Raw genomic sequence first — 57,671 nt, 5'->3', positions numbered from 1 at the left:
AGACGGTTGCCGTAGTCGAACCGGTAGCCCTGACCGTTCTTGTTCTCCAGATTGCCCTGCGGGTCGTAGCTCAGGCCAACCACCGCTGCGCCCGCGGTATTGCGGATATTGGTCAGGCGATTGCGATCGTCGTAGTAATAGGTTGCGTAATCCTTGACGCCGCCCAGGCTCCAGCTCTTGAGATTGTCGAGCGGATCGTAGGTGAAGCGATGCCAGCAATCGCCCAGGAAGCTGCACGAACCCGCGGCGGTCAGACGGTCTCGATGGTCGTAGGTCATCCAGCGGCTGTAGGTGTCGCCGCGCACCCGGTCCAGGATGCCGTTGACGTTGCCGTTGGGGTCGTAGGTGTAGTCCAGCCGGGTCACGCCCGCATCGGCGCTGGAACTGGGCAGCTGACGAGCGTTCTGGGTCAGGGTGTGGACGACGCCGTTGCCGTAGGTGAACTGCTTGATCGCACCGTTGGGGTAATAGCTGATGCCGGTGGCGTGATTGCCCCAGTTCGAGCTGACTGCGACCGGCTGACCTAGCGCGTTATTGGCGTAATCAATCGGCTGGCCGTCGGGCGTGGTGTAGCGGCTGCGATTGCCGTAGGCGTCGTACGCATAGGCGATGAGGCCCGTGTATGCGCCCGGCTGGGCTTGCGTTTCGGCGCTCAACAGACGGCGTTTGTTGTAGGCATAGGTATTGACGACCACGCCCTGGTCCGGCCCATCGTTGCTGGTGCTTACCTCTTTCGCCAGGCCGTCGGGCGTGTAGATCCAGGTCTGGTTGCCGCGACCGTCGGGGAACGCAAGGGTGTGCAAACGATTGCGCTGGTCGTAGCCGCGATCGACGCGACGACCGGATGCATAGCCTTCGCTGGTATTGCAATTGTTCGGATCCGGCAGATCCAGGCCGGCGGCCGACCAGACCAGGTTGCCGGCTGCGTCGTAGCCCATCACGGTGGCGCCCGTTTCGGGTTCGATCACCTTGCACAGCTGCTGATACGTGTCGTACACGTAGCGACGCGCAACGCCGGTCGGTCCGGACGGCGGCTGAGTGACGGTGACCGTCACCGCCGCGGACGCGGTCTGACTGCCGCGACCGTCGGTCGCCACCGCGTGGACCGAGTGCGTTCCGACGCCCACGCCGGACCACTGGAACTCATAGGGTGCGACGGTGTCGCTGCTCACCACGACACTGTTGGCGACGAACTCGACCCGCGCGATGCCGTCGGGATCGCTCGCATTGGCCTTCAGCAGGAAGCTGCCGGGCAGGACCGACGTGGCGCCGTTGGCCGGAGCGGTCAGCACGACCGACGGCGGACCGTTGCCGATGATGTTCACCGCCGCCGAAGTGGTCTGCGCACCGCGCGTGTCGAAGGCGCGCGCGGTCACCGCGTGACTGCCTTCGAGCATGGTCCAATGCAGTTCGTAGGGCGCGCTGGTGTCCTCGCCCATCTTGATCCCGTCGACCAGGAACTCCACGCGCTGCACACCGTCGTCGGCGTCGCTGGCGTTCGCGGTGAGCGCGATGGCGCTGCCGGCCAGGAATACCTGGTTCTGCGCCGGTGCGGTCAGGGCCACCGAGGGCGCGGCATTATTGGTCGGCACCGCGCTTACATCGACCGTCGCCAGGGTCAGATCGCCGCTCTTCAGGTAGAAGCGCAGCCCTCGGCTGTCTATGCCGCCGGTGGCCGAGCCGTTCTGCCCACTGGCCCAGCGGGTCATGATGCTGCCGTCCGGCAGCGAGTACCAGACCTCGGCGTTGGCCGCGTTCGAGCTCCAGTTGATCGTGGTGTAGCAGGCGTTGCCGCCCCAAGGAATGGTGCAGGTCTGCGGCGACGCCGTGATCGAACCGCCGAGCACGTTGAAGGCGCGCCCGTTGCTCACCGGCGTTTCGAGCCAACGCCGGTCGCACATTTCGAAGTAGGCATCGATGAAATAGCGGCCGGGCGGCAGATTGCTGAGCGTGTCGCCGTTGTTGATCGAGGTATCCAACCCAGGACCGGTGACAAAGATGTTGATCGGGCCGCAGCCCGCCGTGGCGTTCAGCAACACCTTGACGTTGGCCGGAGCGGCGAAGTTCATCTCCGGCGCGGCGGGGTAGCTGAAACTCAGCGTCGGCCCCGCGGCGGCGACGGCCAGCCCCGGCAGCAACGTCGCCAGCAGCAGCCATAACCACATCGCCATCCGCAGCGGCACCTTCGACGCCCGCTCTCGGGGCGCCATCACATTGCGTGTCTTGCACATAAACCGACCTGTTGGCCGAACCCGGCCTGCTGTCCTATGCCGTTACCGCGCTCCGCGCTGAAGCGCGGGTTGCGGTCCCCTGAGCTAACGCCGGATCAACCGCCCGGTCCGCGCACGATTTCCCTGGTGTTGCCCAGCACGTCGCGAACGATGGTGGTGCGGGCTTTGTCAGCCGTATCCACCGCGGCGTCGATCACCGCCGGCTGCTCGTAGCTGGGCTGCCCGTAGACCTGGAAGCTTTCGACGGCCTTGATACCGCGCGCGTCGGTCGTCATGCGCCGAAAGCCGGCCAGATAGTCGACGCGGCTGGTCAGCGGCCCCTGCTCTGAGTCCTGCACGGTGCTGGTCGGTCGACCCAATGCATCGAAACTGCTGCGCGTACCTTTCAACGACGCATCATCGAAGTTGATCCATCCGTCGACATGCGGATTGCGCGGATACGAGGCGAAAACGGTGCGTCCCTCCTCGTCGTATCGCTTGGCGCTCCAACGCGCTGTACCCGCGACATCGGCCGCATCGTGTTCGCTCTCGGCCACCGGGCGCCACAAGGCATCGAAGTAGCTGGCCTTGACGTGATTGCCGGTGGTCACGGTCTGGCGCCAGTGACCCGCGCCCAGGCCGTATTCGGCGTTACCGACCTGCTCGAACACCGCGGTCGTCGCGTTCCATGGCACCTCATCTCCGGCGGGTGGCGTGATACGGATGATTCGACCCATCGCGTCGTAACCGTAGCCGGTGGCGTAACCGTTCTCGTCGGTCAACGAAGTCAGCCAGCCGTTGCCGTCCACGGAGGCGAGCTTGCGGGTACCGTCCTGGAAGCTCACCGTTTGCGGCGAACCCCGCTTCCAGTCCGTCACCGAGGTGGTCAGGTTGCGGCCATCGGTCACGCTGGCCAGGGTGCCGTCGGGGTGATAGCCCAGGGACTGCTGCAACTTCTCGTAGGCGTAGTGGCGCAGCGGTAGCGCGCTGGCCGCGTGGTAGTCGGTGCGAGAGACGATGGCGCCGGTATTGGCGTTGGTCTGCTTGGCGACCTGGCCGATCACCCACAGCATCTTGTCGTTGTAGTAGTCGGTCAGATCCGTACGGGTATAGCCCAAGGTGTTCGACTGGCCGACGCGGGTAGCCTGCGCAAACTCGTCGAAAGTTTCATTCGCCATGTCGAAACGCACTCCGTCCTGCTGCACCGAGCTGAACACCGTCGGCCGCTGACGTTCGGACGAGAAGGAGTCCAATCGGACCTGAGGGCTGACGCCCATCCGGTCCGCGAAGGACGACTGCTGCTGCGCCGCCGCGTTGCTGAGGTAAGTAGTAGTGGAGCTGCGCAGCAAAGTGCCGCCGGCGTAGGTGTCCACCTGCAGCAGTTGGCCTTCGTTCTCATTGAAGACAACACCGTAGGTATTGACGGTGCGCTCGCCGTCGGGTCCGCTCACCTCCGTGATCTTGGTCGGCGGGCAATTCGCGCAGCCCTCGTTCCAGCTGCCGACCGGGACGTTCTTGTAGTCGTAAGTCCAGGTGTAGCCGGGCAGACCCGGTCCGGTCACGGTCTTGCTGCGTACGGCCAGCACATCGAAGCGGGCGGGGATGAGCGCGGTGTAAGTGTCCTCGGTCGGCTCGAAATCCGGTTCCGGCCGCGCACTCATGTCCGGAGGCCAGCGGCAGTCCAACGGCACCTTGTGGCGCCCGTGGCGTATGGTCTGGAATACGAATTCGCCACGCGCGCCGGAAGGGTGGGTGATGGTCGCAGTACGGGTGAGTGGTACCAACGCGCGCATCCAACTGCAACCCAGCGCTTTGTCCTGCAGCCTGGCCTGACCGCCGGGAATCATCGGCTCCGGCTCGTTGCTGTAGTAGGGATTGCCCCACAATGCGCGGAAATCGATGCTCCAACTGCTGTTGTCCGGCAACGTCACCGAGGTCAGCTGCGAAAAGTCCGAGTAACCGTAACGCCACTCGCGGCCAGTGTTGGTCGTCACCTTGGCTACCCGGTCGAAGCCGTTGGCGTTTTCCCAGGTGAACGAAAGCTGGCGGCCGTCGCTGGAAGTGATGGACTGCAGCTGCGCGCCGCTCCACTGGTAGGACACCCAGTTTCCGAAACGGTCTTCGATGCGGGTGGGATACAGCCGAATCTCATCGCGCGGCACAGGTCGCTGCAGCACCGTCCCATCGGCGGTGACCGGCTTGAGCAGATCGTCGGACGGGCGCGCGACCATCCAGTCGAAGCGATAGCGGGTTCCATCGGGAGCATGCGCCATGAAGCCTTCACCGCCCTGGATGCTCTGCAGGTTGGGCACGCAGGAAAGATGCCAATGCTTGTTGGTGACCCATGGATACACGCCGCCATCGGTGGGGCGCGGCCGAGTGTCGGCCGTGGCGAGCAGCAGTTCCTGCTCGCCGCCCGGAACCACCATGCGATAACCGCTCCAGTACTCCCATTCCTCCACCGCCGGCGCGCGCACCGGCGTGCTGCTCTGGATCTTGACCGAGGGCGGACGCGCGCTTTCGACGCTCGTCACGGAGGAGCAGCGGTTGGCCGTGGCGGAAGCCGCCGTTTGGCCCAGCACCCAGCCTTCAGCATGGCTGAACATGCCGCTGATGTACGGCACGTCCCAATCCCAATCGCCGAACGGCCGGTTGCGCGTATCGGTCGCATGCGCGAAGCGCCGGCCCAATCCGACCGGAATCGGGAAGTTTCCGGGAATCGACACATCCGTGGCTGCGAAACTGGTAGCGCCGGTGTAGAGATTGACCGAGTCGCCGAACAAGGCCGGCCCCTCCGACTTCACCGTCTGCGCCGACTTGATCAGCTTGTCGTATTCCTCCCATGGCGCTCGTCCCGCGCAGGCCGTACCGCAGGCCAATGCAAGCAACATTCCGACCAGATAGCGCACGGCGTACTCCTTGTCCCCAGAGTGAATGCGATCGGCGCGGACGCGGCGATCGAGCGCGCATTGTCGAGTCAGCCGCACGTACAAAGGACTCGGTTGGGCGCAGCGCACGCACGCCCAGGCGCATGTCGCTTCGGCACGTTTGCAGGACAAACGCCTCGTCGCACGACAGGCACGTCTCGGCGCAGGCGTACGAAATGAGTAAAAAAGAAGGGCGCCCACTGGGCGCCCTTTTTCGAACCTCTTTGCTTACCGCGACATCACCCCACCCACACCCGCGCATTGCGGAACATGCGCATCCACGGCGAGTCGCCGCTCCAGTCGCGCGGCGCCCAGCTCAGGTTGGCGCTGCGCAGGGTGCGCTCTGGGTGCGGCATCAGGATGGTCGCGCGACCGTCGCGCGAGGTCAGGCCGGCGATGCCGTCGGGCGAGCCGTTCGGGTTCAGCGGATAACGCTCGGCGACGCGGCCTTCGCCGTCGATGTAGCGCAGCGAAATGTCCGCGGCGCTCTGATCGAGATTGCTGTCGAAGCTGGCGCGGCCTTCGCCGTGCGCCACCGACACCGGGATGCGCGAGCCGGCCATGCCGCGGAAGAACAGCGACGGCGACTCGGCCACTTCCAGCAAGCCCAGGCGCGCTTCGAACTGCTCGCTGCGGTTGCGCAGGAAGCGCGGCCAGTGTTCGGCGCCGGGGATGATCGGCTTGAGCTGGGCCAGCATCTGGCAGCCGTTGCAGACGCCGAGCGAGAAGCTGTCCTCGCGCGCGAAGAACGCGGCGAAGGCATCGCGCAGCGCGCTGCGTTCGAGCACGCTGGTGGCCCAGCCGCGGCCGGCGCCGAGCACGTCGCCGTAGCTGAAACCGCCGCAGGCGGCGAAGCCCTTGTAGTCCTGCAGCGAGACGCGGCCGGAGATCAGGTCGCTCATGTGCACGTCGAAGGCTTCGAAACCGGCGCGGTCGAACGCCGCGGCCATCTCGATCTGGCCGTTGACGCCCTGCTCGCGCAGGATCGCGACCTTGGGGCGCACGCCCAGGTTGACGAACGGCGCGGCGACGTCGTCGGCCGGATCGAAGCTGAGCTTGGTCTTCAGGCCCGGCGCGGTGAAGTCGCGCGCGATCGCGCGCTCCTCGTCGGCGCAGTCGGGGTTGTCGCGCAGCTTCTGCATGGCGTGGCTGACCGACCACCAGGCATCGAACAGCTCGTCCCAGCGCCATTCGGCCAGGGTCTCGCCGTCCTCGCGCACGCGGATCGCGGGCGCGGCGGCCGCGCCTTCGACACGGCTCAGCACCGGCTTGGCGATGCGCTGGGCGCAATCGATCAGGCCGTGGCGCGCGACCAGGTCGGCGAACTCGGCGCGGTCCTCGGAGGAGATCTGCACGATCGCGCCGAGTTCCTCGTTGAACAGGGTGCGGAACGGATCCTCGCCCCAGCCGTCGAGGCTGATGTCCAGGCCCAGGCGCGAGCAGAACGCCATTTCGCACAGCGCGGCGAAGGCGCCGCCGTCGCTGCGGTCGTGATAGGCCAGCAGCAGGCCGGCTTCGCGAGCGTCGCGGATCAGTTCGAAGAAGTCGCGCAGGCGTTGCGGGTGATCCAGATCGGGCACGCCCAGATCGTCGCGGTCGCCGTCGGCGGACAGGCCGGCGAATGCCGGCAGGCCGTTGCCGTTGGCGTTGCCCGCGGCGTGCGGATGGCACTGCGCCAGCACCGAACCGCCGAGGCGCTGCTTGCCGGCGCCCAGGCCGATCAGCCACAGCTCGCTCTCGGGCTCGCGCGCGAGCAGCGGAGTGAGTTGCTGGCGCACGTCGACCACCGGCGCGAACGCGCTGACGATCAGCGACACCGGCGACACCGATTTGTGGGCGACGCCGTCCGCTTGCCATTGCGCCTGCATCGACAGCGAATCCTTGCCGACCGGGATGCTCAGTTCGAGTTCCGGGCACAGCTCCAGACCCACGGCCTTGACCGCATCGAACAGCAGCGCGTCTTCGCCCGGGTGGCCGGCCGCGGCCATCCAGTTCGCCGACAGCTTGATCCGGTTCAAGGATTCCACCGGCGCGGCGCACAGGTTGGTGATCGCCTCGCCCACGGCCATGCGCGCGGCGGCGCCGGCATCTAGCAGCGCCAGCGGCGTGCGCTCGCCGATCGCCATCGCTTCGCCGACATAGCCGTCGAAGCCCGACAGGGTGATCGCGCAATCGGCCAGCGGCAGCTGCCAGGGGCCGATCATCTGGTCGCGCGCGGTCAGGCCGCCGACGCTGCGGTCGCCGATGGTGACCAGGAACTGCTTGGACGCGACGGTCGGATGCGCGAGCACGCGCAGCGCGGCCTGATGCAGGTCCAGGCCGTTCCACTGCAGCGCCGGCCACGGTGCGGGCGGCGGGCGACGGGTGTCGCGGTGCATCTTCGGCGGCTTGCCGAACAGCAGGTCCATGGGCAGGTCGATCGCCCAATCCGCGTCGGCCTCGGCGCCGGCGCCGTAGACCGCTTCGACGGTCGCGCCGTAACCCACCACCAGGCGTTCTTCCGCGGTCGCGTAACCGACCACCGCGAACGGGCAGCGCTCGCGTTCGCAGATCGCGGCGAAATCGGCGACGCGGTCGGCCGGCAGGCCGAGCACGTAGCGCTCCTGCGATTCGTTGCACCACAGTTGCATCGGCGACAGCGAGGGATCGTCGCTGGGCACGCGCGCCAGGTCGATCACGCCGCCGAGGCCGGAGTCGTGCAGCAGTTCCGGGATCGCGTTGGACAGGCCGCCGGCGCCGACGTCGTGGGCGCTGTCGATCGGATTGTTCATGCCGAGCGCGACGCAGCGGTCGATCACTTCCTGGCAGCGACGCTCCATCTCCGGGTTGTCGCGCTGGACGCTGGCGAAATCCAGGTCCTCGGCGCTGTCGCCGGACGCGACCGAGCTGGCGGCGCCGCCGCCCAGGCCGATCAGCATCGCCGGGCCGCCGAGCACGATCACCGCGTGGCCGGGCTTGAGGCCGAGCTTGGCGACCTGGATGCGGTCCATCGCGCCGAGGCCGCCGGCGAGCATGATCGGCTTGTCGTAGGCGCGCGCGTGGCCGCCTTCGGACAGTTCGAAGCTGCGGAAATAGCCGACCAGGTTGGGGCGGCCGAACTCGTTGTTGAACGCGGCCGCGCCGATCGGGCCGTCGAGCATGATTTCCAGGGCCGGGGCCATGCGCGGATTGAGCGCGCGCTCGCCTTCCCAGGGTTGCGGCAGGGTCGGGATGCGCAGGTGCGAGACGCTGAAACCGCACAGGCCGGCCTTGGGACGCCCGCCGCGGCCGGTCGCGCCTTCGTCGCGGATCTCGCCGCCGTTGCCGGTGCTGGCGCCGGGGAACGGCGCGATCGCGGTCGGGTGGTTGTGCGTTTCGACCTTGATGCAGAACGCCGACGGCATTTCGGCTTCGGCCAGGTAGGCGCCGCTGCCCGGCTGCGGGCGGAAGCGCCGGCTCGGATAGCCTTCGACCACCGCGGCGTTGTCGCTGTACGCCGACAGCGTGTTCTCCGGCGTCTGCGCGTGGGTGTGCTTGATCATCTTGAACAGCGAGCTGTTCTGCTCGCGGCCGTCGATGGTCCAGGAGGCGTTGAAGATCTTGTGCCGGCAGTGCTCGGAGTTGGCCTGCGCGAACATCATCAGTTCGACGTCGGCCGGTGCGCGGCCGAGCGCGGCGTAGCGCTCGCGCAGGTAGGCGATCTCGTCCTCGGCCAGGGCCAGGCCGAGGCGCGCGTTGGCGTTCTCCAGCTGATCCAGGGCGATGCGCTCGAGCTCGCCGCGCGCGGGCACGGCGAACAGCGCCGCGGCGTCGTCGCGCGCTTCCAGCAGCGATTGCGTCATCGGATCGTGCAGGGCCTTGGCCAGCGCGCCCTGAGTGGCGGCGTCGGCCGGCCAGCCGGCGAGGTCGTAGCGGGTGCCGCGCTCCACGCGCGCGACCGGTTGCCCGGCGCCGCGCAGCAGTTCGGTGGCCTTGCTGGCCCAGGGCGACAGCGTGCCCAGGCGCGGGGTGACGTAGCGCGAGACCGCACCATCGGCGCGCGCGGCGGCGTCCGGCTCGGCCTGCAGGATACGGCGCAGGGTCTCGCCGTCGGGCTGCGCGCCGTCGTCGGGCCGGACCCAGTACACGGGCCAGGCGTCGATCAGGCGGACTTCGGGGTGGATGGCTTGCAGGCGGGCTTGGAGCCGTTCGCGGCGGAACGGAGACAGGGCCGAAAGGCCCTCGAGGACGATCATGTCCGGGGAACCGTGCAACGTCGGGCCCGGTATTGTATCCAAGCGCCCCCCTCTGCGCCGTTTTCGCTGTTCAGGACGCGGTTCGAGGCGTTCGGACGCCCGCCGCACGGGGCCCGGAAACGACGATGCCGCCTTGCGGCGGCATCGTTGGCGGCCTCGCCCAGCCAGGCCGGGCGGGCTGCGGGGCTCAGGCTCCGCCGGCCGTGGTCGCCGCCGGCACGGCGTCGACCGGACCGGTCGCGGTCGGCTTGGCGCTGCCGTCGGCGGCCATCTTGTCCAGGGTCTCGCGCAGCGCCGCTGGGGGCACGTAGCCGCCGAGCTGGGTGCCGTCGGCGGCCAGGATCATCGGCGTGCCGGTCAGGCCCACGCGCTGGCCGACGTCGTACTGCTGAGTGACGGAGTTCTTGCAGTTCTTGTTCGGGATCGCGTGGTCGTTCTTGGCGTCGGTCAGGGCCTTGCGGCGGTCCGGCGCGCACCACACCGACACCATCTTGGTGAAGTCCTGGCTGCCGATGCCGGCGCGCGGGAAGGCGAGGTATTCGATCGCGATGCCCTGGCGGTTGTACTCGGCGATTTCGCTGTGCAGCTTGCGGCAGTAGCCGCATTCGACGTCGGTGAACACCGACACCGTGTACTTCGGATTGGCCGGCGCGAACACGATGCGCTCGCCCGCCGGGATCGCCTTGAGGGCTTCCTTGCGCATGCCGGCCAGGGCGACTTCGCTGAGGTTCTTCTTGGCGGTGGTGTCGAACAGGGCGCCGCCGGAGCCGGGCAGGAACAGGTAGCGGCCGTCGTCGCTGACGTAGACCACCTGGCCGGACACGATCGCCTCGCGGAAGCCCGGCATCGGCGCCGCGCCGATGCGCTCGACGGTGACGCGCGAGTTCAGCACGCGGATCGCCTCGATCGCGCGCGCATCCGGCGTGCCGGCGGCGGCCTTGACCGCGGCGGGCTTGGCGGCGGTCGCCTGGGCCGTAGCGGCGGTATCGGCGGCGGGCTTGGGGCCCTCGGCGCAGGCCGACAGGCTGAGCGCTCCGAGCACGGCGAATAGGGCGTACTTCATCGATCGAGTCCTTGTCTGGTTCACCGGGCGTTGGACCGCGCGGGGACGGAGTGGTTCACGGATTGTCGCACGGCTGCGGAACCGGGGCGGATCGCGGGCCGGGGCCGGACCGCGCGAGCGCGACGGGGTTCGCGGTTTAGGGAATCAGGGAACACGGGGAAACGGGGCGGGAGCGGCTGTTGCGGGCTCGGGGTTGGTTTGGACGAAAGTGCGGCGGCAGTGGGCTCAGGGATGCGATGCGCTGGGGCCTGGAGTGACGCCTCCCGGTCTGGCGCAGCGCGCCAGGCGTTCGAGCAGGCCACGCGGCGGTGCCGCGTAAGCGGCCTGCTTTCACCCACGCGGGTGGTGTTTGGCGTGCAGTTGCTTGAGCTGCTCGCGTGCCACCAGGGTGTAGATCTSGGTGGTCGACAGCGAGCTGTGGCCCAGCAGCATCTGCAGCGCGCGCAGGTCGGCGCCGTGATTGAGCAGGTGGGTGGCGAAGCTGTGGCGCAGGCCGTGCGGGCTGATCCGGGCCGGGTCGATGCCGGCGACGGCGGCATAGCGCTTCACCAGCAGCCAGAACTGCTGGCGGGTCGGCGCCCCCTCCTCGCCCGCGCCGCCGATGAACAGCGACTTCAAGGCCTGCTTGCCGGCCAGCACCGGACGCGCTTCGGCCAGGTAGCGCTCCAGCCAGTGCTGGGCTTCTTCGCCCAGCGGCACCAGGCGCTCCTTGCCGCCCTTGCCGGTCACGCGCAGCACGCCCTGGCGCAGGTTGACCGCGGTCGCGGGCAGGTTGACCAGCTCGCTTACGCGCAGGCCGGCGGCGTACATCAACTCGAGCATGGCGCGGTCGCGCAGGCCCTGCGGGGTGGCGATCTCGGGCGCGGCCAGCAACGCTTCGATCTGGCTTTCCGCCAGCGCCTTGGGCAGCGAACGCGGCAGCCGCGGCGGTTCCAGCAACGCGGTCGGATCGTCGGCGCGCTCGCCGCGGCGTAGGGACAGAGCGTAGAAGGCGCGCAGCGCCGACAGCAGGCGGGCGTTGCTGCGCGGCGAATAACCTTCCTGGGTGCGCCAGGCCAGGTAATCGAACAGGGCCGCGCGATCCGCGCCGGCCAAGCCGCCGTCGCGGCCGCCGCGCCAGCGCGCCAGGCCTTCGAGGTCGCGGCGGTAACTGTCCAGGGTCTGCTGGGCGAGGCCGCTCTCGGCCCAGATCGCGTCCAGGAAGACCCGGATCGCCGCCTCGTCGGCGTCGGGCAGCGGCGGCAGCGACATCGCCAGGCTGCGGCGCTCGGCGGGCGTGGTCTTGCGGGATTTCGGCGACGTCATCGCGGCAGCGTCCCTCAGCCGGGCGCGGCGATGCAAGCCCGATCCGCATACGCGAGCGCTAGCGCATGCGCGCGGCCGCGCTACGACCGCGACCGCGCGACGGCTATCCTGTCGCGATGAGCACCGAACACGCCGCCGCGAACACGCCCGCCCGACCCGCCGCGCTGATGCCCTGGCGCCTGTTCGCGCTGTTCTACGATTTCTGGCCGGCGCTGGCGCTGTGGATGCTGGCCTCGACGGTGTTCTCGGTCGGCTACACCGTGTCCGGGCACGACGTGCACGAGAACATCGCGCCCTTCAGCGCGCTGCAATGGCTGCTGTGGCTGGTGTGCTGGGCGCTCACCGGCGCCTACGCCACGATCAGCTGGCGCCGCGGCGGCCAGACCCTGGGCATGCGGCCCTGGCGCCTGCGCCTGATCGCCGCCGACGGCGGCCGCCCCGGCTGGACGGCGTTGCTGATCCGCTACGGCGTCGGCACCTTGTCCCTGCTCGCCGCCGGAGCAGGCTTCTGGTGGGCCTGGCTGGACCGCGACCGCCTGACCTGGCACGACCGCGCCAGCGGGACGCGTTTGATTCGGGCGCCGAAGCCGACCTGATCCGGGGATGCGCGGCGGCGGGGCCGCGCGGCGATGCGGTTCGCCTACGGCTCACCGCATCCTACAGAGCCACCGACCTTCGTCCGAACGCTGAGGCGAACTAGCCCGTTGCAATTGCAATTCGCCTTGCGGTTGCCGTTGCCGTTGCCGTTGCCCCGGCATTGAAATCCAACGCACCGCACTCGCCCAATCCCACCCAGACCCGAAGGGCGGCGCGCAGGACGCGCGCCGTTTTTCGAGGAACAGGATGTTCCTTCGAAAAATCCCCGCGCCACTTCCGATCTCGCAAGGGAGGGTTGTCTAGGCAAGCCCTTCTCTTTGGCTACTTTCTCTTGGGCTAGCAAGAGAAAGTGACCCGCATGCGCAGCAGGCGGAAGCTGTTGCTTAAGAACGAAACCAACACAGCAAACGGAGTTCGCAATCGCGGCTTACGCCGCTCCCACAGAAAGCAGAAAGCGAAGCCAATCCGAATCGAAGCCAGCGCGGTAGCCGAAGGTCGCGGTCGCGGCTTACGCCGCTCCTACCCCAAGGCCAGAGCGGAACAGGCGCAGCCGCCGGACTGGCGATCGCGGCTCACGCCGCTCCCACAGAAGGCAGCAGGCGGAACCCCGCCGGCAGACGAAGTTCGCGGTCGCGGCTTACGCCGCTCCTACAGAAGGCAAAAGCCGAGGCAGCAAGCGGACCGAGCAATCGCCACGCGCTCCAGCGCTACTCCCCTACCCCGAGCGTTTCTTGAACAAGAACGCCGACACCCCGACCATGATCACCGTAGGCGTCAGATACGCCAGCCGGAAATCGAACTTGTAGACGCTGGCCAGCTTCACGAACTGCGTTTGCAGCAGCCAGAAGCCCAAGGCGAACACGATGCCGATGAACAAACGCTTGCCCATGCCGCCGCTGCGCAGCGCGCCGAACGAGAACGGAATCGCCGCCAGGCACAGGGCGAGCACGTTGATCGGGTAGAACCAGCGGCCCCAGTAGTGTTCTTCGAACTCGGTCGCTTCCAGGCCGTTGCGCTCGCGGTAGTCGATCGCCGCCGCCAGCGCGGTCGAGCTGAGGTAGCGCGGGCGTTCGGAGCCGGCCATCAGCGCGGCGCCGTCGAGCTTGGACTCCCAGCGCTCCTGGGCGACATGGGTCTGGACCACCGATTTGGCGCCGAACGTGGTGCGGGTGACGTCGCGCAGCGTCCAGCCGCCGGGGCGGTGTTCGGCGATGTGCGCGATCGCGGCCGACTTCAGGCGGCCGTCGTCGGCGAATTCGTAGAAGAACACGTCGCGCAGTTCCAGCCAGGTGTCCGTGCCGTTGCTGCGGTCCTGGCCGCTGCCGGCGTTGAGGATGAACTCGCCTTCGCGCGCCCACAGGCCCGAGTACTGGGCCACGATCATGTTCTTGGACTTGGCCGAGGCCTTGAGCGCTTCGGCGCTGCGTTGCGCCCACGGCGACAGGGTTTCGCCGTTGACCACCATCAGCAGGGTCAGGGTCGCCAGCGCGCCGGCCACGGCCAGGCTCAGGCGCCGGCGCGACAGGCCGACCGCGCGCAGCGCGGTGAGCTCGGAGGTCGCCGCGAGCTGGCCCAGCGCCATCAGCGCGCCGATCACCGCCGAGGTCGGGAACAGGGTGTAGGCGCGGCGCGGAATCGTATAGACCATGTAGGTCAGGGCCTGGGGCAGGCCGTAATTGCCTTTGCCGATGTCGCTGAGCTCGCTGCTGACGAAGTTCAGCATCACGTCCAGGCCCATCAGCACCGTCCAGGTCAGCAGCACCGTGCCCAGCACGACGCGGCCGACGTAGAGGTCGTGGATCTTCGGGAAGGGCTTCATGCCAGGGCCTTCGCGCGGCCCAGGCGGCCGTCGCCGAAGTACAGCCACAGCGCCAGCGCCAGCATGGGCAGCACCAGCCACCACAGCCCCAGGCTCATCGAGAGCTTGCCGCTTTCCAGCCAACCGGTGCCAGCGATCATCAAATTGATGCCAATCAAATAGGTCAGGAAGCCGATCAGGATGCGCCCGTAGCGCGCCTGGCGCGGCATGCTGCGCGCCAGCGGGACCGCCATCAGGGCGAAGGCGAAGGTCAGCAGCAGCGGCGCCAGGCGGTAGTGCAGCTGGGCACCGGCCTCACGGCGGCCGTCGCCGAGCAGGGCCAGGGTCGACATCAGTTCGGGATCGTTCGGATCGAACTTGGTCGCGCCGGCCGGCAGCAGCAGCTCGTTGCTGGCGTAATTCATCATGCGGAAGTCCAGGCCGTTGTCGCGCGGGCCTTCGACCTGGAAGCCCTTGTTGAGGGTCAGATAGCGGTTGCCCTGGTCGTCGACCTTGAGCTCGCCGTCGTTGGAGGTGGTGATCTCGCGCCGGTCGTCGCTTTGGCGGTAGACGAACACGCGCTGGAAGCGGCTGCCGTCGTTGGACATGGCGCCGACGTAGATCACCCTGCCCTTGCCTCCCGGCAGTTCGGTGAAGCTGCCCGGCTCCAGCCCGGCCACGATCAGGTTGCGGTTGGCCTCGCTGATCATCTGTTTGGACAGGCGCTCGGCCCAGGGGCCCAGCCACAGCGAGCAGGCGCCCACCACCAGCACGATCGGCAGCACCAGCATCAGCAGCGGCTTGAGCAAGCGGCGCGGGCCGACGCCGATCGAGGCGATCACCGGCATTTCCGAGTCGCGGTAAAGCCTGCCGACGCCCAGCATCAGGCCCAGCATCAGCGCCAGCGGCAGGATCAGCGGCAGCCACTTCAGCAACACCAGCCCCAGCTGGGCCAGCATCATCCCGGCCGGCACCCGGCCGCGGGCGATGTCCCCGAGCACGTCCGTGAAGGCCCCGCCCACCGCGACGATCAGCAGCACCACCAGGGTGGCGAAGGTGGCCTGGGCGAATTCGCTCAGCAGGTAGCGGTCAAGCTTGGGCATCGGGCTTCGGCATCGGGGTAGGCTTGCGTTAAACTCGGGGGTTCGTTCGACGGCATGGGACGGCTGCAGCTCGCGCAGCGTGCGCAAGTCCAGCCCCCGCAAGCCGCCCGATTGTACGGAACTCATCTTCCTTAGCTGCACTTCTACCTGGGAATCTGTTGGATGACCCTCGAATTCGACCTGAACCGCGATGCGCCCGCCTCTGTCAAAACCGATTGCATCGTGGTCGGCGCCTATGCCGACAAGACCCTGACCGCCGCCGCCCAGGCGCTGGACGCCGCCAGCGGCGGCCGCCTGAGCGCCCTGGTGGAGCGCGGCGACGTCGGCGGCAAGACCGGCAAGACCACCCTGCTGCACGACCTGGCCGGCGTGGTCGCGCCGCGCGTGCTGGTGATCGGGCTGGGCGAAGCCGGCAAGTTCGGCGTGCCGCAGTACCTCAAGGCCGCCGCCGACGCGGCGCGCGCGCTCAAGGCCGGCCCGGTCGAACACGCGGTCTTCACCTTGTCGGACGAGCCGGTCGCCGGCCGCGACGCCGCCTGGGCGATCCGCCAGGCCGCGATCGCCGCCGACCACGCCTGCTACCGCTACACCGCCACGCTGGGCAAGAAGAAAGACGAGCCGGGCCTGCGCAAGCTGTCGATCAACGGCAGCGATGCCGCCGCGCTGGCCCAGGGCCAGGCGATCGCCGCCGGCGTCGCGTTCGCGCGCGAGCTGGGCAACCTGCCGCCGAACGTGTGCAATCCGTCCTACCTGGCCGAGCAGGCCCAGACCTTCGCCGCGCGCTTCCCGACCACCAGCTGCGAGGTCCTGGACCGCGCGCAGATGCAGGAACTGGGCATGGGCTCGCTGCTCGCGGTCGCGCGCGGCTCGGCCAATCCGCCCAAGCTGATCGTGCTCAAGTACAGCAACGGCGGCGACGCCAAGCCCTACGTGATGGTCGGCAAGGGCATCACCTTCGACACCGGCGGCATCAACCTCAAGGTCCAGGGCGGCATCGAGGAGATGAAGTTCGACATGTGCGGCGCCGCCACGGTGATGGGCAGCTTCGTGTCCGCGGTCGGCATGCAGCTGCCGATCAACCTGGTGGTGGTGGTGCCGGCGGTCGAGAACATGCCCGATGCCGACGCCTACCGACCGTCCGACGTGCTCACCAGCATGTCCGGCAAGACCATCGAAGTCGGCAACACCGACGCCGAGGGCCGCCTGATCCTGTGCGACGCGCTGACCTACGCGCAGCGTTTCGAGCCGCAGGCCCTGCTCGACGTGGCCACCCTCACCGGCGCCTGCGTGGTCGCCCTGGGCAAGTACGCCACCGGCCTGATGAGCAAGGACGACGACCTCGCCGCCGAGCTGCTCGGCGCCGGCGAGCAAGTGTTCGACCGCGCCTGGCGCCTGCCGCTGTGGGACGAATACCAGACCCAGCTCGAATCGACCTTCGCCGACGTCTACAACATCGGCGGCCGCTGGGCCGGCGCGATCACCGCCGGCTGCTTCCTGGCCCGCTTCACCGAAGGCCAGCGCTGGGCCCACCTGGACATCGCCGGCGTCGCCAACGACGAAGGCAAGCGCGGCCTGGCCACCGGCCGTCCGGTCGGCCTGCTGAGCCAGTGGCTGCTCGAGCGCGCGGCCTGAGCCCCGACGGACCGCATCGGGTGCCCCGCGCCGACTTTTATCTGATCACCACCGCGCGTTTCCGCGAGGAACCGCTGCGGCTGGTGGGCGAGCTGGCGCGCAAGGCCTTCGATGCCGGCCTGCCGACCCTGATCCTGGCCCGCGACGCGGCCCAGGCCGAGGCGCTGGACGACCTGCTGTGGGACATGGGCGACGACGTCTACATCCCGCACCAGATCGCCGGCTCCGACGTCGACGAGGAAGAAGCCGACGTGCTGATCAGCGCGCCGGAGATCGACGCGCCGATGCGCGCGCTGGTCATCAACCTGCGCACCGACGCGGTCCAGGGCAGCTTCGACCGCGTACTGGAAGTGGTACCGGCCGACGCCGAGGCGCGCGGCCCCTTGCGCGAGCGCTGGAAGCACTACCAGTCGCTCGGTTTCGAGCTGAAGAAACACGACATGTGATGGAGGCCGGGATTCGGGATTGGGGATTCGAGATTCGAAAAAGCCCCTCCGCGTCCTGGCCTGCTCTTCCCAATCCCGAATCCCCAATCCCGAATCCCGGCTCTTATGTCCCTCGCCCCCAGCTACGACCCCAAGCAGTTCGAAGCCCGTCTGTACGAGCAATGGGAGAGCAGCGGCGTATTCCAGCCGCGCGGCGAGGGCCAGCCTTATACGATCCTGCTGCCGCCGCCCAACGTCACCGGCACCCTGCACATGGGCCATGCGTTCCAGCACACGCTGCAGGACGCGCTGATCCGCTATCACCGCATGCGCGGCTATCGCACCCTGTGGCAGATGGGCACCGACCATGCCGGCATCGCCACGGAAATGGTGGTCGGCCGCAACCTCGCCATCGAAGGCAAGGGCGAGACCCGCGACTCGCTGGGCCGTGACAAGTTCATCGAAAAGGTCTGGGCGTGGAAGCAGCAGTCCGGCGGCACCATCGAGCGCCAGATGCGCCGCCTGGGCGCCAGCGGCGACTGGTCGCGCAGCGTGTTCACCATGGACCCGATGGCCTCGGACGCGATCACCGAAGCCTTCGTGCGCCTGCATGAGAAGGGACTGATTTACCGCGGCCAGCGCCTGGTCAACTGGGACCCGGTGCTGAAGACCGCGATCTCCGACCTGGAGGTGGCCAACGAGGAAGAGAACGGCCACATGTGGTCGATCCGCTATCCCTTGGCCGACGGCGCGAGCTACGAATACGTCGAACGCGACGCCGACGGCAATGAAATCCTGCGCGAGACCCGCGATTACGTCGTGGTCGCCACCACCCGCCCGGAAACCATGCTGGGCGATACCGCGGTGATGGTGCACCCCGAGGACGAACGCTACACCGCGATCCACGGCAAGTTCGTCGATCTGCCGCTGACCGGCCGCCGCATTCCCGTCATCACCGACAGCTACGTCGACCGCGCCTTCGGCACCGGCGTGGTCAAGGTCACGCCCGCCCACGACGCCAACGACTACGCGGTGGGCCAGCGCCATTCGCTGCTGTCGATCAACATCTTCGCGCCCGACGCTTCGGTGTGGACGACCTCGGGCCCGGCCGCGCTCAAGCACGTCCTGTCGTCCGCCGATCCGAATTTCACCAAGATCGAACCTGATAACTGCACGCCGCAGCAGGCTCAGTACCTGGACGATTTCTCCTTGTTCGACGAACAAGGCATGACGGCGATCGTCGAGAAGTACATCCCGGCCACGTATCGGGGCCTCGACCGCTTCGAAGCGCGCAAGATGATCGTCGCGGATCTGGATGTCGCGGAACTGCTGGTCGAGGTCAAACCGCATCGCCTGCAGGTGCCGCGCGGCGACCGCAGCGGCCAGGTGATCGAGCCCTACCTGACCGACCAGTGGTTCGTGAAGATGGACGGCCTGGCCCAGCGCGGCCTCGAACTCGTCGAATCCGGCGAAGTGAAGTTCGTTCCGTCGAACTGGATCAACACCTACCGCCATTGGCTGGAGAACATCCAGGACTGGACGATTTCGCGCCAGCTCTGGTGGGGCCATCGCATCCCCGCCTGGACCGTTCGCTCGGGCGAAACGGATTTCACGCCGCTGCTCGGCGGCGAGATCGTCGCCCGGACGCAAGCCGAAGCCGAAGCGGCCGCTCGCGCCAGACTGCTCGACGCGCTCGGCCACGACGGCTATGAGCAGGTCAAGGATCGGATCGAACTGGTTCAAGACCCGGACGTGCTGGAAACCTGGTTCTCCTCGGCGATGTTCCCGTTCAGCACGCAAGGCTGGCCGAACGAAGACAAGATGGGCGAACTGGGCTTCGACATCGCGCTGCCGACCAGCGTGCTGGTGACCGGGTTCGACATCATCTTCTTCTGGGTCGCGCGCATGATCATGATGACCGACGAGCTGGTCGGCCGCGTGCCGTTCCGCGACGTCTACATCACCGGTCTGGTCCGCGACAAGGACGGCCAGAAGATGTCGAAGTCGAAGGGCAACATCCTCGACCCGCTGGACATCATCGACGGCATCACCGCCGAGGCCCTGGTCGCCAAGCGCACCACCGGCCTGATGAAGCCGCAGGACGCGCCGAAGATCGAAAAGGCCACGCGCAAGGAATTCCCCGACGGCATCCCCGCCTTCGGCGCCGACGCGCTGCGCTTCACCATGACCGCACTGGCCGGCCCCGGCCGCGACATCAAGTTCGACCTGGGCCGCGCCGAGGGCTACAAGAACTTCTGCAACAAGCTCTGGAACGCGACCCGTTTCGTGCTGATGAACACCGAGGACGCGAGCTTCGCCGGCACACCGGACCCGCAGACCGACGCCGAGCGCTGGATCCTGTCGCGCCTGGCGCGGGTCTCGGCCGAGGCCGAAACCCAGTTCGCCGCTTACCGCTTCGACCTGCTCGCGCAGGCGCTGTACGAATTCGCCTGGAACGAGTTCTGCGACTGGTTCGTCGAGTTGGCCAAGCCGGCGCTGCTGGGCGAGGACCTCGCCGCCGCACAGAGCACCCGCCACACCCTGCTCTACGTGCTCGAGCGCCTGCTGTCGCTGCTGCACCCGCTGATCCCGTTCGTGACCGAGGAACTATGGCAGCAAGTGGCGCCGCGCCTGGGCATCGCCGACACCACGATCATGCTGCGGCCCTATCCGCAGGCGGCGGATTTCGGTGCCGACTACGCCGGCGCCGAGGCCGACGTCGAGTGGCTCAAGGCGATGGTCACCGCGCTGCGCAAGATCCGCAGCGAGCTCAACGTGGCCCCGTCCAAGACCGTCGTGCTGCTGCTCTCGGGCGGCGGCGACGCCGACCGCGCGCGCGCCGCGCGGTTCGATTCGCAGTTGCGGTTCCTCAATCGCCTGGAGCGGGTCGAAGCGCTCGCCGCCGGCGCCGCATCGCCGGCCGCCGCGACCGGCGTGGTCGGCGACCTGACCCTGCTGGTGCCGCTGGAGGGCCTGGTCGACCTGGGCGCCGAACGCGTGCGCCTGGACAAGGAGATCAAGCGCGTCGAAACCGAGATCGGCAAGTGCGAGAACAAGCTGGCCAGCGAAACCTTCGTCCAGAACGCCCCGCCGGCGGTGGTCGAGCAGGAGCGCAAGCGCCTGACCGACTGGCGCGCGCAGCTCGAAGCCTTGCAGGCACAGCGCGCGAAGCTGGGCTGAGGCCGGCATGCTGCGGCGCCTGCGTGGCTGGCTGGGCATGCGCCCGGCCAACGCCGTGTCGCCCTTGCAGGCGCTGTCGCCCGAGCTGGTCGAGCGGGCGGTCGCGGTATTCGGCGAGGGCGAGCACTCCGACGACCGGATCGAAACGGAAATGCTGGCCCTGGCTGGCGACCCGATGACCGCACGACGGCTGCTCGACGTGGTGCCGGAAGCATTCGGCCTACTCCTGATCGCACATATCCCGGCCTGCGCCGAGGTGATCCTGCCGGAGGGTTTCCAGGCCCAGGCCGCGGACGGTCGCTGGCATGTATTCCCGTGGGAGCGGGAGCCGCTGTTCGCCCTGGCGGCGCAAGTCGCCGCACGCATGTTCCACGAGGGTCCGCGCGCACGCTTCCAGGCCATCGCCATGCGCGGTTCGATGGTCGCCGCGGTCAACAATGCGCTCAACCAAGAGACCGATCTCGCCGGCTCGACGCTCGGCGCACCGGCCTTCATGGGGCTTCCGGCCGAGCTCTACCTCGACCCGTAGCCGACAGGGTGCGGTAAGCCGAAGGCGCACCGCGCCAACGCGGCTGGTGAATGGGCGATGGTGCGGTTGTCACCGCACCCTACCGTGCGGCGAGGATTCGCAGCGGCGACGGGCGTTGCCTGAACCGTCGGGGCGATCGCGGCTTACGCCGCTCCCACAGCAGGAAGCCTGCTTCCTGCGCGCCCGCCAATAGCGCTTATTCCGGCGGCAGCAGTTCGATCGCCATCACCAGCGCGTCCTCGCGGCCGTCGCGGGCCGGGTAGTAGCGCGGGCGGCGGCCGATCTCGTTGAAGCCTTCGGCGTGATAGAGCGCGATCGCGCCCGGGTTGGACGGACGCACTTCCAGGAACACGCGCTCGGCGCCGCGGCCGCGCGCGATCTGCATCAGCGCGTGCAGCATGCGGCGGCCGTAGCCGTGGCCCTGCTGTTCGGGGGCGACGCAGACGTTGAGCACGTGGGCCTCGCCGGCGGCCAGGCTCAGCAGGAAATAGCCGAGGATGCGCTCGCCGCTGTACAGCACCCAGGACGGGTAGTCCGCGCGCAGGCAGTCGCGGAAGATGCCCAGGGTCCAGGGGAATTCGTAGGCGCGGATCTCGATCGCGTGGACCGCGTCGAGATCGTCCTCGCGCATCGGCCGCAGGGCCGCGGCCGGCGATTCGCGTTCGACGGCCTGCGCGCTCATGGGCGCGGACCCCGGCGCAGGCTGCGCAGCAACGGCCACAGCGCGCGCTTGGCGGCCGGATAGCCGCGCAGGGCCGCGGCGTCGTACAGGGCCAGCACGGCTTCATCGGGCGCGTCGCCGGGGCGACGGCCGGCCGCACGCAGCACCGCGCGCAGCAGGGCGTCGTCGCCACCGCGCGCCGCGGGCGCGGGCCGTGCGCGCTCGGGCGCGGGCGCGTCCGCGGGCATGCGCTCGTGGGCGGCGCGCGGGCCAGGTGCGCGCTCATGCCCGGGAACGCGCGCGGGCGCGACCTCGGGCGCCGCGGGCGCCGACTCGGGCGCGGCGCCGGCCAGCGCCAGCGCCGGATGCCCCAGCGCCTGCAGCCATTCGCGCTGCTGCGCGCTCCACAGGCTCACGTGCCGGTCCCCGCGCCGGACCCCACGTCGGTCGGCGGCAGTCGGCGCGCGCGCCGGTACAGGGAGTACACCGGTCCGGACAGGGCGTACGGGGCGAAGATCAGCAGCAGCACGCTGGGCGGATCGATCGCGATCGCGATCACCACCACCACCACGATCAGAATCGCCAGGAACGGCACCCGGTCGTGCTTGGGACCGCCGCCCTTGAAGCTGAAATAGCGCAGCCGGCTGACCATCAGCAGGCCGGCGATCACGGTCACCGCGAGCGCGGCGTAGCGCAGCTCCTCGCCGGTCCAGCCCAGTTCGTCGCAGGTCCAGACGAAGCTGGCGACCAGTCCGGCCGCGGCCGGGCTGGCCAGGCCGATGAACCAGCGCTTGTCGACCTGGCCGACCTGGGAATTGAAGCGCGCCAGCCGCAGCGCGGCGCAGGCCGCGTACAGGAAGGCGGCGATCCAGCCGATCTTGCCCGGCATCGGGCCATCGTGCTTCATCGACTCCAGCGCCCAGTGGTACATCACCAGCGACGGCGCCAGGCCGAAACTGATCAGGTCGGCCAGCGAGTCGTACTGGACCCCGAACTCGCTCTGGGTATTGGTCAGGCGCGCGACCCGGCCGTCGATCCCGTCCAGGATCGCGGCGATGAAGATCGCGATGCAGGCGTCGCCGTAGCGGCCCTGGGTGGCGGAGATGATGGCGTAGAAGCCGGCAAACAGGCCGCCGGTGGTGAACAGATTCGGCAGCAGATAGATGCCGCGTCCGCGCGGTCGGGGCGTAGGCGTAGGTTCCATAACGGAAGTGTAGCGCTTGCCTGCACGCCGTCGCGGTGCTGCAATCGGCATTCCCCCTGGTTTTGCCCTACCCACCACCGTCCAGCACCGACCCTGCCCGGAGCCGACCATGTCCTGCCCGTCCCGTATTTCCCCCCTCCGCCCGTCGCTCCGCGCGTGGCTAGGCGTCGCGCTGCTGGCGCTGGCCCTGCCCGCGGCCGCCGGCGAGGTCTACCAGTGGAAGGACGCCAACGGCGTCACCCACTACTCCGATTCGCCGCCGCCGAACCAGAGCAACGTCAAGGGCCGCCAGATCCAGAACAAGACCGGCGCGCCCTCGGTGACCCAGGCCAAGCCGGCCGAAAGCGCCGAATGCACCACCGCGCGCAACAACCTCAAGCAGCTCCAGGGCAGCGCCCCGATCGGGCTGGACACCGACAAGGACGGCAAGGCCGACACCGCTTTCACCCCGGAGCAGCGCGCCGCCCAGGTCAAGCTGGCCGAGGCCTCGATCGGCGCCTACTGCAAGCCGGCCGCCGCTGCGGTCGCGACCCAGCCGTAAGCGCGCCTTGAAACTGGGCTGGGCCATCGTCGCGGGCATCGTGCTCGGCGCTGGCCTGGCCTGGTGGACCGCACGCGACACCCCGGCCGAGGCCGCTCGCGCCCAGGCTGCTCACGCCCAGGCCGGCGCCGATGCCCGCGCCGAGGCCGCCGACCCGCCGCTGTACCGCTGGCGCGACGCCGCCGGCCGGCTCCAGATCACCGAACGCCCGCCCAAGGGCCGCCCCTACGAGCGCCTGCAGCGCCAGCCGCGGGACGGGATCGAGGTCCACGGCGACCGCGATTGAACCCCCGCATTCGCGCGCCGGTCGCGCGCACGGCAGAATGTCGGTCTCCCTCAGGTTCGAATGCCCGCCGATGCGTCTGTCGCAGTTCCACCTCCATACCAGCAAGGAAACTCCCGCCGAAGCCGAAATCGTCAGCCATAAGCTGATGCTCAAGGCCGGCATGATCCGCAAGCTCGCCGCCGGCCTGTACACCTGGTCGCCGCTGGGCCTGCGCGTGTTGCGCAAGGTCGAGCGCGCGGTGCGCGAAGAAATGGACGCCGCCGGCGCGATCGAAGTGCTGATGCCGACCGTGCAGCCGCGCGAGCTGTGGGAAGAGACCGGGCGCTGGGAGAAATTCGGCGGCCAGCTGCTCAAGCTCAAGGACCGCAAGGAAGCCGAGTACTGCTACGCCCCGACCGCCGAGGAGGTCATCACCGACTTCGCCCGCAACGAGCTGTCCAGCTACAAGCAGCTGCCGGTCAACTTCTATCAGGTCCAGACCAAGTTCCGCGACGAGATCCGCCCGCGTTTCGGCGTGATGCGCGCGCGCGAGTTCCTGATGAAGGACGCCTACTCGTTCCATCTCAGCGACGAGGACCTGGGCCGCGAGTACCGCAACATGTACGACGCCTACGGCCGCATCTTTACCCGCCTGGGCCTGCAGTTCCGCGCCGTGTTCGCCGACACCGGCGCGATCGGCGGCAGCGCCTCGCACGAATTCCACGTCGTCGCCGATTCGGGCGAGGACGCGATCGCGTTCTCCGACGGTTCCGATTACGCGGCCAACGTCGAACTGGCCGAAGCGCTGGCGCCGGGCGCGCGCGCCGCGGCCAGCGAAACGATGCGCAAGATCGACACCCCGACCCAGAAGACCTGCGAGGACGTGGCCGCGCTGATGGGCGTGGCGCTGACGCGCACGGTCAAGTCGGTGGCCGTCCTCGGCGCCGACGCCGACGGCCAGCCCCAGTTCGCGCTGGCGCTGGTGCGCGGCGACCACGCCGTCAACGAAATCAAACTGCGCAAACTCGCCGGCCTGGGCGAATACCGCCTGGCCAGCGAGGCGGAGATACTCGAACACCTCGGCGCGAATCCCGGCTTCCTCGGTCCGGCGAATACCGCGAAGAAAATCCGCGTGATCGCCGATCGCAGCGTCGCGGCCATGGCCGACTTCGTGGTCGGCGCCAACGAAAACGGCTACCACCTGGCCGGCGTCAACTGGGGCCGCGACCTGGCCGAACCCGACGAGGTCGCCGACATCCGCAACGCGGTCGAAGGCGACCCCTCGCCGGACGGCAAGGGCACGCTGCGGATCGGGCGCGGCATCGAGGTCGGCCATGTGTTCCAGCTGGGCCGCAAGTACGCCGCGGCGATGAAGCTCAGCGTGCTCGACGAGACCGGCAAGGCCGCGGTCCCGGCCATGGGCTGCTACGGCATCGGCGTGTCGCGCATCGTCGCCGCGGCGATCGAGCAGAACCACGACGAAGCCGGTATCTGCTGGCCCGAGGCGATGGCGCCGTGGGCGGCGGTGGTGTGCGTGATCAATCCCAAGAACGACGCGGCCGTGGCCGACGCCGCCGCGGCGCTGTACCGCGACCTCAACGCGGCCGGCATCGAAACCGCGCTGGACGACCGCGGCCTGCGCCCGGGCGCGATGTTCGCGGACATGGAACTGATCGGCATCCCGCACCGGATCGTGGTGTCCGAGCGCGGCCTGGCCGCCGGCACCTACGAGTACCGCCAGCGCCGCGCCGCCGAGGCCGAGAACCTCGACCGCGAGCGCCTGTTCGCGCGTCTGCTGCCGGCCGCCTGAGCCGGATTATCGGGTCTTGAAACTCCCGGGATACTCCCGGGAGATTTACGCGGACTGGCTGGCCGATTAACATGGCCGGGCGTGCCATGGACCGGCTCATAATCCAACCCGATATTCAACCGGAGCCCTCCATGTCGATCGATCTGAACTCGCTGTCCGCGAAAGAACTCGAATCGCTGATCGCGCAGGCGAAAAAGCGCAAGACCACGCTCAACAAGCGCAAGCCGATCACGGTCGTGCGCAAGAAGCTGACCCAGCTCGCCAAGGCCGAGGGTTACGACATCGCCGAGCTGTTCGGCGGCGCCCCGGCGCCGCGCGCGGCCAAGTCGGCCGCAGCCAAGCCGGCCGCCGCGCGCAAGGCGCGCAAGCCCCTGGGCAAGGTCGCGCCGAAGTACCGCAACCCGGCCAATACCGGCGAAACCTGGACCGGCCGCGGCAAGCAGCCGCGCTGGCTGGCCGCCTATACCGGCAACGGCCGCAAGCTCGACGAGTTCCTGATCAAGTAAGTCCGGCGCGGCCATCCGCACCGCGGCAACGAAAACGCCGGCCTCGCGCCGGCGTTTTCCGTTATCGGTCCCGCGATATCCGTCGCGATTATCGACCAGGTAATCGCAGGAATCTGAACCGTATATCGCGCCGATTATCCGGTGCCCGCGCCGCGCCGATCCGACGGTTACAGATTGCGCCGCGCCGGCAGCAGCAGGTTGCCGAACAGCAGGCCGGCGATCAGCGCCAGCAGGATGTTGATCACCGCCAGCACCGCGTCCTGGCCGACCTCCATGTCCTGCTGCTGGATCAGGGTCAGCAGGCCGCGCAGGCTGGCGCTGCCGGGCACCAGCATGATGATCCCGGGCACGCGCACGATCGCGCCGGGGCGGTTGCCCCAGCGCGCGTAGGCGTTGCCGACCGCGGTCAGGGTCAGCGCGGCCAGGAAGATGCCGGCCGGGTTGCCCCAGGCCTCGCCGGCGAAGCGCGAGATCAGATAACCGGTCGCCGCGGCCGCCATCACCTTGGGGTAATCGCTGCGGTGGGCGCGGAATAGCACCGCGAACGCATACGACGCCACCGCCAGTCCGCACCATTCGACCCAAGCCGGCTGCGGCCGCGAGGCCCGGATCGCCGGCTCCAGGCCGACCAGGTCGGCCAGGTACAGGGCGATGATGGTGCCGACCGCGAGCTTGACCACCGTGGTGACCGCGCCGGCGAAGCGCGCCGTGCCCGAGACCAGATGCTGGCTGGTGAGTTCGTTGACCGCATTGGTCAGCGCCATGCCCGGCAGCAGCACGATCAGCGAGGCGATGATCACCGTGTTCTGGTTCAGCGGCACCAGGAACGCCGCGACCAGCACGGCGACCATCGCCGCGACCATCGCCGCGACCGCGTCCACCGCTTCCTTGAAGCGCGGCCGCGCGCCCGACCATTCGATCAGCAGGCCGGTCAGCAGGCCGTTGACCCCGGCCGTGGCGATGTCCGGCCAGGGCAGCCGCAGCAAGCCGCCGACCGCGGCCGCGGCCAGACCGAACGCGATCACCTGCATCGCCCGCCAGCGCGCGCTGCGCGGCCGGTCCAGCGCCTGCAGCGCGGCATGGCCGGCGGCGAGGTCGAGCCGCCCGGCCATCACGTCCTCGGCGATGCGGTCGGTTTCGCTGAGCTTGTACAGGTCGTTCTCGCCCGGCGGCATCCGGATCACGCGCGTGGTGTCGCTTTCCCCGGGCGGGCGGTTGGGGTCGCTGAAGGTCAGGATCAAGCCGGTCGGATTCGACCAGGGCTCGCACTCCAGCCGCAGCCGCTGCGCCACCGCCGACACCGCGCCCTCCAGGCGCTGCGCGGTGGTGCCGTAGGCATGCAGGCGTTCGGCCAGTTCGACCACGAAGCCGATGCGTGCGGCGTAACTGGTCGCGCTCAAGGGGGCGGGCGGCGCGCTCGAGGAGGCTGATGTCGACATGCGCGGAAGGATCGCATGCGGACCCCTGACTTGGGCAGAACGATGTGCCTACAGGACACTCACCTCGCTGTGCCTAGCCTGTATCCTCCGCCCGAGGCCCTATGACCGCACCGTCCACGCACACGCCGCAGATCGCCGCCGACGCCCGGACGCCGTCGCGATTGCGGCTATCCGGACGCTGGACGCTGGAGAACGCCAACGCGATCTCGGCCGCGCTGCACGGCGCGCCGCACGAGGCGACCACGGTCGACGCCAGCGCGGTCGAGCGGCTGGATTCGCTCGGCGTGCTGCAGCTGATGCGCTTCGCGCGCCGGCGCGGACTCGACTTCGACGCCTTCGCCTTCCACGACAACCATCGCGCCCTGGTCAATGCGATCGAGGACGTTTCCGACGAGCGCCCGAAGAAGAAACGCGAATACGGCGTCTACGCCGCGCTCGCGCGCCTGGGCTACGCGGTCACCGACAACTGGAAGGAAGTGCTGGCGCTGATCGCCTTCTTCGGCGAAACGCTGGTGAAGATGCTGCGCCTGTTCAAGGAGCCGAGCCGCTTCCGCCCGACCGCGACCGTGCACCACATGGAGCAGGTCGGCCTGGACGCGGTGCCGCTGGTCGCCCTGCTGTGCTACCTGGTCGGCGCGGTGGTGGCGTTCCTGGGCGCGACCATCCTGCGCGACTTCGGCGCGACCATCTTCGTGGTCGAACTGGTCAGCATCTCGTTCCTGCGCGAGTTCGGCGTGCTGCTGACCGCGATCGTGCTGGCCGGCCGCACCGCCAGCGCGTTCACCGCCCAGATCGGCGCCATGGTCAGCCGCGAGGAAGTCGACGCGATCCGCACCCTGGGCATGGATCCGATCGACCTGCTGGTGATCCCGCGGGTGCTGGCGCTGCTGGTGATGCTGCCGCTGCTGACCTTCGTGGCGATGATCTTCGGCCTGCTCGGCGGCCTGACCGTCGGCGCCTACAACCTCGACATCCCGCCGCAGCAGTACCTGGCGCGCATGCACGAGACCATGGAGCTGCGCCATTTCCTGGTCGGCCTGTCGAAGGCACCGGTGTTCGCCCTGCTGATCAGCCTGATCGGCTGCCTGGAAGGTCTGCAGGTCGAAGGCACCGCGCAGTCGGTCGGCGAACGCACGACCTCCAGCGTGGTCCAGGCCATCTCGCTGGTGATCATCATCGACGCCTTCGCCGCGATCTGGTTCATGGAGATCGGATTTTGAACCAGACCATCGACGACCCGCGCGAACACATCGGCGCCGACACCCCGATCATCCGCGTGCGCGGCCTGGTCAACCGCTTCGGCGAGCAGGTCGTGCACGACGGCCTGGACCTGGACGTGAAGCCCGGCGAGATCCTCGGCGTGGTCGGCGGCTCGGGCACCGGCAAATCGGTGCTGATGCGCTCGATCCTGGGCCTGCGCCGGCCCGACGAGGGCCGTATCGACGTGCTGGGCATCGACGCGCGCACCGAGGACCCGGCGCGCCGGCGCGAGATCGAGCGCAACACCGGGGTGCTGTTCCAGGACGGCGCGCTGTTCTCCTCGCTGACCGTGGGCGAGAACGTGCAGGTGCCGCTGAAGGAGTACCACAGCGACCTGCCCGATTCGCTGCGCTACGAGCTGTCGCTGCTCAAGGTCAAACTCGCCGGCCTGCCCGCGGATGCGATCAACAAGCTGCCCTCGCAGTTGTCCGGCGGCATGCGCAAGCGCGCCGGGCTGGCGCGCGCGCTGGCGCTGGACCCGCCGCTGCTGTTCCTGGACGAGCCCACGGCCGGGCTGGACCCGATCGGCGCGGCCGCGTTCGACCGCCTGATCCGCACCCTGCAGCAGGCGCTGGGCCTGACCGTGTTCCTGATCACCCACGACCTCGACACCCTGTACGCGATCTGCGACCGCATCGCCGTGCTCGCCGACCGCAAGGTGATCGCCTGCGCGCCGATGGCCGAGATCGAACGGCTCGATCACCCCTGGGCGCACGAATACTTCCACGGCCCGCGCGCGCGCGCCGCCCAGGTCGCGCGCGACAAGAACACCGCCTGACACCGGGCCACGCAAGGACGCACAGGTTTGCTCTCCGCACTCTCTCCCCCTATCGCCGCCATCGACCACCTGCCCTGGGCCGCGCTCGCGCTGGCCGCGCTGCTGCTGTGGTGGCCGCGCCTGCGCGTCGCCAGCCTGGTCCTGCTCGCGCTCGCCGGCGTGGCCGGGTTCGCGCTCGGCCAACTCGACGTCCGGGTTTTGATCGCACTGGCGCTGCTGGCGCTGGCCGGCTGGATGATCCTGCCGGCGCGAGCGCAGGCCGCGCGCATCGCCGGGCACCTACTTTTCGTACTGGTCGCGCTGGCGCTGGGTTTTCATGCCGCGCCGGGCTTTCACAATCCGCTCGCGATCCCGCCGACCCGGATCACGCCCGACGCGATCGAATTCAGCATGTACCTCAATCTCGATAAGCCGCTGGTCGGGTTCTGGTTGCTGCTGGCCTGGGGCGGCGTACAGCGCGAGCGCGCGCCGCTCGATTGGTTCAAGGCCGCCTTGCCGGCCTGCCTGGCCGCGGCGGCGCTGTGCCTGGGCCTGGCCTATGCGCTGGGCCAGATCGCCTGGGCGCCGAAGTGGCCGGCCTGGGGCCTGTTGTGGGCGCTCAACAACCTGCTGCTGGTGACCCTGGCCGAAGAGGCGCTGTTCCGCGGCTACCTGCAGGAAGGCCTGATGCGGCGCTGGCGCGAACGGCGCTGGGGCGACGCGGCCGCGATCGCGGTCGCCGCCGTCGCGTTCGGCCTGGTCCATCTGGCCGGCGGCTGGGCCTGGGCGCTGCTGGCCACGGTAGCCGGCGCCGGCTACGGCGTGGCCTATCGCCGGGGCGGATTGCAGGCCGCGATGCTGACGCACTTCGGCTTCAACCTGCTGCACTTCACCGCGTTCACTTACCCCATGCTGGCATGATGTCCGCCACGAACCGCCCCCAGGGGCTCATCGTTTCAGGTGCCTGATGGAAACCAAGGCCAACTACGTCCTCATCGGCGCGTTCACGATCATCGCGACGCTGTTCCTGCTGCTGTTCGCGCTGTGGGCGGCCAAGTATTCGTCGGAGAAGAGCTGGCGCGAGTACGCGGTGATCTTCAACGAGCCCGTCACCGGCCTGTCCGAAGGCAGCACGGTGCAATACAACGGCATCTCGGTCGGCACCGTGAAGCTGCTGCGGCTGGCGCCGGACGACCCGCGCCGGGTGATCGCGCAGTTGCGCCTGCAGGCCGACGCGCCGATCAAGGCCGACACCCGCGCCAAGCTGTCGCTGACCGGCATCACCGGCAGCCCGATCATCCAGCTCACCGGCGGCAGCCCCGGCAGCCCGGCGCTGGCCGACGTCGACCGCCGCGAAATCCCGGTGATCCAGACCGAAGCCTCGGCCCTGCAGAACATCGCCGACACCGCTAATCGCCTGGTCGCGCGCCTGGATCAGGTGCTCAGCGACGAGAACGTCAAGCGCGTGTCGAACACGCTGTCGAACATCGAGGCCATGACCGGCTCGATCGCCGATCAGCGCGAGGATCTGCGCGCGCTGATCGTCAACGCGCGCAAGTCCAGCGAACAGCTGTCGGCGACCTTGGACACCACCAACCAGGCGGTCAAGAACGTCGACCGCGAACTGGTCGCCAAGCTGCCCGGCTTGATCGCCAAGCTCGACAGCACCCTGACCCGCCTCGACTCGGCCGCCAACGGCGCCAACGGCATCCTCAACGACAACCGCGCCGCGATCAGCAGCTTCGCCAACGACGGCCTGGCCCAGCTCGGCCCCACTCTGGCCGAACTGCGCGTGCTGGTGCGCGACCTGCGCCGCATCAGCGACCGCATCGACAGCAATCCGACCCGTTACCTGCTCGGCCGCGACGCCCAGAAGGAGTTCGAGCCGCAATGACCTCCCATGCCCTGCCCCGCCCTTATGCCTTGCTGCGTGCCGCCGCCGGCCTGAGCCTGCTGCTGACGCTGAGCGCCTGTTCGATCCTGGGCGACAAGCCCAAGGAGCGCTCGACCCTGTACGCGCCCGACCCGCGCGTGCAGGCCGACGCCTCCTGGCCGAACGCCGACTGGCAGCTGTCGCTGACCCCGCCGACCTCCGCGCGCATGATCGACAGCCTGCGCATCGCGGTGCGGCCGGCACCGAACGAGCTGCAGGTCTACAAGGCCGCCGGCTGGGCCAAGCCGCCCGGCGAGATGCTGCAGGACGCGCTGCTGCGCGCGCTCGAGGACTCGGGCCGGATCGGCGCGGTCGCGCGCCAGGGCAGCGGCGTCGCCGCCGACTACAAGCTGGTGCTGGACCTGCGCCGCTTCGAATCCGACTACGGCAACGGCGAAGCGCTGCCCTCGGCGACCATCGAAGTCAGCGCCAAGCTGCTGCACAACAGCGACCAGAAGATCGCCGCCGCGCGCACCTTCGTGCAGAGCCAGCGCGCGTCCACCACCGCGGTGCCGGACGTGGTCGCCGCGTTCGACGGCGCCCTGGCCGCGATCACCCGCGACCTCGGCGGCTGGATCCTGAGCAGCGGCAACGCCCACGAGCAGGCCGAGCACCCGCGCAGCGCGCACCGCTGAGGCGCGCTCACACCTCGAAGGTATCCGTCGGCCGCAGCACGCGGCCGGCCGCCGCGCCGCGATAGGGTAGAGCCGGCAGGGTTTCGACCACGATCGCTTCGTCTCCGACGCGCCGGCTGCGCAAGGCGATCGCGCCGACGTGGCCGCTGTCGACGCCGAAACTCCAGAAGCGCCAGGCCGGCGACGCCGCGCCGTTGCGCTGCAGCCGCGGCGCGCCGTCGGCACCGGGCGCGAACGCGATCCGGCCGAACGGCAGCCGCAAGCCGCGCCCGCTGGCCTTGGCGTAGGCCTCCTTCAAGGTCCAACTGCGCAGGAAGGCATCGCCGCGACGTTCCGGCGCCAGCGTCAGCAGCGCGGCCAGTTCGTCCGCCGCCAGGGTGTGCGTCGTCCACAGCTCGCTGGTTTCGCGGCCGCGCACTTCCAGATCCAGACCGGCGCGGCCGCCCGGCGCGACCAGGCAGCCGACCAGGCCGGCGCAATGCGACAGGCTGAACGCCAGTCCCGGCGCCGCCAGCGCGCGCGGACGCCCGTACGCGCCGCGCGCGTAACGCCAGTCCTGCGGCGGCCGCGGCCGGCACGCCGACAGCGCGTGCCGCACCAGCAGGCGCGCGACCAGGCCCTCGCGCCGTACCGCGTCGATCCGCAGCCGATCCAGGCGCGCGCGCTCGTCGTCGCCCAGCAAGCCGCGCTGGGCCTCGTAGAGGGCATCGTGGGCGGCGTCGACCTCGGCCAGGAACAGCCGCGGCGCGGCGTCGCCGCCGGGCGTGCGCGGTTCCAGTGCGGGTCGATCGGCAGGGCTGGCCATGCGCAGGCACCGGGGTGGGAACGTCGCCGAGCATACTGCCGCCGCCGCGCGTGCGGGCCCGGGCGACGCCCGGCTTTGAGCTGAGGGCGCAAACCCGCGACAATTCAGCCTCAGCAAGCGGAGAGCCAGCATGAGCGAACACAGCCCCAACCCCGCGCAGGTCGAACGCGACGTCATGGAGTACGACGTCGTCACCGTCGGCGCCGGTCCGGCCGGCCTGTCGTTCGCGATCCGCCTCAAGCAGCTCAACCCGGAGATCTCGGTCTGCGTGATCGAGAAGTCCAGCACCATCGGCGCCCACATCATCTCCGGCGCGGTGATCGAGACCGGCCCCCTGGACGCGTTGCTGCCGAACTGGCGCGACAACCCGCCGCCGATCTGCGTGCCGGTCACCCAGGACGAGTTCTGGCTGCTGACCAAGGAAGGCGCGCACCGCCTGCCGGTGCCGCCGGGCATGAACAACCACCACGGCAACGTGATCGTCAGCCTGGGCGCGACCTGTGCCTGGCTGGCGCCGCAGGCCGAGGCCCTGGGCGTGGAGATCTATGCCGGCTTCGCCGCCTCCGAGACCCTGCACGACGACGAGGGCCGCGTGGCCGGCGTGCGGATCGGCGACATGGGCGTGGCCAAGGACGAATCGCACAAGCCCGGCTATACCCCCGGCATCGACATCCGCGCCAAGGTCACCGTGTTCGCCGAGGGCGCGCGCGGGCACCTGACCAAGCGCCTGATCAAGCGTTTCGGCCTGGACGCGGACAGCGATCCGCAGGGCTATTCGATCGGCATCAAGGAACTGTGGCAGGTACCGGAAGACCGCGTCACGCCGGGCAAGGTCGTGCACAGCTTCGGCTGGCCGGCCGACAACCGCACCTACGGCGGCAGCTTCCTGTACCACCTGGACAAGGGCCGCATCGCCCTGGGCTACGTCAGCGGCCTCGACTACCGCGATCCCGAGTACAAGCCCTGGGAAGCCTTCCAGCAGTGGAAGAACCACCCGACGGTGAAGCCCCTGCTCGAAGGCGGCAACCTGGTCTCGGCCGGCGCGCGCGCGATCGTCACCGGCGGCTGGCAGTCGCTGCCCAAGGTCGAGATGCCCGGCGCGCTGCTGATCGGCGACACCGCCGGCCTGCTCAACGTGCCCAAGATCAAGGGCACCCACCAGGCGATCCGCAGCGGCATGCTCGCCGCCGAACACCTGGCCGCCTCCGAACTGGCGCCGGAAGGCTACGACGCCAAGCTGCGCGCCTCGCCGGCGATGGACGAGCTCAAGAAGGTCCGCAACATCAAGCCCGCCTTCAAGCGCGGCCTGTGGTTCGGCATGCTCAACGCGGCCTGGGAAACCGTCACCGGCGGACTCTCGCCGTGGACGCTGAAGAACAAGCCCGACTGGTCCTCGCTGCAGAAGCTCAGCGAAGCCGAGAAGCCCAAGCGCGACTACGTCGACCGCACGCTGGCGCCGCGCGACCGCCTGGCCGGCGTCTACTTCGCCGCCACCGAGCACGACGAAGACCAGCCGGTGCACCTCAAGGTCGCCGACACTTCGATCTGCGTGACCCGCTGCGTCGAGGAATACGACAACCCCTGCACCCGCTTCTGCCCGGCCGGCGTCTACGAGATCGTCGAGGAAGCCGCGGCCGACGGAAGCAGCGCCAAGCGCCTGCAGATCAACGCCGCCAACTGCGTGCACTGCAAGACCTGCGACATCAAGGACCCGTACGAGATCATCACCTGGGTCACGCCGGAAGGCGGCTCGGGGCCGAATTATCAGAATCTCTGAGCGTGCCGATTCGCGGCTCGCGCGTCGCGCTTTGGACCCTGGCGCTGGCGGTCGCCGCGACCGCCGGCTGGCTATGGGTCGCGCCGGCCGATTCCGCTCCGGCATCCACCGATACCTCATGGATACCCGTCGCACTCAAGCCGAGGCATCGCACTCAAACTCCGGGGATCGCGATACCGAGTGGCGGACGAACCGCCGGCATGCTCAATACGCCGGCGCGCGATGCCAGTTCCAGGCGCTGGCGATGATGGCTTCGATATCGGTACGCCGCGGCGACCAGCCCAATTGCTCGCGCGCCTTGCGGCTGGAGGCCACCAGCACCGCCGGATCGCCGGCGCGGCGCGGCGCGGTTTCGTAGTCGATCTTGGCGCCGGCGACGCGCGCGGCGGCGTCCAGCACTTCCAGCACGCTGAAGCCCTGGCCGTTGCCGAGATTGAACAGATGCGCGCCGGCGGTCTCGCCCATGAACCTCAGCGCGGCCAGGTGCGCCTCGCACAAATCGTCCACGTGCACATAGTCGCGCACACAGGTGCCGTCGCGGGTCGGGTAGTCGGTGCCGAACACCTTGAGCGCAGGCCCCCGCCCCAGCGCGCTGCGCAGCACGTTCGGGATCAGATGCGTTTCCGGCTCGTGCGCCTCGCCGATGCCGCCCTCGGTCGCGGCGCCGGCCGCGTTGAAGTAGCGCAGACTTACCGAGCGCAGCCCGTAGGCCTGCGCGGCGTCGGCGAGCAGGCGCTCGACCATCAGCTTGCTGGCGCCGTAGGGATTGATCGGGCGGGTCGGATGATCCTCGTCGATCGGCTCGCATTCCGGATGGCCGAACACCGCGGCGGTGGACGAGAACACGATGCGCTCGACGCCGGCCTCGCGCATCGCGCGCAGCAGGTTGAGCGAGCCGACGACGTTGTTCTCGTAGTACAGATACGGCTGCGCCACCGATTCGCCGACCAGCGAACGCGCGGCGAAATGCACCACAGCATCGAAGCGGCGCTGGCCGAACAGCTGCGCCAGCGCCGACGGATCGAGCAGGTCGCCCACCACCAGCTCCGCGCCGGCGACCGCCTCGCGATGCCCGGTGGACAGGTTGTCGAACACCGTGACTTGGTGACCGGCCGCCGCAAGGCGCCGGACCATGTGCGAACCGATATAGCCCGCGCCACCGCAGACCAGCACGTTCATGGATTCAACCATCGCGGCGACACGACGCGAGCGTGATCGTCATGCCGCGCGCTTGAACGCCACGCCGGTCTTCTCGCGCAGCTCGTCCTCGCTCACGCCCGGCGCGGATTCCACCAGCACCAGGCCGTCGGCGGTGACGTCCATCACCGCCAGTTCGGTGATGATGCGGTTGACCACGCCCAGGCCGGTCAGCGGCAGCGTGCATTCGGGCAGGATCTTGTGCTCGCCGTTCTTGGCGCTGTGCTCCATCAGCACCACCACGCGCTTGACGCCGGCGACCAGGTCCATCGCGCCGCCCATGCCCTTGACCATCTTGCCGGGCACCATCCAGTTGGCCAGGTCGCCCTTGTCGGTGACCTGCATCGCGCCCAGGATCGCCAGATCGATGTGACCGCCGCGGATCATCGCGAAGCTGTCGTGGCTGCCGAAATAGCTGGCGCCGGCGCGCGCGGTCACGGTCTGCTTGCCGGCGTTGATCAGGTCGGCGTCGACCTCGGCCTCGGTCGGAAACGGGCCGATGCCGAGCAGGCCGTTCTCGGACTGCAGCCACACGTCCATGCCCTCGGGAATGAAGTTGGCCACCAGCGTCGGCAGGCCGATGCCGAGGTTGACGTAGGCGCCGTCGGTGAGTTCCTGCGCGGCGCGCTGCGCCATTTGATCGCGGGTCCAAGCCATGTCGAATTCCTTGAAAGTGTCGTAAGCGTCGAGTCGTCGGATTACCGGGCGCCGCTCAGGCGCGCACGGTGCGCTGCTCGATCCGCTTTTCGGGCGTCGCGTTGAGCACGATGCGGTCGACGTAGATGCCGGGCAGATGGACGTGGTCGGGATCGATCGCGCCGATCTCGACGATTTCCTCGACTTCGGCCACGCAGACCTGGCCGGCCATCGCGCAGGCCGGATTGAAGTTGCGCGCGGTCTTGCGGAACACCAGGTTGCCGGCCTTGTCGGCCTTCCAGGCCTTGACCAGCGAGACGTCGGCCTTGAGCGCGGTTTCCATCACGTAATGGTGACCGTCGAACTCGCGCGTCTCCTTGCCGTCGGCGACCACGGTGCCGTAACCGGTGCGGGTGAAGAAGGCCGGGATGCCTGCGCCGCCGGCGCGCAGGCGTTCGGCCAAGGTGCCCTGAGGGTTGAACTCGAGTTCGAGTTCGCCGGACAGGAACTGGCGTTCGAATTCCTTGTTCTCGCCGACGTAGGACGAAATCATCTTGCGGATCTGGCGCGTCTCCAGCAGCAGGCCGAGGCCGAAACCGTCGACGCCGGCGTTGTTGGAGATCGCGGTCAGGCCCTTGACGCCGCTGTCGCGCAGGGCCGCGATCAGCGCCTCGGGAATGCCGCACAGGCCGAAGCCGCCGACCGCGAGCGTCTGACCGTCGGCGACCAGTCCGTGCAGCGCTGCCTCGGCATTGGGGAACACCTTGTTCTTCGCGTCGCCGGCGCTGCGCGTCGCGGCAATGGCCTCGGCCATGGGGGAAACTCCTTTGCGGGATAGGCGCAGTTTAGCGCGCCCGGCCGCCGGCCCCCACCGGACCTTAGGGCAATGGTCACTCGTCCCGCGGTGTGGCCCGACGTTAGACTCGGCCCATGAGCAAAATCGCCCTCGTCACCGCCATCGCCGCGACCGGAACGGACACGGATATGGTGCCGTTGATCGAAGCCTGCGCCCGCGCCGGGCTGGCCGCCGAGGTCCGCGCCTGGGACGACCCCAGCGTGGCCTGGACCCGTTACGACGCCGCGCTGCTGCGTTCGCCCTGGGATTACACCGAACGCCTGCCGGAGTTTCTGGCCTGGTGCGAGCGCGTGGCCGCGCAGTCGCGCCTGCTCAACCCGCTGCCGGTGGTGCGCTGGAACACCGACAAGCACTACCTCGCCGCGCTGGCCGAGCGCGGCGTGGCGGTGGTGCCCAGCGCCTTCGTCGAACCCGAGGCCGAACCGCTGCCGGCGCTGCAGGCCTTCCTGTCGATGCATGCCGACGCCGCCGAGTTCGTGGTCAAGCCCACGGTCAGCGCCGGCTCGCGCGATACGCAACGGTATGCGCGCGCCCAGGAATTCGCCGCCGCCAACCATATCGCGCGCTTGCTCGACGCCGGCCGCAGCGTGCTGTTGCAGCCCTACCTGGCCTCGGTCGATCGCGACGGCGAGACCGCCCTGCTCTATTTCGACGGCGTCTACAGCCACGCGATCCGCAAGGGCGCGCTGCTGCGCCCCGACACCGGCGCCACCGAAGCGCTGTTCGCGCCCGAGCAGATCGTCGCGCGCGAGCCCGGCGAGGACGAACGCGCGCTCGCGCAGGCCGTACTCGCCGCCGCGCACGACGCGCTGCAACTGGATGCGCCCCTGCCCTACGCGCGCGTCGACCTGATCCGCGACGGCGACGGCAGGCCGCAGCTGCTGGAACTGGAGCTGTGCGAGCCTTCGCTGTTCTTCCCGTATGCGCAGGGCAGCGCCGACCGTTTCGTCGCGAGCCTGCAGGCCCGGCTCTCCGCGCCTTGAGCGCGACGACGCATCGGCGATCCGAGCGGGCGCCTCAGGAGCGCCCGTACACGTCCTCGAGGCGGACGATATCGTCCTCGCCCAGATAGCCGCCGGACTGCACTTCGATCAGTTCCACCGGCTCGCTGCCGAGGTTGCGCAGACGGTGCACGCTGCCGCGCGGAATATAGGTGCTCTCGTTCTCGCGCAGCTCGAACACCTTGTCGTCGCAGGTGACTTCGGCCACGCCCGAGACCACGACCCAATGCTCGGCGCGGTGCTGGTGCTTCTGCAGGCTGAGCGCGGCGCCGGGCTTGACCACGATCTTCTTGACCTGGAAACGCTCGCCGACGCCGATCGAATCGTAGCTGCCCCACGGCCGATAGACCTTGCGGTGGAACAGGTGCTCCTGCCGGCCGGCGGCCTTGAGCTGGTCGACGATGATCTTGACGTCCTGCACGCGGTCCTTGCGCGCGACCAGGGTCGCATCGGCGGTGTCGACGATCACCAGGTCCTCGACGCCGATGGTCGCGATCATGCGCCGGTCGGATGCCCGCACCAGGCTGTCGCGGGTATCGAGCGAGATCACGTCGCCTTCGTGGCGGTTGCCGTCGGCGTCGCGTTCGGCCACCGACCATAGCGACGACCAGGAACCGATGTCGCTCCAGCCGCAGCTCACCGGCACCACCGCGGCGCGATCGGTCTTCTCCATCACCGCGTAGTCGATCGAATCGCTGGGGCTGGCCGCGAACGCGTCCTGGCCCAGGCGCAGGAAATCCAGATCGGTGCCGGCGCTGGCGAACGCGGCGACTGCGGCGGCGTGGATCGCCGGCGCCAGCCGCGCCAGTTCGTCCAGATAGCTGCGCGCGCGGAACAGGAACATGCCCGAATTCCAGGCGTAGGTGCCTTCGGCCAGGTAACGCTCGGCGGTGGCCTGGTCGGGTTTCTCGACGAAACGCTCGATGCGGTAGCCGTCGGCGCCCAGGGCCTCGCCGCGCAGGATGTAGCCGTAGCCGGTTTCGGCGTAGTCCGGACGGATGCCGAACGCGACCAGCCAGTGCTCGTCGCCCAGGCGCATCGCCGCGGCGACCGCATCGCGGAACGCCGCCTCGTCCTCGATCAGATGGTCGGCCGGCATCACCAGCAGCAGCGCTTCGGGGTCGCCGGCCAGCGCATGCAGCGCCGCGGCCGCGATCGCCGGCGCGGTGCTGCGCGCGACCGGCTCCAGCAGGATGCCGCCGCTGCGCACGCCGATCGCCTGCAACTGCTCGCCGACCATGAAACGGTGGTCGTCGGCGCAGACCGTGATCGGCGGCTGCGCGTCGGGCAGCGCATTGGCGCGCAATACGGTTTCCTGGAACAGCGAATGGTCCCCGACCAGCGACAGGAACTGCTTGGGTTGGTTCTGTCGCGAAAGCGGCCACAATCGGGTTCCGCTACCGCCGCTGAGGATGACCGGGTGAAGCATTTCGACTCCGCACTGGGGTTACGCCGTGAAGGGTACCGGATCGCGGACGTGCGTCGGCCGGTCGCCGCCGTCGCCGGTGCCCACCGCGCTCAGGCGGCAGTCACGCAGCCTCGGCGCGGCGACGCGGAGGCGGCGTGAACGGCCACGGCGAGCCGGTGCGGCTGCACGGCGCGGACGGGGCCAGCGCGCTGGTCAGCCGCTACGGCGGCCAGGTCCTGTCGTGGATCTGCGGCGGCCGCGAACGGCTGTACCTGAGCCCGCGTGCGAACTACGCGCCCGGCCAGGCGATCCGCGGCGGCGTGCCGGTGATCTTTCCGCAGTTTTCCGATCGCGGCCCCGGCCTGCGCCACGGCTTCGCGCGCCTGCGCGAGTGGACGCATGCGGGCGACGGGCGCTTCGGGTTGCGCGATGACGCGGCCGACCACGCGGCCTGGCCGCATCGGTTTCAGGCCGAACTGACGGTCGAGCTGGGCGCGGACTCGCTGGCGATCGCCCTGCGCGTGGACAACACCGGCGCCGAGCCGTTCGCGTTCACCGCCGCGCTGCACACCTACCTGGGCGTGGACGATCTGGCCGTGGTCCGGCTGCAAGGACTGGGCGGCCGTGAGTATTCCGACGCCACTCGCGATGGCGAATCCGGCGTCCAACACGAGGCCGCCCTGCGCTTCGAAAGCGAACTCGACCGGCTCTACCCCGGCGTCGCCGGCGGGCTGCGGCTGGACGCAGTCGGTCGCCGTCTGCGCATCGACGCCGAGGGTTTCCCCGACACCGTGGTCTGGAACCCCGGCGCCGCGCTCGCCGCCCGCCTGGCCGACCTCGGCGCCGGCGAGCACGCCCGCTTCGTCTGCGTGGAAGCGGCCGCCGCCGCGATGCCGGTGTCGCTGGCGGCGGGCGCGAGCTGGAGCGGGCGCCAGATCCTGACCGTCGAGGACTAGACGCCGACGCCTCGATCCGTATGGATGACCGCACGTTGGCTGCAAGCTGAGCGCCGTTCGACCTCGCCCGGCCCTGCCGCGGACATCGGCCCCTCCTGCGCCCACTCACGGTCTCCGTTAGAATTGGCGGTTCTCGGCCCCCGGGCCGCGCACCTCCCAACGGGCACCCCCAAGGAACCCCCGCACGATGAAGATCCTCGTCGGCTACAAGCGCGTGGTGGACTACAACGTCCGCATTCAGGTCAAGCCGGATGGCTCCGGCGTGGTCACCGACGGCGTCAAGCTGTCGGCCAATCCCTTCGACGAAATCGCCCTGGAAGAAGCGCTGCGGCTGCGCGACAAGGGCATCGCGACCGAGGTCGTGGTCGCCACGATCGCCCCCGCCGACGCCCAGGCGCACCTGCGCAACGGCCTGGCGATGGGCGCGAACCGCGCCATCCACGTCGTCAGCGACCAGCCGATCCAGCCGCTGACCGCCGCGCGCGCCCTGCTCAAGCTGATCGAGAAGGAACAGCCGGACCTGGTGATCCTGGGCAAGCAGGCGATCGACGACGACGCCAACCAGACCGGCCAGATGCTGGCCACGCTGTGGGGCCGCCCGCAGGCGACTTTCGCGTCCAAGCTCGAAGTTGCCGACGGCAAGGCCACCGTCACCCGCGAAGTCGACGCCGGCCTGGAAACGCTGGAAGTCGACCTGCCGGCCGTGGTCACCACCGACCTGCGCCTCAACGAGCCGCGCTTCATCAAGCTGCCGGACATCATGAAGGCCAAGAGCAAGCCGCTGGAGTCGATCCCGTTCGCCGACCTCGGCGTCGACACCGGCGACACCCTCAAGACCACCCACTACGCGCCGCCGCCGAAGCGCAGCCGCGGCGTGATGGTCAAGGACGCGGCCGAACTGGTCGCCGCACTGAAGCAGAAGGGGTTGCTGTGATGAGCAAGGTTCTGATCGTTGCCGAACACCTGGGCGGCAAGCTCAACGCCTCGACCGCCAAGTGCGTGTCCGCGGCGCAGGCGTTGAAGCCCGACGCCATCGACGTGGTGGTGCTGGCCGCCGACCCGGCCGGGATCGCCTCCGAGGCCGCGCAGATCGCCGGCGTCGCGCGCGTGCTGACCGTGGCTAACCCCGCCAACGCCGACGCGATCGCGCAAGTGCTGGCGCCGCAGGTGGCCGCGCTCGCTTCCGGCTACAGCCACGTGTTCGGCCCTTCGACCACCTTCGGCAAGGATCTGCTGCCCTGCGTCGCCGCCCTGCTGGGCGTGGCCCAGGTCTCCGACGTCATGGCCGTCGAAGGCAGCCACACCTTCAAGCGTCCGATCTACGCCGGCAACGCCATCATCACCGTCGAGGCCCCGGCCGATCACACCGTCGTCGCCACCGTGCGCACCGCGTCCTGGCCGGAAGCCGGCAAGGGCGGCAGCGCAGCGGTCGAAGCGGCCACCGCCGAGGCGACCCTGCCGAGCCACACCCGCTTCGTCGGCCTGGCCGCCGGCAAGTCCGACCGCCCCGACCTGCAAAGCGCCAAGCGCGTCGTCTCCGGCGGCCGCGGCGTCGGCTCGGCCGAGAACTTCAAGATCATCTACGACTTCGCCGACAAGCTCGGCGCCGCCGTCGGCGCCTCGCGCGCCGCGGTCGACGCCGGCTACGTGCCCAACGAGCTCCAGGTCGGCCAGACCGGCAAGATCATCGCCCCGGAGCTGTACGTCGCGATCGGCATCAGCGGCGCGATCCAGCACCTGACCGGCATCAAGGACGCGGGCACCATCGTCGCGATCAACAAGGACGGCGACGCGCCGATCTTCGAGATCGCCGACATCGGTCTGGTCGGCGATCTGTTCGCGTTGTTGCCGGAGCTCGAAAAGGCGCTGTGATCGCTAACGCCTGAATCACGAAAAAGGCCGCCCGAGGGCGGCCTTTTTTGTTGCACCGGTTGCGCGCCATGGACGGCGCGGAACGCGAGCGCGGATCAAGGCTGCAAGGTCCAGTCCGCGGCGTACTGGCCGACCTGGGCCTGATTGAAGCCGGTGCCGGTGCCGATCCACATGAACAAGCCGCGGTCGCTCGGACGCAGCCAGATCAGGTCGCCGAAACCATCGCCGTTGTAGTCGCCGCTGGTCGCGAAGGTAAAGTTGGTCGGCGTGCCCTGGGCGAAGGAACCCATATAGCTGGCACCGTCCATGCGCCAGTAAGCCATGTAGGTATTGGCGGCATTGCGCCAGATCAGATCGGCCTTGCCGTCGCCGGTCACGTCGACCGCGCTGACCAGCGTCCAATCCGCGCTGTACTGACCGATCTGGGCGACGGTGAATCCGGAGCCCGCGCTCAGCCACATCGACATGGTGCGCGTGCTCGGCGAGTTCCAGATGATGTCGACCTTGCCGTCGGCGTTGAAGTCGGCGATCGCGGCGATCAGGTAGTCCGCGGGCGGCGTGTAGCTCTGGCCGCCCTTGTAGGTCGGGCCGTCCATCAGCCAGTACGCGAAATAACCGGCCTGCGGCTGACGCCAGAAAATGTCGTCCTTGCCGTCGCCGTCGATGTCGCCCTGCCCGGCCACCACCCAGCCGTCCGGATACTGGCCGATGGTGAACGGAACGAAGCCCGCCGCCTGCGACTGATACGAGAACAGCATGCGGTCGGAACTGCGCCGCATCAGGATGTCGGCTCGGCCGCTGGCCGTCGAACGGCCGATCGTGGCCGGCGTCAGGGTCGGGCTCAATCCCTGGTTGTAGCCGCTGGCGATCGTGGTGCCGTTCATGCTCCAGTAGGCGAGCGCGCCCAGCGATTGGTTCCACCACACCAGATCCGACTTGCCGTTGCCGTCCATGTCGTTGCGCGCACGGCTCGGATTGCTCGGGATCACGCTGGCGCGGAATCCGGCGACGATCGGCATCGTGAGCGTCATGCTGCGCACATTGTCGGACTGGTTGGCGACGCCGGTGGGACGTCCCTGGTAGCTGATGTTCGGGTTGGCGAAGTAGCGGATCGCGACCTGGCTGCTGCCGGGCAGGCGGTAGGCCATGACGGTGTAGAAACCGCTAGTCGAAGTCTCGCGATAGCCGTAGGAATAGACGTGCGCACCGGTGCTGCTGCTGTCTTCCTGGTTGTGCGCCTGGCCCATGTTGTGGCCCAGCTCGTGGGCCAGGGTTTCGTCGCGGCAGAAGTAGGTCTTGTTGTCGCCTTCGTCGAGGTCGTTGCCGTCGCTGACCACCGAATAGCCGAACGGGCTGTCGCTGTTGTCGATGCCGGTACCGCCGCCGCCGATCAACCAGGCGATGCCGCAGCCGTCGTTTTCGGGGGTGCGGAACTTGCGCACCAGCGACACCAGGTCGGCGCCGATCTGGTCGCGCAGCGTGCGCAAGGTAGTAAAGGCCGGGTCGACCGGAATCGTACCGGTGCCGCCCTTGTAGCCGGTCAGCTTCTCCAGCGCGTCGCCGTTGTCGGTCGCGTCCGGATAGTTGACCTGCAAGGTGCCGACCAGACGCAGGGTCGCCGGGACCTGGCTGTTGATATAGGCTTGGTTGGTGACGTCGACCACGTTGTTCAGACGGGTGACCGCCTGCGACTCGCCGCCCAGCGATGCCGCCAGGCCGGTGGTATAGCCGAGCAGCACGTCGACGGTGGTGGCCGCCGTGGCGGCCGGCTCGGCGCCCGCGGCTGCGGTCATGGGGCCGGAGCTGGTGCCGATCGAACTGGCCAACGACGGCGGGACGAAGTAGTCCGGCTCGGCGCCGGCGACATCGTGCGAACCGGGCAGCTTGCTGCGGTCGGTGCTGACGAACCAGGAGCGGCCCTGGGCCATGGTCAGGCGCAGGTTGTTGCCGTTGCCTTCCGGGACCACGCCGAACACGGCCTTTTCGCCGAAGGTGATGATGGCTTCGTCGCCGACGCCGGCGCCGTCCAGGCGGCCGACCCAGGTCCAGTTGCCATCGGCATGTTCGATGTGGCGTTCGTAGTTCAGCTGCAGCTTGCGGCCATCGGGCGCGGTAACGACCATCTGGCCGTCGGCGATCGCCCGCATCGCGTGATCTTCGCTGATGCTGACCGGGTAGGAGGTGTAGGCGCCTTCGCGACGAATCGCGCTGCGGCGGTCGTAGCCCAGCAGCACGCCGGTATCGGCGAGCTTGGCGTAGCCGGCGCGCGCCGGTTGCGGGGCGAAGCGCACGGTCCGCGCGACCTGGGCGCGCTGCGGCTGCGATCCGGTATTTCGAGCATCGCTGCGCGCGCCGCTCGACGTGTCCTTGCCGGTCTCGGCGGGGTCCATGCTGCAGGCCGCAAGGCCAAGCAGGGTGACGGCCAATACTAGATGTCGCACGGTGTTTACCCCGAGGTTTGGCCCGCGCGCCGTGTGCGCCGGGCTTCGGCACAAGAATAGCGCCAAAATCCGCGAGTCAATGCGACGGAAGCAGCAAACCGCGCCGATACGGGGGGCCGGTCGACGGGCCGTTTCCGAGCGCGCCAGCTATCTGAATGGCCCTGGCTACCGTCGAGAGGCAGGGGCCGGCCCAGGGTCTCTCAGCAAGCCCCGGGAACCGGTTACAGCGCCTCAGCGGCGCAATGCGATGCTCGGCAACTGCTTGAGCTGATCCTGCCAGGAATACTCGAAGATATAGCCGCCGTTCTCCGCGCAGATCACGCCCTGCTCGGGAGCGCCCGGCTTGAGGAAAGCCTGCGGGTAGGCGCCCAGCGAGGTGTAGTGGGTCACGTACGACATCCGCGTCAGCGCCTGGTTGCGGATCGCGGTGCCCTCGTGCGCGAGGTTGCCGTGCCAGATCAGGGCATCGCCCTTGCGCGGCAGGAAAACCCGCGGCTCCACCTTCATCTCGCGCATCCGCGCGTACAGGTACTCGGCGAACTGGCCGGGGTCCTTGACGCTGTCGGCCTCGAGCAGGATCGAGCCGTCACCCCAGTCGAAGAAGTCCGATACTTCGACCTGATGCGAGCCCGGGTAGTAGGCCAACGGCCCGGAATCGGGGCTGATGTCTTCCAGCGGAATCCAGCTCGCCGCCAGATGCGCGAGCTTGGTCTGCGTGCGCACGTACGGGTAATCGATGTGGATCGGCTGCTGACTGCCTTTATAGAAAGTCAGCGACTGGGTCGCGCAGGGCGCATCGTCGAACACCGCGCTCAAGAACTGCATCAGCTCGCGGGTCAGGCTGAGCTTGGCGGCGGCGTAGGAAATGGTATGGATGCTGTTGAACTTGACGCCGTCCGACTCGAGTTCGGCGGCGCTGAAATCGCGAACGTGCCCCTGCTTGGCCTTGAACTCGGCGAGCAGATCGAAATCCAGGTGATGCTTGCGCAGATAATCGATATCGCCGAAGAACGCGTCGATCAGCTGCGGATCCACAACGTTCTCGAAAATAACGATGCCGTCGCGCTTCCAATCCTTTAGCTTCTGCTCGAGGTCGAAATCGCAAGCCTCGGAATGCTTGTCGAGAAAACGCTTGAAATCGGGATCGTCCTGATCGATCCACGGTCGCGACGCCATCCACTCGTTCTTTCCGATCACCGCCATTACAAACTCCGTATATCCATAGTCACGGGAGGGAAGCCCGCCCGGTCGAACCGGCGCCGCCGCTTACGACGGCGCCCATGACGCTGTTACTTGACGTTTACGATGCCGACGCCGAACCAATCGCAATAAGGCACACCGTTGCCCTCGTCCGCCTCGATCTTCAGTCGCGAAGCCTTGCTGACATCGACGTTGATCGTCGCAGCGTAGGTGCGATCGACGGCGACGTCGTTGCTCGCACCGCCGTCCAGGCTCCAGCGCATGCGCACCACGCCCGCTTGCGGATTGCCGTCGCAGTCGGCGACGCTGCTGAAATCGGCCATGTAGGGCGACAGGGTCAGCGACTGCAGTCCCTTGACGTCGAACTCGATGCTAGCGCTCTTGCCGGCGTCCGGATGCATGGCGAAACGATCGTCCTGACGCGGCTCGACCTTCTGGTAGCCGTCGACGGTGGCGACGATGCGCGGAGTGAGCGCAGCCAAACCGGCCTTGAGGTCGGCGGCGGCCACCGGATCGGCCTTGGCCGGCTTCGCCGGTGCGGCGGCCGGTGCGGCGGCCGGCGCGACGGCGGCCGGCGTCTCGGGCGCAGTGGCGGCCGGGGCCGCTGCCGGCTCGGTCTTGGCCGCGTCGGAGCTGCTGTCCTTCCAACAACCGGTGCCCAAGGCCATAAACGCGATCGCGCTGCCCAGACCCACTGCGAACTTCTTGCTCATTGTCTTCACTGTCTCCGGTTACCGGCCGTCGTAAGGCCTAGTTTTGCATGTGCTTCGTGATGGACCGTCGATACCCTGTGCCTCAGCCCCAGGGGGCGTCGTAACCGGGGCGGCCGAAAACGATCACGTCCTGATGGTCGGCCCACGCACGCTCGATGTAGCTGAATATGCGCACACCCTGAATCTGTTCGATCATCCGCAACATCGCGTGCGGCTTGGCCAGCGATACGCCGTAGTTGCCGGGCACATACTGGCTCGATTCCGCCGGCGCGTAGTCGCTGTAGCCATAACCGCGTTCGCGGTAACCGTCCATCACCTGAGCCCACTTTTCGGCCCCCAGATACGGCGAGCGCTGATGGACCTGCTCGCACCAGCGTCCGTGCATCGTGGCCACGATGATGCCGTTCGGCGCCAGGAATCGCGCCAGATGCGCCAGCCAGCGCGCCGACTGCTCTTCCGCGACATGGGTGAACAAGGAACCGACCCAGATCAGTTCGAACTCGGTCCCGAAGTCGACCTCGGTCAGTTCCGGCTTGGACACCACCGGCGTCGCGTTGAAGCGCTGCGCGCAATAAGCGACGCCGTCGGTATCCAGGTCGCAGGCATGGAACTGCGCCTGCGGAAACATCCGGACCAGGTGCCGCAGCACCCGGCCGTGGCCGCAGGGCAGATCCAGAACGCGATCCACCCGATGCAGATAGCTCGACATGATCCCCGCGAGGATCACCTCGATCGCACTGCGTCCCACCTCGAAATACCACTGGTTATTCATCAGATCGTTCGGAGCGATTTCCGCGTCGATCGGTGCTGCGTTGTATTCGCTGACCCACTTGTTGATCAAATCGAGGTTGTACATGGACGCTCCCTGTCGAGCTCGCCTTTTATGGATCAGCCCTTGCGCTTGAGCGCGAAACAAGCCTGGTCGTACTTCGCACCATCGAAGTAGCCGGCGACGAATTCGAACTGGTCGCCGAACTGCGTACGCGCGTAGGCTTCCGGAATCCAGGTCTCGCCGTAGAAGCTCTCGTCGCGCGGTCCGCCACCACCGACACCGGCCGACGAAGCGTGCACGATGCGGCCTTCGCGGTAAGCGGCGCGCGCCGCGTCCAGGTCCGGGAACAGCGAGCCGAGCGCAGCCGCGTACGGCGCCGCCACCGGATCCTGCTCCTTGCACCAGGCGCAGTAGTCGAAGAAGGTTTCGTGGCGCGTGGTGAACGCGACCATCCCGCCCGGCTTGAGAATGCGCGCGAACTCCTGCATCCAGGCCTGGCACGCGGCCTCGGACAGGTGCGAGAACACCGAGTACGAGTAGATCAGGTCGAACGACGCATCGGCGTGCCGGGTCGGCGGGAACGGCGTACAGACCTCGAAGCGCGACGACTGGAACAGATCGCGGGTGACGTCGACGAACCACGGATCGACGTCCAGGCCGTGGATGTTCTCGACGCTCAGGTGCTCCATGAACACCCGCGAGATGCGACCCCAGCCGAAGCCGAAGTCGAGCGCGCGGGTATTGCGGTCCAGCGGCAGGCCGATGCGGCCCGCAGCATCGACCACGTTCTCGTAGAACGCGTGGGCCTGGCGCAGCGCGGCCTCCGACGACAGGCCGGTGGTGTTGCGCTGCAGCTCTTCGGTCGGGAACGCCGGCAGCTTTTCGCCCAGAGGGCTGACCTGAGTGGACTCCAGGCTTTGGATCAGGGTGCCCAGCCAAGCATTCTCGTTACCGCCGATATGTTCCATGAATAGTCTCGTTCTGCAGAAAATGGAGCGGCGCGCAGCCGCCTATGGCTCACGGCCGCAGGCGAAGCCCGCCGCCGTTCCGACTCAGAGCTTGCGCACCAGCGTCAGACCGTCCAGATCGCGCGCATCGCCCCAATCGAGCGTGGTCGACTGAACCACTTCCAGGCCCGCCTCGGCGGCGTAGCGATGGAAGGTTTCCATCGTCATCTTGTTGCGCGCATGCGGATTCATGCCGTAATGCTGACTCGGATCGGCGTCGTAGTTGGAGTGGTGGAACAGCGCCATGCCGCCGGACTTCAGGATCCGCGCCGAGTCGCGCAAATAGGACGCCACCAGATCGGGGCTGAAATGGACCATCGCGTCGTAGCAGAAGATCGCGGTGGCGCTCTCCGCTTCCAGCGGCTGGAAATCGTAGCCGTTGTTGCGAATGACCTGGACGCCCTCGAAGCGCTCCATACGGCGACGGCAAACCTCGAGGTTCTCCTCATGGATGTCCATCAGCGTGAGCTGCCTCGCCATCGGCGCGACCATCTCGGAGTGACGGCCATGGCCGCACGCGAGCTCGACCACGTTATCCAGGTCGAGACGATCGAAGTAGGGACGGAACAGATGATCCGAGTTCCAGAACATGAAAGTCCAGCGTTCCGCATCCGCGTAGTACTGGCTTTCCTTCCACGGTTCACCGACAACTTCGACCGACGATTTAAGATCCGACATAGTCTTTCCCATTTCTCTAGTTAGCGCAGAAAATATTCAAAGAAACCACATAGAAGCGCAGATACGCAGGAGCGCGCGACGGCGACGCTCCGGCCCTACAGATGCCAACCCGAGCTGCCGCGAATATACGCCATCGGCACCGGCCCGGTGTGGTGCATCGCGACAGAATATGCCCGCTTCACGGCGTGTCCGCGACCTCCCGGCGGGCGCGGGCGCGTAACGCAATATTGACGCGCTGTCCTAACCGGATTCCCAGCTCCTCGACGGAACGACAGGTCAGCTCGGACACGAAGATCGCGGCGACCAGGGTTATCGACCACAGAGAACGCAGCCAGGCCGCGCAAGGCATCGAGAAAGTCCAAACACACTGCCGCCGCAAGCGCATGACTGGCCCGTATGGCAGCGGTCATGTCAGTAGGTCCTGTACTTCCTTGCGATCCGAAAGGACCTTCACCTGCTCGTCGGCCAGACCGAAGTAATGGTGCAGATGTTCGGCGTATTCGCGCGCCAGCGCCTGCATCCTGGGCGACACGCTGTACTTCTTGCGCACCAGCTGCTGCATGCGCAGGACTTCGCGCAGATGCGGCAGGTTGTCGCTGCCGATCGTCACGCTGCCCGAATGGCGGCGATGGCGGTTGAGCGCGATCGGCGCGAACGCCAGATCGCCGTGTTCCAGCACCTTGAGATAAGTCAGCCAGTCGCCGGCGATGCGATAGCTGGTGATCTCGTCGATCGCGCCTTTCAGACTGCGCAGCAGCACGTCGCGGCGGAATACGGCAGCGCTGACGTTGGGCACGGTGTTCTTGACCGCCAGGCCATGATCGAGTTCTTCGGACAGGGTCGCGACGAAGGACTGGGTCCAGCGTTCGCGGCCGAGGTCGCTGACGTAATCCAAGTAGTCCGGCGCCAAGGTCCGGCCGGTGCCGTCGATCTGGGTCGATTGGCAGTAGCTCATGGCAACGGCGGAACGCGCCAGCGGGGCCGTCACCGTGGCCAGGAAATCCGGCGCCGACAGATCGTCCGCCTCGGCAATCCAGACCACGTCGCCGCGCGCGGCTTCTACGCCCTTCAGCCATTGGCGGAATACCGAGCCGGAATTCTGCGACGAAGCGATCACCCGCAGCGGCACGGGCGAGGACGCCTGCAACTCGCGCAGCAGGGACACGCTTTCGTCCGAGGATGCATCGTCCAGCACGATGATTTCGTACACCGGCAGGGTCTGGCGAACGATGGAATCGAGGCGCTCGGCCAGATAGTGCGCATAGTTGTAATTCGGCACGACCACCGAAACCAACGGCCGTTGCTGACGGGTCAGTGCGAGCAGATCCAGTACGTAGGAACGGAACGAGTACTCGGACTCGATCAGTTCGCGCACGCGTTCCGAGATCTCTTGGCGACGCGGCCTATCGGCGAGCAGTTTCAGACACTGATCCGCGTAGGCCTCGATGTCGAGCATCGGCGCCAGCGACCCACACTGATGCTGGATCAGGGCGTCGAGTCCGCCGGTACCGGCAAAGCCGACCACAGGCACGCCGACGTCGAACGACTCCAACACCACCGAGGGATACGGGTCCTCACGCGAGGTCAGCGCATACAGGTCGGCACCGGCGTAGTAGTGATCGGTATTGCTGCGCCGGCCGATGAAATGCAGCCGATCGGCCAGGCCCGCGCGCGCGACAGACGCGCGCACCTCGCGCTCGATCGACACGTCCGGATGCCCGACCCAGACGAAGTGGGCGGCGGCACGCTCGCGACAGACGCGCTCGGCCACCTGCACGAACAGGTCCACGCCCTTGCGCAGGTCGGCATAGCCCACGCAGAGCACGATCTCGGCGTCCTGAGCCAGGCCTAGTTCGTCGCGCAGCTCGCGACGCGCGCTGGCGATGTCGTGGCGCAGCGCATTGCGCTTGTACAGACCCTGCGGCCGGATCAGGGCCTGCTGCGGCGCCAGCGAGGCGTAACGCTCGAAGCCCTGCTTCACGGCATCGGCAGCGAACACCACGCGCACCGCCGTGTCGGCGATGTCGCAAGCGTGCCCGGCCAGGCTGTACTGCTCGATGACGCCGGGGAGCTCATGCACGAGAGACACGACTTCGATGCCCGCCTCGTACAGGTGGCGCGCAAAGCGGCCGCTCACCGTGGTGTTGGCGATGGCCACATCGACCCCGCGCGCGCGCAAGGCCCGCGCGGCGCTCGCCAGTTCGGCGTCGTTGGACGCGTCCAGCACGGTCGTCGGCGCCGAATCGTGGAACTCCGGTTCGAGCATGCCGCCGCCGAGCAGCACCGCCTCGACCGGAACGCCCATGCGTGCCAGTTCCCGCACCAGATTCAACGAAAGGTACTGAGCGCCGTGCGGGTGCGCATCGTGGGCGACGATCGCGACCGCGCCGATATCGGCGCTGGGCCGGATCGACGGAACCTCGATCGCGTCGCGGGTCGCCTGCAGGTAGGCGTAGCCGTAGCGGCGGTCGGGCTCCAGGTGCGCGCCCTCGGCCCATTCGTTCCAGGCATTGATGAAGACGACGCTTTCGCCGCAAACCGGGTGCTCGTGCGAGTAGCTCACCGCATGTTCGAGCCAGTCGCGGTAACGCTCCGGGGTGGAGTGAGCGAAGCTGTAGCCCTTGCCGGGCTTGCGCGCTTCATTGTCCCAACGCGGCACCACGCCCTTGAACAGCGGGTAGTTCGGCGTCGGCCAATGCTTGCCGCGGTCGGCCAGTTCGGCGTAGTCGAGAATATGCCCCGCATAGTCCGGGTTGACGATCTCGACGGTGTGATTGATCGAACGCAGGCCACGGCCGATCTTGTGCGGCGGAAATTCCAGGGCGGCGTCGAAACCGAACACGCCCGGATCGTCGATGTCGAACTGCACCATCGCCAGGAAGATCTCGCCCAAGCCCTGCTCGCGGCAATGCTCGCGCCAGACTTCCAGCGTGCGCTTGCAATCGGGCAGCAGCGACGGCCGATAGACGATCAGCAGCGGGCGCCCGTCGATACGGATGTAGCGCGAGTCGCGCAGGTACGGCAACGCATCGTGGATGAAGTTGAGATCGTTGTCGTGACTATGGTCCTGCCCGAGCAGGATGTCCTCGTCGTGACCGTCCCAACGGCGCGTCCAGTTCTCGTTCGCCCAGCACAGGCAGAACGGCAGATCGATGTCGGGATGGGCGATCAGCTGATCGAGCGGGCGCTCCAGCAGACGTCGGCCGGAGAACCAGTAGTGGTGGAAACAGAAACCATGCAGGCCGTACAGCTTGGCCAGTTCGGCCTGCCGACGCATCACGTCGACCAGACGCAGATCGTAGAAACCCAACTCGCCGGGCAGATGCGGCTGGTGATGGCCGATGAACTGCGGCAGCGCCTTGGAAACGTTGGTCCATTCGGTGAAGCCGCGCCCCCACCACTCGTCGTTCTCGGCGATCGGATGGAACTGCGGCAGGTAGAACGCGATCGCCTTCGCCGCCAACTGGGTCGGAGCGGCTAGGTCGGCCGGCATGGCCACGTACTCGGAGCCGTGCGCGGTCGACGAATGCGCGCGCAACGCTTCGGCGTAGCGCTCAAGCAGCGCGGACGACTGCGGCGCGCCTGAAGCGCTCTGGAAGCCCGGCGAGCCGGCCTCGACCATGGCGGGCACGGCGAAGCTGCCGCCATGGTTCAGCCAGCGCTGATAGGCGTTGGTACGGCCGAACACCGACCGGAAATTTCGGAACAGCCATCCCTTGATCGCCAGCCGTCGCTCCCAATCGAGCGGCAAGCGGCGATAGGACGCATGCAGCGCCCGGCCGATCCATGACCTCAACTTAGCCATGCGCTCTCCCGAGCAAGTGCTGAGACATCCAGCGCAGCGGCTTCGTCAGGCGCCAGCTCAGGGAATTGAACACTTCGGTCAATTCTCCCTGACGTTGAATCAAATCGTTCTGCAGCGCGGCTTCGTGCCGGTGCGCGGCATCCAGCTCCTCGTGCAGGCGTTCGAGCGAGCTCAAAGCCTCGGCACCCTGGCGCGCCAGGGCCTCCAGACGCTCGTTCAGATCGGCCACATGCTCGCCCAACGTCGCCAGCTGCGAACCCTGGCGATCGGCGATGTGGGTCGTGCCCAGCAGCTCACGCTCCTTGTCGCTGAGCACCTCGGACAAGGCGATCAGGTCTGCGCTCTGGCCGTCCAGCTTGCCGCGCAGGGCATCGAGTTGAACCTGCATCTCCGGCAGCATGCTGGAGCGCGCATCGGCGCGATCCACACGCTGCAGGACATTGGCCTGATACGTGGCCAGCTCGCCCTTGAGTTGCGCGATCAGCTCTTCGCGCGCGACCGATTCGCGACTGTGCGTCACCAGCTCGGCTTCACGGTCTGCGACACCCTGCTTGAGGTGGGCGATGAGCGTGCCGCGCTCTTCGATCACGTGCAGGTAATGCTTGATCTGGCCATCGCGATCCGCCACGCCCGCGCTCATCACCTCGGCGATCTCGGCGTTGCGCACGCCATCGCCCAGCACTTCGAATAGGCGATTCACCTGCGCGCCGGCATCGCCACGACCCAGCTCGGCCATGCGCCGCACGGATTCGGGCAGCTCGCTGCCGACCAGCAGCACACCCAAGCCGTGGGTGTGGCGGAATTCGAAACTGGGATAGCGCGCCGACAGCTCGTCCCACAAGCGCCACACACCGAAGTTGCGTTCACGCACCTGGGTGTCGTGGAACAGGATCACGCCGCGCTTTTGCGAAACCTTGGGCAGCCAGGTATCGAAGTCGTGCTTGACCGCTTCGTAGGTGTGCAGGCCGTCGATGTGCAGCAGTTCGACGGTACCGTCTTCGAAGCAGGCCAAGGCGTCGTCGAAGGTCATGCGCAGCAGCTGCGAGAAACCGGCGTAATGCTTCTGGTGGTGCTGCAGCAGGGTGCTGTACACGTCCTCGCCGTAGTGGCCGGCATGTTCGTCGCCCTCCCAGGTGTCGACCGCGAAGCAGTTGGTCGGCAGCGCGTTCTGCTTCACCGCTTGGCAGAAGGCCAGGTAGGAGGCGCCGTTGTGAGTGCCCAGCTCGACCAGCATGGACGGCTTGAGCTCTTCGACCAGCCATGCCGCGAACGGGATATGGCCCTGCCATGCGCTCGGCGGCAGCTTGACCGGGCGCATGCACATGCTGGGGTTGAGATCGAACATCGTCATGGCTATGCGCTCTTGTAAAAGCGGAATGCAACTCGCATCGCGACCTGGAATACACGGGCCCGCAGGCCCAGGCGCAGCTTGCGGAACACGCCCACGGTATCGCCCCAGTCCTGGCTGCTCGGATCGGGATGGTTGCGCTCCCAATCCGTGCTGACTTCCAGCAGCTCGCAGGCGCCGAACTTGGCCAGCGCGCGGTAGCCGTCGGGATAGAACCGCCAGCAATCTTGCGGGTAGCGATGCTCCGGGCCGCGTGAAGGCGCGATCAAGAAGATCCGGCCGCCCGGCTTCAGCACCCGCACCATCTCCAGCCAGCTCATCCAGAAGAACTCGACATGCTCGAAGGCCTGTCCGGAGATCACCAGATCGACCGAGCCGGACGCGAACGGCAGCCGGTACGGCGAGGCCAGAACCACGTCCACGCCCGGACCGGCTTCCAGGTCGATGCCGGTGTAGGACCACTTCGACTGGCCGAACAGGGTGCGGTAGGAACCGTTGACGTCGTAGGACCCGATGTCCACGACCGACAGCGACTGCTGCGGGTCCAGATGGCGGGCCACCAGGTCCTGCATGTGTTCGTACGAACTGACGTGCACTTAAGCGCTCCAGGGGGCCGTTCGCGGGCCGCGAACGGACTTGGCGGGGAGAATTCGGGGCGCCAGGGCGCGGCGCGGCTTCATGCAGCGCCCTTGCGCGCCTGCAGGCGGATACTGCGGAACGGGATGCCGACCAGGCCGGTCGACACGCTCGAAGTATGCGATTCGACCACCAGGCCGTCGTGGATCCAGTCGGCCTGCTCGTGCTCTATATAGGTGCCGTCGGCGACCGCGATGTCGAACGAGTAATGGCCCTGGGGCAGGATTGGCATCGCGAACTCGAACACCGCCGATAGCGACTCGCCGGCGGTCACGCCGACCGGCTGGTGCTGGTAGCTCAGATAGGTGTTGTCGCCGAACAGCGGCTGGCCCAGACGGTCCTTGACGAAGAAGCCGACGATCGGTTGCGTCAGGTCTCGATTCACATCGATCTCGACCTCCAAGCGCACCACCTCGCCGCCGACGACCCACGGCATCGTGTGCCCCTCGGTGTCGGTGAGCCTGACCGATGCGATCGAAGCCGCGCCATTGCCGAAGCCGGCGCGGTTGGGATCGAACTTGAACACTTCGATGTCGTTACGCAGCGCGGATTCGTTGATGCGTTCGATCCGGAAATCCGGACGAACGGGTTCCGGTGCGACGACGCGACGCGCAACGGCCGCGGGCCGCACGGTTTGATCGTAGGTGCTGGCGTGATAGGCCTCGCACACGGTCTTGGCGTCGCCGCTCATGCGCAGATGACCGGACTCCATGAGGATCGCGCGTTCGCACAGGCTGGTCACCGCCGTCGCGTCGTGGCTGACGAAGATCACCGTGCCGGTTTCCTGGAACTTGCGCAGGAAGCGCATGCACTTCTGGCCGAAGAACACGTCGCCGACCGACAGCGCCTCGTCGATCACTAGGATGTCGGCGTCGGCATGGGCGATCACCGCGAACGCCAGGCGCACATACATGCCGCTGGAATAGGTCTTCACCGGCTGCTCGATGAAGTCGCCGATATCGGCGAAAGCCACGATGTCGTCGAAGCGCTGATCGATCTGCTCGCGGGTCAGGCCCAGCACCGCGCCGTTCATGTAGACGTTTTCGCGGCCGGTGAACTCCGGATTGAAGCCGGCGCCGAGCTCCAGCAGCGCGGCGACGCGGCCGTTGACGTCGATGCTGCCGCTGGTCGGGGTCAGCGTGCCGCAGATGGTCTGCAGCAGGGTCGATTTGCCGGAGCCGTTGCGGCCGATGATGCCGACCGTCTCGCCGCGACGAATTTCCAGCGAGACGTCGCGCAGCGCCCAGAACTCTTTGAAGTACGCGCGCGGAGCGCGGCCGGCCAGCCGCTGCAGGCGCGGCATTATCGACTGCTTCAGTCGGTCCTCAGGGCGGCCGTAGACCTGATAGCACTTGGACACCGATTCGACGCGGATCGCGATCTCGCGCTCGTCCGCGGCGTCCGGCGCGACCTGGGTTTCGATCTCGGTCATGGCGCGCTCCTCAGACGACATCGGCGAATCCATTGCGGCTCTTCTGGAACCACCAATAGCCGATCCACGCGAACACCACCGCGAGCACCGAATACACTCCCAGCCCGATCCAGTCCGGCGTCTCCCCCGCGATCAGCACGGCGCGGCTCTGCTCGATGATGAAGGTCAGCGGGTTGAACAGGATGTACCAGCGAAATTCCTTCGGCAGCGCCGAAAGCGGGTAGAACACCGGCGCCATGAACATCAGCGCTGTGGTGAACAGGCCGGTGATCATGCCGATGTCGCGCACGAATACCGACGTCGCCGCGAGCAGCCAGCCGAAACCCATCGCCACGAATACCAGCGGCAGCACCACGATCGGGAAGAACACCGCGGTCCATGGGATCTCGTGCCCCAGGGCGAGCTGCGCCACCATCAGCACGACGAAGCTGACCAGCGCGTGGAACAGCGCCGAGCCGATCGCGACCCAGGGCAGCACTTCCAGCGGGAACACCACGCGCTTGACGTAGACGACGTTGCCCAAAACCAGGCCGGGCGCCTTGATGATGCATTCGGCAAGCAGGCCATGAATGATCACGCCGACGAACATGATCGCAGCGAAGCCGGCGCGCGTCTCCTCATGACCGACTCCCCAACGCGCCTTGAAGACGGTCGAGAACACGAAGGTGTAGATCGCCAGCATCAGCAAGGGGTTGAAGAACGACCAGGCCAGGCCGATCAGCGAACCGCGGTAGCGGCTGATCACATCGCGCTTGGTCATCTGGGTGATCAGCGACCAGTTGCGGCGCAGGCTGGCGAACATCGAGCCCAAGCTGGCGGGGTGTTTCGAATGCGGATTCATGCCTGCACCCCCTGCGACCGCGGAACGGCTCCTCCGATACCGCGGATGCCGGCCGAGAGCCAGGCATGCGATCGCGTTGCGACCCGCATCAAGCCAACGCGCCTTCTAGTTCGGCGCGCAGATCCGCCAGATCCTCGACCCCCACGCTCAGGCGAACCAGATTGTCGGCGATGCCCAGCGCGGCGCGCCGGTCCGGCGGAATCGAGGCGTGGGTCATCACCGCCGGGTGGTTGATCAGGCTTTCCACGCCGCCCAGGGATTCGGCGATGGCGAACAGCTCGCAGCGCTCCATCATC

The 57,671-nt window shown here is 68.0% G+C and carries 47 protein-coding genes (2 of these 47 running past the window's edge); 19 read left to right on the top strand and 28 right to left on the bottom strand.

Going from position 1 to position 57,671, the window contains the following annotated elements; genetic code table 11:
• The 5 genes from ASE10_RS11615 to xerD form a co-directional block, all read right to left on the bottom strand.
• Positions 1-2,231: the 5' portion of an Ig-like domain-containing protein gene (locus ASE10_RS11615; RefSeq protein ID WP_082559899.1), read on the bottom strand. It extends 1,132 nt beyond the left edge of the window; the window shows 2,231 of its 3,363 coding nt (coding positions 1-2,231); the start codon lies at positions 2,229-2,231; its stop codon lies off the left edge, out of view.
• Positions 2,232-2,326: 95 nt separating this feature from the next.
• A complete protein-coding gene (locus tag ASE10_RS11610; protein WP_157480855.1) occupies positions 2,327-5,338 on the bottom strand; it encodes an RHS repeat domain-containing protein in 3,012 nt (1,003 codons plus the stop codon).
• A 38-nt stretch (positions 5,339-5,376) separates the two neighbouring features.
• Positions 5,377-9,351, bottom strand: coding sequence for a phosphoribosylformylglycinamidine synthase (purL, locus tag ASE10_RS11605; RefSeq protein ID WP_056304940.1), 3,975 nt, complete (start codon positions 9,349-9,351; stop codon positions 5,377-5,379).
• Between the two features lie 187 nt (positions 9,352-9,538).
• Positions 9,539-10,414 carry a DsbC family protein gene (locus ASE10_RS11600; protein ID WP_055908721.1) on the bottom strand — a complete coding sequence of 292 codons (876 nt, stop codon included), beginning with the start codon at positions 10,412-10,414 and terminating at the stop codon, positions 9,539-9,541.
• Positions 10,415-10,744: 330 nt separating this feature from the next.
• Positions 10,745-11,719, bottom strand: coding sequence for a site-specific tyrosine recombinase XerD (gene xerD, locus ASE10_RS11595; RefSeq protein ID WP_056306784.1), 975 nt, complete (start codon positions 11,717-11,719; stop codon positions 10,745-10,747).
• Between the two features lie 116 nt (positions 11,720-11,835).
• On the opposite strand from xerD, the gene ASE10_RS11590 reads away from it, so the two are divergent.
• Positions 11,836-12,315 carry an RDD family protein gene (locus ASE10_RS11590; protein WP_055909393.1) on the top strand — a complete coding sequence of 160 codons (480 nt, stop codon included), beginning with the start codon at positions 11,836-11,838 and terminating at the stop codon, positions 12,313-12,315.
• Positions 12,316-13,031: 716 nt separating this feature from the next.
• Here ASE10_RS11590 and lptG read toward each other — a convergent pair.
• Together lptG and lptF are read right to left on the bottom strand one after the other, a co-directional pair.
• Positions 13,032-14,135: an LPS export ABC transporter permease LptG gene (gene lptG / locus ASE10_RS11585; protein WP_055908727.1), complete on the bottom strand. Its 1,104-nt coding sequence runs from the start codon at positions 14,133-14,135 to the stop codon at positions 13,032-13,034.
• Complete coding sequence (lptF, locus tag ASE10_RS11580; RefSeq protein ID WP_056304939.1) at positions 14,132-15,217, bottom strand: LPS export ABC transporter permease LptF; 1,086 nt, start codon at positions 15,215-15,217, stop codon at positions 14,132-14,134. The genes lptG and lptF overlap by 4 nt, the downstream gene beginning before the upstream one ends.
• A gap of 162 nt (positions 15,218-15,379) precedes the next feature.
• On the opposite strand from lptF, the gene ASE10_RS11575 reads away from it, so the two are divergent.
• The 4 genes from ASE10_RS11575 to ASE10_RS11560 all read left to right on the top strand — a co-directional run bounded on the left by ASE10_RS11575 (position 15,380) and on the right by ASE10_RS11560 (position 20,983).
• Positions 15,380-16,849: a leucyl aminopeptidase gene (locus ASE10_RS11575; RefSeq protein ID WP_055908733.1), complete on the top strand. Its 1,470-nt coding sequence runs from the start codon at positions 15,380-15,382 to the stop codon at positions 16,847-16,849.
• Positions 16,850-16,869: 20 nt separating this feature from the next.
• The gene (locus ASE10_RS11570; RefSeq protein ID WP_055908736.1) at positions 16,870-17,295 is read left to right on the top strand and encodes a DNA polymerase III subunit chi; all 426 of its coding nucleotides are present in this window, start codon (positions 16,870-16,872) and stop codon (positions 17,293-17,295) included.
• A gap of 105 nt (positions 17,296-17,400) precedes the next feature.
• Positions 17,401-20,454 (top strand): valine--tRNA ligase, encoded by a 3,054-nt coding sequence (locus ASE10_RS11565; RefSeq protein WP_055908739.1) that lies wholly within the window; start codon positions 17,401-17,403, stop codon positions 20,452-20,454.
• A 7-nt stretch (positions 20,455-20,461) separates the two neighbouring features.
• Positions 20,462-20,983 (top strand): hypothetical protein, encoded by a 522-nt coding sequence (locus ASE10_RS11560; protein ID WP_055908742.1) that lies wholly within the window; start codon positions 20,462-20,464, stop codon positions 20,981-20,983.
• A gap of 196 nt (positions 20,984-21,179) precedes the next feature.
• On the opposite strand, the gene rimI is transcribed toward ASE10_RS11560, so the two are convergent.
• Genes rimI through pssA form a run of 3 tightly spaced genes read right to left on the bottom strand, consistent with a single transcriptional unit; the run spans position 21,180 to position 22,848 of the window.
• Complete coding sequence (gene rimI / locus ASE10_RS11555; RefSeq protein ID WP_055908744.1) at positions 21,180-21,665, bottom strand: ribosomal protein S18-alanine N-acetyltransferase; 486 nt, start codon at positions 21,663-21,665, stop codon at positions 21,180-21,182.
• Positions 21,662-22,060 carry a hypothetical protein gene (locus tag ASE10_RS11550; RefSeq protein WP_055908748.1) on the bottom strand — a complete coding sequence of 133 codons (399 nt, stop codon included), beginning with the start codon at positions 22,058-22,060 and terminating at the stop codon, positions 21,662-21,664. Before ASE10_RS11550 ends, rimI begins: the two co-directional genes overlap by 4 nt.
• On the bottom strand, positions 22,057-22,848 hold the full coding sequence (gene pssA / locus ASE10_RS11545; RefSeq protein WP_055908752.1) for a CDP-diacylglycerol--serine O-phosphatidyltransferase: 792 nt from the start codon (positions 22,846-22,848) through the stop codon (positions 22,057-22,059). Before pssA ends, ASE10_RS11550 begins: the two co-directional genes overlap by 4 nt.
• Before the next feature lie 109 nt (positions 22,849-22,957).
• Between pssA and ASE10_RS11540 the strand changes: the two genes are divergently transcribed.
• The 4 genes from ASE10_RS11540 (at position 22,958) to ASE10_RS11525 (ending at position 25,970) form a co-directional block, all read left to right on the top strand.
• Positions 22,958-23,389, top strand: a complete 432-nt coding sequence (locus tag ASE10_RS11540) for a DUF4124 domain-containing protein (RefSeq protein ID WP_055908756.1) — start codon at positions 22,958-22,960, stop codon at positions 23,387-23,389.
• Between the two features lie 7 nt (positions 23,390-23,396).
• Positions 23,397-23,675: a DUF4124 domain-containing protein gene (locus ASE10_RS11535; RefSeq protein ID WP_055908759.1), complete on the top strand. Its 279-nt coding sequence runs from the start codon at positions 23,397-23,399 to the stop codon at positions 23,673-23,675.
• Positions 23,676-23,745: 70 nt separating this feature from the next.
• Positions 23,746-25,464: a proline--tRNA ligase gene (locus ASE10_RS11530; RefSeq protein WP_055908761.1), complete on the top strand. Its 1,719-nt coding sequence runs from the start codon at positions 23,746-23,748 to the stop codon at positions 25,462-25,464.
• 131 nt (positions 25,465-25,595) lie between these two features.
• Positions 25,596-25,970, top strand: coding sequence for an H-NS histone family protein (locus ASE10_RS11525; protein WP_082559901.1), 375 nt, complete (start codon positions 25,596-25,598; stop codon positions 25,968-25,970).
• A gap of 167 nt (positions 25,971-26,137) precedes the next feature.
• Here the strand turns inward: ASE10_RS11525 and ASE10_RS11520 are convergent, their stop codons facing one another.
• Entirely contained in the window at positions 26,138-27,409 is a 1,272-nt protein-coding gene (locus ASE10_RS11520) for a threonine/serine exporter family protein (protein WP_055908764.1), read from the bottom strand.
• Between the two features lie 101 nt (positions 27,410-27,510).
• Here ASE10_RS11520 and ASE10_RS11515 point away from each other — a divergent pair, with 101 nt between their 5' ends.
• Genes ASE10_RS11515 through ASE10_RS11495 form a run of 5 tightly spaced genes read left to right on the top strand, consistent with a single transcriptional unit; the run spans position 27,511 to position 31,994 of the window.
• Positions 27,511-28,629: an MlaE family lipid ABC transporter permease subunit gene (locus tag ASE10_RS11515; protein WP_055908767.1), complete on the top strand. Its 1,119-nt coding sequence runs from the start codon at positions 27,511-27,513 to the stop codon at positions 28,627-28,629.
• Positions 28,626-29,447, top strand: a complete 822-nt coding sequence (locus tag ASE10_RS11510) for an ABC transporter ATP-binding protein (protein WP_235565901.1) — start codon at positions 28,626-28,628, stop codon at positions 29,445-29,447. Before ASE10_RS11515 ends, ASE10_RS11510 begins: the two co-directional genes overlap by 4 nt.
• Before the next feature lie 27 nt (positions 29,448-29,474).
• A complete protein-coding gene (locus ASE10_RS11505; protein ID WP_055908770.1) occupies positions 29,475-30,347 on the top strand; it encodes a CPBP family intramembrane glutamic endopeptidase in 873 nt (290 codons plus the stop codon).
• A gap of 46 nt (positions 30,348-30,393) precedes the next feature.
• Complete coding sequence (locus ASE10_RS11500) at positions 30,394-31,320, top strand: MlaD family protein (protein ID WP_055908772.1); 927 nt, start codon at positions 30,394-30,396, stop codon at positions 31,318-31,320.
• Complete coding sequence (locus tag ASE10_RS11495) at positions 31,317-31,994, top strand: ABC-type transport auxiliary lipoprotein family protein (protein ID WP_055908774.1); 678 nt, start codon at positions 31,317-31,319, stop codon at positions 31,992-31,994. The genes ASE10_RS11500 and ASE10_RS11495 overlap by 4 nt, the downstream gene beginning before the upstream one ends.
• Before the next feature lie 7 nt (positions 31,995-32,001).
• On the opposite strand, the gene ASE10_RS11490 is transcribed toward ASE10_RS11495, so the two are convergent.
• Positions 32,002-32,799, bottom strand: a complete 798-nt coding sequence (locus ASE10_RS11490; RefSeq protein WP_055908777.1) for a 4'-phosphopantetheinyl transferase superfamily protein — start codon at positions 32,797-32,799, stop codon at positions 32,002-32,004.
• A gap of 130 nt (positions 32,800-32,929) precedes the next feature.
• On the opposite strand from ASE10_RS11490, the gene ASE10_RS11485 reads away from it, so the two are divergent.
• Entirely contained in the window at positions 32,930-34,576 is a 1,647-nt protein-coding gene (locus tag ASE10_RS11485; RefSeq protein WP_055908780.1) for an electron transfer flavoprotein-ubiquinone oxidoreductase, read from the top strand.
• Positions 34,577-34,780: 204 nt separating this feature from the next.
• On the opposite strand, the gene galE is transcribed toward ASE10_RS11485, so the two are convergent.
• From galE to ASE10_RS11470, 3 genes are read right to left on the bottom strand one after another with little or no spacing between them, the layout of a single operon-like run.
• Complete coding sequence (gene galE / locus ASE10_RS11480; protein ID WP_157480853.1) at positions 34,781-35,755, bottom strand: UDP-glucose 4-epimerase GalE; 975 nt, start codon at positions 35,753-35,755, stop codon at positions 34,781-34,783.
• Between the two features lie 39 nt (positions 35,756-35,794).
• Complete coding sequence (locus tag ASE10_RS11475) at positions 35,795-36,430, bottom strand: CoA transferase subunit B (RefSeq protein WP_055908787.1); 636 nt, start codon at positions 36,428-36,430, stop codon at positions 35,795-35,797.
• 55 nt (positions 36,431-36,485) lie between these two features.
• Positions 36,486-37,223, bottom strand: a complete 738-nt coding sequence (locus ASE10_RS11470) for a CoA transferase subunit A (protein WP_055908791.1) — start codon at positions 37,221-37,223, stop codon at positions 36,486-36,488.
• Between the two features lie 116 nt (positions 37,224-37,339).
• Here ASE10_RS11470 and ASE10_RS11465 point away from each other — a divergent pair, with 116 nt between their 5' ends.
• The gene (locus ASE10_RS11465) at positions 37,340-38,248 is read left to right on the top strand and encodes a hypothetical protein (protein WP_055908794.1); all 909 of its coding nucleotides are present in this window, start codon (positions 37,340-37,342) and stop codon (positions 38,246-38,248) included.
• A 34-nt stretch (positions 38,249-38,282) separates the two neighbouring features.
• Here the strand turns inward: ASE10_RS11465 and ASE10_RS11460 are convergent, their stop codons facing one another.
• Entirely contained in the window at positions 38,283-39,695 is a 1,413-nt protein-coding gene (locus tag ASE10_RS11460) for a mannose-1-phosphate guanylyltransferase/mannose-6-phosphate isomerase (protein WP_055908797.1), read from the bottom strand.
• Positions 39,696-39,829: 134 nt separating this feature from the next.
• Here ASE10_RS11460 and ASE10_RS11455 point away from each other — a divergent pair, with 134 nt between their 5' ends.
• The 3 genes from ASE10_RS11455 (at position 39,830) to ASE10_RS11445 (ending at position 42,502) form a co-directional block, all read left to right on the top strand.
• Positions 39,830-40,630 (top strand): D-hexose-6-phosphate mutarotase, encoded by an 801-nt coding sequence (locus tag ASE10_RS11455; RefSeq protein ID WP_056304938.1) that lies wholly within the window; start codon positions 39,830-39,832, stop codon positions 40,628-40,630.
• 187 nt (positions 40,631-40,817) lie between these two features.
• The gene (locus ASE10_RS11450; RefSeq protein ID WP_055908804.1) at positions 40,818-41,564 is read left to right on the top strand and encodes an electron transfer flavoprotein subunit beta/FixA family protein; all 747 of its coding nucleotides are present in this window, start codon (positions 40,818-40,820) and stop codon (positions 41,562-41,564) included.
• Positions 41,564-42,502, top strand: a complete 939-nt coding sequence (locus tag ASE10_RS11445) for an electron transfer flavoprotein subunit alpha/FixB family protein (protein ID WP_055908807.1) — start codon at positions 41,564-41,566, stop codon at positions 42,500-42,502. The genes ASE10_RS11450 and ASE10_RS11445 overlap by 1 nt, the downstream gene beginning before the upstream one ends.
• Positions 42,503-42,597: 95 nt before the next feature.
• On the opposite strand, the gene ASE10_RS11440 is transcribed toward ASE10_RS11445, so the two are convergent.
• The 12 genes from ASE10_RS11440 to ASE10_RS11385 form a co-directional block, all read right to left on the bottom strand.
• Complete coding sequence (locus ASE10_RS11440) at positions 42,598-44,892, bottom strand: reprolysin-like metallopeptidase (protein ID WP_055908812.1); 2,295 nt, start codon at positions 44,890-44,892, stop codon at positions 42,598-42,600.
• Between the two features lie 282 nt (positions 44,893-45,174).
• Positions 45,175-46,146, bottom strand: coding sequence for a phytanoyl-CoA dioxygenase family protein (locus tag ASE10_RS11435; protein ID WP_055908816.1), 972 nt, complete (start codon positions 46,144-46,146; stop codon positions 45,175-45,177).
• A gap of 86 nt (positions 46,147-46,232) precedes the next feature.
• Complete coding sequence (locus ASE10_RS20760) at positions 46,233-46,856, bottom strand: hypothetical protein (RefSeq protein ID WP_055908819.1); 624 nt, start codon at positions 46,854-46,856, stop codon at positions 46,233-46,235.
• Positions 46,857-46,938: 82 nt separating this feature from the next.
• Entirely contained in the window at positions 46,939-47,712 is a 774-nt protein-coding gene (locus ASE10_RS11425; RefSeq protein ID WP_055908822.1) for a class I SAM-dependent methyltransferase, read from the bottom strand.
• 32 nt (positions 47,713-47,744) lie between these two features.
• On the bottom strand, positions 47,745-48,596 hold the full coding sequence (locus tag ASE10_RS11420) for a class I SAM-dependent methyltransferase (protein WP_055908825.1): 852 nt from the start codon (positions 48,594-48,596) through the stop codon (positions 47,745-47,747).
• An 84-nt stretch (positions 48,597-48,680) separates the two neighbouring features.
• Entirely contained in the window at positions 48,681-49,325 is a 645-nt protein-coding gene (locus ASE10_RS11415) for a class I SAM-dependent methyltransferase (protein ID WP_082575427.1), read from the bottom strand.
• 394 nt (positions 49,326-49,719) lie between these two features.
• Positions 49,720-53,118: a glycoside hydrolase family 99-like domain-containing protein gene (locus tag ASE10_RS21075; protein ID WP_056304936.1), complete on the bottom strand. Its 3,399-nt coding sequence runs from the start codon at positions 53,116-53,118 to the stop codon at positions 49,720-49,722.
• Complete coding sequence (locus ASE10_RS21070; RefSeq protein WP_055908832.1) at positions 53,111-54,469, bottom strand: class I SAM-dependent methyltransferase; 1,359 nt, start codon at positions 54,467-54,469, stop codon at positions 53,111-53,113. Before ASE10_RS21070 ends, ASE10_RS21075 begins: the two co-directional genes overlap by 8 nt.
• A 2-nt stretch (positions 54,470-54,471) precedes the next feature.
• The gene (locus ASE10_RS11400) at positions 54,472-55,062 is read right to left on the bottom strand and encodes a class I SAM-dependent methyltransferase (RefSeq protein WP_056304934.1); all 591 of its coding nucleotides are present in this window, start codon (positions 55,060-55,062) and stop codon (positions 54,472-54,474) included.
• A gap of 80 nt (positions 55,063-55,142) precedes the next feature.
• Positions 55,143-56,534, bottom strand: coding sequence for an ABC transporter ATP-binding protein (locus tag ASE10_RS11395; protein WP_056304931.1), 1,392 nt, complete (start codon positions 56,532-56,534; stop codon positions 55,143-55,145).
• A 10-nt stretch (positions 56,535-56,544) separates the two neighbouring features.
• Positions 56,545-57,375, bottom strand: coding sequence for an ABC transporter permease (locus ASE10_RS11390; protein WP_056304930.1), 831 nt, complete (start codon positions 57,373-57,375; stop codon positions 56,545-56,547).
• A gap of 88 nt (positions 57,376-57,463) precedes the next feature.
• Positions 57,464-57,671: the 3' portion of a cystathionine gamma-synthase gene (locus tag ASE10_RS11385; protein WP_056304928.1), read on the bottom strand. The gene runs 971 nt beyond the window's last position; the window shows 208 of its 1,179 coding nt (coding positions 972-1,179); the start codon falls outside the window, past its right edge — the gene reads right to left on this strand; the stop codon is at positions 57,464-57,466.

It is taken from the genome of Lysobacter sp. Root76 (genome assembly GCF_001428685.1).
Lineage (GTDB): Bacteria > Pseudomonadota > Gammaproteobacteria > Xanthomonadales > Xanthomonadaceae > Lysobacter.
This window is presented reverse-complemented; position numbering and strand designations above follow the sequence as displayed.

Bases quoted from the DNA above. Each gene is read 5' to 3' on its own strand.
- purL (WP_056304940.1), bottom strand. From the start codon at position 9,351: ATGATCGTCCTCGAGGGCCTTTCGGCCCTGTCTCCGTTCCGCCGCGAA.
- ASE10_RS11600 (WP_055908721.1), bottom strand. From the start codon at position 10,414: ATGAAGTACGCCCTATTCGCCGTGCTCGGAGCGCTCAGCCTGTCGGCC.
- ASE10_RS11590 (WP_055909393.1), top strand. From the start codon at position 11,836: ATGAGCACCGAACACGCCGCCGCGAACACGCCCGCCCGACCCGCCGCG.
- lptG (WP_055908727.1), bottom strand. From the start codon at position 14,135: ATGAAGCCCTTCCCGAAGATCCACGACCTCTACGTCGGCCGCGTCGTG.
- lptF (WP_056304939.1), bottom strand. From the start codon at position 15,217: ATGCCCAAGCTTGACCGCTACCTGCTGAGCGAATTCGCCCAGGCCACC.
- ASE10_RS11575 (WP_055908733.1), top strand. From the start codon at position 15,380: ATGACCCTCGAATTCGACCTGAACCGCGATGCGCCCGCCTCTGTCAAA.
- ASE10_RS11565 (WP_055908739.1), top strand. From the start codon at position 17,401: ATGTCCCTCGCCCCCAGCTACGACCCCAAGCAGTTCGAAGCCCGTCTG.
- ASE10_RS11560 (WP_055908742.1), top strand. From the start codon at position 20,462: ATGCTGCGGCGCCTGCGTGGCTGGCTGGGCATGCGCCCGGCCAACGCC.
- rimI (WP_055908744.1), bottom strand. From the start codon at position 21,665: ATGAGCGCGCAGGCCGTCGAACGCGAATCGCCGGCCGCGGCCCTGCGG.
- pssA (WP_055908752.1), bottom strand. From the start codon at position 22,848: ATGGAACCTACGCCTACGCCCCGACCGCGCGGACGCGGCATCTATCTG.
- ASE10_RS11540 (WP_055908756.1), top strand. From the start codon at position 22,958: ATGTCCTGCCCGTCCCGTATTTCCCCCCTCCGCCCGTCGCTCCGCGCG.
- ASE10_RS11530 (WP_055908761.1), top strand. From the start codon at position 23,746: ATGCGTCTGTCGCAGTTCCACCTCCATACCAGCAAGGAAACTCCCGCC.
- ASE10_RS11525 (WP_082559901.1), top strand. From the start codon at position 25,596: ATGTCGATCGATCTGAACTCGCTGTCCGCGAAAGAACTCGAATCGCTG.
- ASE10_RS11520 (WP_055908764.1), bottom strand. From the start codon at position 27,409: ATGTCGACATCAGCCTCCTCGAGCGCGCCGCCCGCCCCCTTGAGCGCG.
- ASE10_RS11515 (WP_055908767.1), top strand. From the start codon at position 27,511: ATGACCGCACCGTCCACGCACACGCCGCAGATCGCCGCCGACGCCCGG.
- ASE10_RS11500 (WP_055908772.1), top strand. From the start codon at position 30,394: ATGGAAACCAAGGCCAACTACGTCCTCATCGGCGCGTTCACGATCATC.
- ASE10_RS11495 (WP_055908774.1), top strand. From the start codon at position 31,317: ATGACCTCCCATGCCCTGCCCCGCCCTTATGCCTTGCTGCGTGCCGCC.
- ASE10_RS11490 (WP_055908777.1), bottom strand. From the start codon at position 32,799: ATGGCCAGCCCTGCCGATCGACCCGCACTGGAACCGCGCACGCCCGGC.
- ASE10_RS11485 (WP_055908780.1), top strand. From the start codon at position 32,930: ATGAGCGAACACAGCCCCAACCCCGCGCAGGTCGAACGCGACGTCATG.
- galE (WP_157480853.1), bottom strand. From the start codon at position 35,755: ATGAACGTGCTGGTCTGCGGTGGCGCGGGCTATATCGGTTCGCACATG.
- ASE10_RS11475 (WP_055908787.1), bottom strand. From the start codon at position 36,430: ATGGCTTGGACCCGCGATCAAATGGCGCAGCGCGCCGCGCAGGAACTC.
- ASE10_RS11470 (WP_055908791.1), bottom strand. From the start codon at position 37,223: ATGGCCGAGGCCATTGCCGCGACGCGCAGCGCCGGCGACGCGAAGAAC.
- ASE10_RS11465 (WP_055908794.1), top strand. From the start codon at position 37,340: ATGAGCAAAATCGCCCTCGTCACCGCCATCGCCGCGACCGGAACGGAC.
- ASE10_RS11460 (WP_055908797.1), bottom strand. From the start codon at position 39,695: ATGCTTCACCCGGTCATCCTCAGCGGCGGTAGCGGAACCCGATTGTGG.
- ASE10_RS11450 (WP_055908804.1), top strand. From the start codon at position 40,818: ATGAAGATCCTCGTCGGCTACAAGCGCGTGGTGGACTACAACGTCCGC.
- ASE10_RS11445 (WP_055908807.1), top strand. From the start codon at position 41,564: ATGAGCAAGGTTCTGATCGTTGCCGAACACCTGGGCGGCAAGCTCAAC.
- ASE10_RS11440 (WP_055908812.1), bottom strand. From the start codon at position 44,892: ATGGACCCCGCCGAGACCGGCAAGGACACGTCGAGCGGCGCGCGCAGC.
- ASE10_RS11435 (WP_055908816.1), bottom strand. From the start codon at position 46,146: ATGGCGGTGATCGGAAAGAACGAGTGGATGGCGTCGCGACCGTGGATC.
- ASE10_RS20760 (WP_055908819.1), bottom strand. From the start codon at position 46,856: ATGAGCAAGAAGTTCGCAGTGGGTCTGGGCAGCGCGATCGCGTTTATG.
- ASE10_RS11425 (WP_055908822.1), bottom strand. From the start codon at position 47,712: ATGTACAACCTCGATTTGATCAACAAGTGGGTCAGCGAATACAACGCA.
- ASE10_RS11420 (WP_055908825.1), bottom strand. From the start codon at position 48,596: ATGGAACATATCGGCGGTAACGAGAATGCTTGGCTGGGCACCCTGATC.
- ASE10_RS11415 (WP_082575427.1), bottom strand. From the start codon at position 49,325: ATGGGAAAGACTATGTCGGATCTTAAATCGTCGGTCGAAGTTGTCGGT.
- ASE10_RS21075 (WP_056304936.1), bottom strand. From the start codon at position 53,118: ATGGCTAAGTTGAGGTCATGGATCGGCCGGGCGCTGCATGCGTCCTAT.
- ASE10_RS21070 (WP_055908832.1), bottom strand. From the start codon at position 54,469: ATGACGATGTTCGATCTCAACCCCAGCATGTGCATGCGCCCGGTCAAG.
- ASE10_RS11395 (WP_056304931.1), bottom strand. From the start codon at position 56,534: ATGACCGAGATCGAAACCCAGGTCGCGCCGGACGCCGCGGACGAGCGC.
- ASE10_RS11390 (WP_056304930.1), bottom strand. From the start codon at position 57,375: ATGAATCCGCATTCGAAACACCCCGCCAGCTTGGGCTCGATGTTCGCC.